General features: G+C 71.4%; 48 protein-coding genes, 5 tRNA genes and 3 pseudogenes (1 of these 56 running past the window's edge). 40 read left to right on the top strand and 16 right to left on the bottom strand.

The features are described 5' to 3' along the window. The 7 genes from A6A06_RS09705 to A6A06_RS09735 form a co-directional block, all read left to right on the top strand. Positions 1-222: DUF397 domain-containing protein (locus tag A6A06_RS09705; protein WP_338015873.1), on the top strand; the 222-nt coding region annotated here is incomplete at its 5' end. Positions 223-371: 149 nt separating this feature from the next. Further along, the gene (locus A6A06_RS09710) at positions 372-1112 is read left to right on the top strand and encodes an HAD family hydrolase (protein ID WP_073760810.1); all 741 of its coding nucleotides are present in this window, start codon (positions 372-374) and stop codon (positions 1110-1112) included. Between the two features lie 87 nt (positions 1113-1199). Beyond that, positions 1200-1271, top strand: a tRNA-Gln gene (locus A6A06_RS09715). Positions 1272-1311: 40 nt separating this feature from the next. Further along, positions 1312-1384 (top strand) — tRNA-Glu (locus A6A06_RS09720). Positions 1385-1447: 63 nt separating this feature from the next. Then, a tRNA-Glu gene (locus A6A06_RS09725) sits at positions 1448-1520 on the top strand. 16 nt (positions 1521-1536) lie between these two features. Next, positions 1537-1608: transfer RNA gene (locus A6A06_RS09730), tRNA-Gln, on the top strand. Between the two features lie 37 nt (positions 1609-1645). Further along, positions 1646-1718, top strand: a tRNA-Glu gene (locus tag A6A06_RS09735). A 77-nt stretch (positions 1719-1795) separates the two neighbouring features. Here A6A06_RS09735 and A6A06_RS09740 read toward each other — a convergent pair. Beyond that, positions 1796-2443, bottom strand: a complete 648-nt coding sequence (locus tag A6A06_RS09740; protein ID WP_073760811.1) for a MerR family transcriptional regulator — start codon at positions 2441-2443, stop codon at positions 1796-1798. A 93-nt stretch (positions 2444-2536) separates the two neighbouring features. Here A6A06_RS09740 and A6A06_RS09745 point away from each other — a divergent pair, with 93 nt between their 5' ends. Next, complete coding sequence (locus tag A6A06_RS09745) at positions 2537-3034, top strand: DUF4188 domain-containing protein (protein WP_199930785.1); 498 nt, start codon at positions 2537-2539, stop codon at positions 3032-3034. An 82-nt stretch (positions 3035-3116) separates the two neighbouring features. Here the strand turns inward: A6A06_RS09745 and ndgR are convergent, their stop codons facing one another. Continuing rightward, entirely contained in the window at positions 3117-3833 is a 717-nt protein-coding gene (gene ndgR / locus A6A06_RS09750; RefSeq protein ID WP_003984709.1) for an IclR family transcriptional regulator NdgR, read from the bottom strand. 172 nt (positions 3834-4005) lie between these two features. On the opposite strand from ndgR, the gene leuC reads away from it, so the two are divergent. The 5 genes from leuC (at position 4006) to A6A06_RS09775 (ending at position 7619) form a co-directional block, all read left to right on the top strand. Next, positions 4006-5442 (top strand): 3-isopropylmalate dehydratase large subunit, encoded by a 1437-nt coding sequence (gene leuC, locus A6A06_RS09755; protein WP_073760812.1) that lies wholly within the window; start codon positions 4006-4008, stop codon positions 5440-5442. 6 nt (positions 5443-5448) lie between these two features. After that, on the top strand, positions 5449-6042 hold the full coding sequence (gene leuD / locus A6A06_RS09760; protein ID WP_073760813.1) for a 3-isopropylmalate dehydratase small subunit: 594 nt from the start codon (positions 5449-5451) through the stop codon (positions 6040-6042). A 135-nt stretch (positions 6043-6177) separates the two neighbouring features. Continuing rightward, entirely contained in the window at positions 6178-6423 is a 246-nt protein-coding gene (locus tag A6A06_RS09765) for a hypothetical protein (RefSeq protein WP_030018364.1), read from the top strand. 125 nt (positions 6424-6548) lie between these two features. Continuing rightward, positions 6549-7271 carry an HU family DNA-binding protein gene (locus tag A6A06_RS09770; protein ID WP_073760814.1) on the top strand — a complete coding sequence of 241 codons (723 nt, stop codon included), beginning with the start codon at positions 6549-6551 and terminating at the stop codon, positions 7269-7271. Between the two features lie 126 nt (positions 7272-7397). Continuing rightward, positions 7398-7619, top strand: coding sequence for a hypothetical protein (locus A6A06_RS09775; RefSeq protein WP_073760864.1), 222 nt, complete (start codon positions 7398-7400; stop codon positions 7617-7619). Here the strand turns inward: A6A06_RS09775 and cofC are convergent. Further along, a complete protein-coding gene (cofC, locus tag A6A06_RS09780) occupies positions 7600-8286 on the bottom strand; it encodes a 2-phospho-L-lactate guanylyltransferase (RefSeq protein WP_073760863.1) in 687 nt (228 codons plus the stop codon). The genes A6A06_RS09775 and cofC overlap by 20 nt on opposite strands. A gap of 140 nt (positions 8287-8426) precedes the next feature. On the opposite strand from cofC, the gene A6A06_RS09785 reads away from it, so the two are divergent. From A6A06_RS09785 to A6A06_RS09795, 3 genes are all read left to right on the top strand, one after another. Beyond that, entirely contained in the window at positions 8427-9257 is an 831-nt protein-coding gene (locus tag A6A06_RS09785) for a lysophospholipid acyltransferase family protein (protein ID WP_073760815.1), read from the top strand. Continuing rightward, complete coding sequence (locus A6A06_RS09790; protein WP_073760816.1) at positions 9254-10255, top strand: NAD(P)H-dependent glycerol-3-phosphate dehydrogenase; 1002 nt, start codon at positions 9254-9256, stop codon at positions 10253-10255. Before A6A06_RS09785 ends, A6A06_RS09790 begins: the two co-directional genes overlap by 4 nt. Before the next feature lie 68 nt (positions 10256-10323). Further along, a complete protein-coding gene (locus A6A06_RS09795) occupies positions 10324-11460 on the top strand; it encodes a D-alanine--D-alanine ligase family protein (RefSeq protein ID WP_073760817.1) in 1137 nt (378 codons plus the stop codon). Positions 11461-11478: 18 nt separating this feature from the next. Here A6A06_RS09795 and A6A06_RS09800 read toward each other — a convergent pair whose 3' ends face one another. Then, positions 11479-11970 carry a DUF3515 domain-containing protein gene (locus A6A06_RS09800; RefSeq protein ID WP_073760818.1) on the bottom strand — a complete coding sequence of 164 codons (492 nt, stop codon included), beginning with the start codon at positions 11968-11970 and terminating at the stop codon, positions 11479-11481. Between the two features lie 9 nt (positions 11971-11979). Beyond that, the gene (locus A6A06_RS09805; protein ID WP_030018372.1) at positions 11980-12213 is read right to left on the bottom strand and encodes an Lrp/AsnC family transcriptional regulator; all 234 of its coding nucleotides are present in this window, start codon (positions 12211-12213) and stop codon (positions 11980-11982) included. A gap of 209 nt (positions 12214-12422) precedes the next feature. On the opposite strand from A6A06_RS09805, the gene A6A06_RS09810 reads away from it, so the two are divergent. Both A6A06_RS09810 and thiD read left to right on the top strand, forming a co-directional pair. Continuing rightward, on the top strand, positions 12423-13403 hold the full coding sequence (locus A6A06_RS09810; protein ID WP_073760819.1) for a thiamine-phosphate kinase: 981 nt from the start codon (positions 12423-12425) through the stop codon (positions 13401-13403). A 124-nt stretch (positions 13404-13527) separates the two neighbouring features. Beyond that, positions 13528-14319 carry a bifunctional hydroxymethylpyrimidine kinase/phosphomethylpyrimidine kinase gene (gene thiD, locus A6A06_RS09815; RefSeq protein WP_073760820.1) on the top strand — a complete coding sequence of 264 codons (792 nt, stop codon included), beginning with the start codon at positions 13528-13530 and terminating at the stop codon, positions 14317-14319. 139 nt (positions 14320-14458) lie between these two features. Here thiD and rpmB read toward each other — a convergent pair whose 3' ends face one another. Then, complete coding sequence (rpmB, locus tag A6A06_RS09820) at positions 14459-14644, bottom strand: 50S ribosomal protein L28 (RefSeq protein ID WP_003984695.1); 186 nt, start codon at positions 14642-14644, stop codon at positions 14459-14461. Positions 14645-14905: 261 nt separating this feature from the next. Between rpmB and A6A06_RS09825 the strand changes: the two genes are divergently transcribed. The 9 genes from A6A06_RS09825 (at position 14906) to mutM (ending at position 25226) form a co-directional block, all read left to right on the top strand. Next, complete coding sequence (locus tag A6A06_RS09825; RefSeq protein ID WP_073760821.1) at positions 14906-16627, top strand: DAK2 domain-containing protein; 1722 nt, start codon at positions 14906-14908, stop codon at positions 16625-16627. A gap of 84 nt (positions 16628-16711) precedes the next feature. Beyond that, positions 16712-19945 carry a helicase-related protein gene (locus tag A6A06_RS09830; RefSeq protein WP_073760822.1) on the top strand — a complete coding sequence of 1078 codons (3234 nt, stop codon included), beginning with the start codon at positions 16712-16714 and terminating at the stop codon, positions 19943-19945. 109 nt (positions 19946-20054) lie between these two features. After that, the gene (rsmD, locus tag A6A06_RS09835) at positions 20055-20639 is read left to right on the top strand and encodes a 16S rRNA (guanine(966)-N(2))-methyltransferase RsmD (RefSeq protein ID WP_073760823.1); all 585 of its coding nucleotides are present in this window, start codon (positions 20055-20057) and stop codon (positions 20637-20639) included. Between the two features lie 26 nt (positions 20640-20665). After that, positions 20666-21145, top strand: a complete 480-nt coding sequence (coaD, locus tag A6A06_RS09840) for a pantetheine-phosphate adenylyltransferase (protein ID WP_274535873.1) — start codon at positions 20666-20668, stop codon at positions 21143-21145. Positions 21146-21243: 98 nt separating this feature from the next. Next, complete coding sequence (locus A6A06_RS09845; protein WP_073760825.1) at positions 21244-22347, top strand: cell division initiation protein; 1104 nt, start codon at positions 21244-21246, stop codon at positions 22345-22347. A gap of 162 nt (positions 22348-22509) precedes the next feature. Next, a complete protein-coding gene (locus tag A6A06_RS09850) occupies positions 22510-23106 on the top strand; it encodes a YceD family protein (RefSeq protein ID WP_443333728.1) in 597 nt (198 codons plus the stop codon). Positions 23107-23108: 2 nt separating this feature from the next. Next, complete coding sequence (rpmF, locus tag A6A06_RS09855) at positions 23109-23282, top strand: 50S ribosomal protein L32 (protein WP_003951102.1); 174 nt, start codon at positions 23109-23111, stop codon at positions 23280-23282. Positions 23283-23301: 19 nt separating this feature from the next. After that, on the top strand, positions 23302-24153 hold the full coding sequence (gene rnc, locus A6A06_RS09860) for a ribonuclease III (RefSeq protein ID WP_073760826.1): 852 nt from the start codon (positions 23302-23304) through the stop codon (positions 24151-24153). 212 nt (positions 24154-24365) lie between these two features. Further along, positions 24366-25226: a bifunctional DNA-formamidopyrimidine glycosylase/DNA-(apurinic or apyrimidinic site) lyase gene (mutM, locus tag A6A06_RS09865; RefSeq protein WP_073760827.1), complete on the top strand. Its 861-nt coding sequence runs from the start codon at positions 24366-24368 to the stop codon at positions 25224-25226. An 88-nt stretch (positions 25227-25314) separates the two neighbouring features. On the opposite strand, the gene A6A06_RS09870 is transcribed toward mutM, so the two are convergent. After that, positions 25315-25740, bottom strand: a complete 426-nt coding sequence (locus A6A06_RS09870; protein ID WP_073760828.1) for a winged helix-turn-helix transcriptional regulator — start codon at positions 25738-25740, stop codon at positions 25315-25317. A 123-nt stretch (positions 25741-25863) separates the two neighbouring features. Between A6A06_RS09870 and A6A06_RS09875 the strand changes: the two genes are divergently transcribed. From A6A06_RS09875 to A6A06_RS09885, 3 genes are all read left to right on the top strand, one after another. After that, positions 25864-26460 (top strand): flavodoxin family protein, encoded by a 597-nt coding sequence (locus A6A06_RS09875; protein ID WP_073760829.1) that lies wholly within the window; start codon positions 25864-25866, stop codon positions 26458-26460. A gap of 182 nt (positions 26461-26642) precedes the next feature. Continuing rightward, the gene (locus A6A06_RS09880) at positions 26643-26879 is read left to right on the top strand and encodes a hypothetical protein (RefSeq protein ID WP_073760830.1); all 237 of its coding nucleotides are present in this window, start codon (positions 26643-26645) and stop codon (positions 26877-26879) included. A 291-nt stretch (positions 26880-27170) separates the two neighbouring features. Beyond that, positions 27171-27641 (top strand): hypothetical protein, encoded by a 471-nt coding sequence (locus A6A06_RS09885; protein WP_199930788.1) that lies wholly within the window; start codon positions 27171-27173, stop codon positions 27639-27641. Between the two features lie 104 nt (positions 27642-27745). On the opposite strand, the gene A6A06_RS09890 is transcribed toward A6A06_RS09885, so the two are convergent. Further along, positions 27746-28690 (bottom strand): CAP domain-containing protein, encoded by a 945-nt coding sequence (locus A6A06_RS09890; protein ID WP_073760832.1) that lies wholly within the window; start codon positions 28688-28690, stop codon positions 27746-27748. Positions 28691-28825: 135 nt separating this feature from the next. On the opposite strand from A6A06_RS09890, the gene A6A06_RS09895 reads away from it, so the two are divergent. The 4 genes from A6A06_RS09895 (at position 28826) to A6A06_RS09910 (ending at position 35229) form a co-directional block, all read left to right on the top strand. Then, positions 28826-29107 carry an acylphosphatase gene (locus A6A06_RS09895; protein ID WP_073760833.1) on the top strand — a complete coding sequence of 94 codons (282 nt, stop codon included), beginning with the start codon at positions 28826-28828 and terminating at the stop codon, positions 29105-29107. Positions 29108-29488: 381 nt separating this feature from the next. After that, on the top strand, positions 29489-29695 hold the full coding sequence (locus A6A06_RS09900; RefSeq protein WP_030018387.1) for a hypothetical protein: 207 nt from the start codon (positions 29489-29491) through the stop codon (positions 29693-29695). 294 nt (positions 29696-29989) lie between these two features. Further along, on the top strand, positions 29990-33547 hold the full coding sequence (gene smc, locus A6A06_RS09905; protein WP_073760834.1) for a chromosome segregation protein SMC: 3558 nt from the start codon (positions 29990-29992) through the stop codon (positions 33545-33547). A gap of 263 nt (positions 33548-33810) precedes the next feature. Then, positions 33811-35229, top strand: a complete 1419-nt coding sequence (locus tag A6A06_RS09910; protein ID WP_073760835.1) for a sugar porter family MFS transporter — start codon at positions 33811-33813, stop codon at positions 35227-35229. 152 nt (positions 35230-35381) lie between these two features. On the opposite strand, the gene A6A06_RS09915 is transcribed toward A6A06_RS09910, so the two are convergent. Together A6A06_RS09915 and A6A06_RS09920 are read right to left on the bottom strand one after the other, a co-directional pair. Then, on the bottom strand, positions 35382-36371 hold the full coding sequence (locus A6A06_RS09915; RefSeq protein WP_073760836.1) for an LLM class flavin-dependent oxidoreductase: 990 nt from the start codon (positions 36369-36371) through the stop codon (positions 35382-35384). 92 nt (positions 36372-36463) lie between these two features. After that, the gene (locus A6A06_RS09920) at positions 36464-37945 is read right to left on the bottom strand and encodes a purine-cytosine permease family protein (protein WP_073760837.1); all 1482 of its coding nucleotides are present in this window, start codon (positions 37943-37945) and stop codon (positions 36464-36466) included. Positions 37946-38436: 491 nt separating this feature from the next. Between A6A06_RS09920 and ftsY the strand changes: the two genes are divergently transcribed. Continuing rightward, a complete protein-coding gene (gene ftsY, locus A6A06_RS09925) occupies positions 38437-39669 on the top strand; it encodes a signal recognition particle-docking protein FtsY (protein ID WP_073760838.1) in 1233 nt (410 codons plus the stop codon). A 262-nt stretch (positions 39670-39931) separates the two neighbouring features. On the opposite strand, the gene A6A06_RS09930 is transcribed toward ftsY, so the two are convergent. Then, a complete protein-coding gene (locus A6A06_RS09930; RefSeq protein ID WP_073760839.1) occupies positions 39932-40600 on the bottom strand; it encodes a bifunctional DNA primase/polymerase in 669 nt (222 codons plus the stop codon). A 1285-nt stretch (positions 40601-41885) separates the two neighbouring features. Between A6A06_RS09930 and nsdA the strand changes: the two genes are divergently transcribed. The 5 genes and pseudogenes from nsdA to ffh all read left to right on the top strand — a co-directional run bounded on the left by nsdA (position 41886) and on the right by ffh (position 51108). Continuing rightward, positions 41886-43361, top strand: coding sequence for a transcriptional repressor NsdA (gene nsdA, locus A6A06_RS09935; RefSeq protein WP_073760840.1), 1476 nt, complete (start codon positions 41886-41888; stop codon positions 43359-43361). Positions 43362-43912: 551 nt separating this feature from the next. Continuing rightward, positions 43913-45214 (top strand): annotated as a pseudogene (locus tag A6A06_RS09940) (ammonium transporter); the annotation flags it as partial. A gap of 278 nt (positions 45215-45492) precedes the next feature. Then, positions 45493-45831, top strand: a complete 339-nt coding sequence (locus tag A6A06_RS09945; protein WP_073760841.1) for a P-II family nitrogen regulator — start codon at positions 45493-45495, stop codon at positions 45829-45831. Between the two features lie 564 nt (positions 45832-46395). Further along, the gene (locus A6A06_RS09950) at positions 46396-49002 is read left to right on the top strand and encodes a [protein-PII] uridylyltransferase (protein WP_242440660.1); all 2607 of its coding nucleotides are present in this window, start codon (positions 46396-46398) and stop codon (positions 49000-49002) included. Positions 49003-49548: 546 nt separating this feature from the next. Beyond that, positions 49549-51108: a signal recognition particle protein gene (gene ffh / locus A6A06_RS09960; protein WP_073760842.1), complete on the top strand. Its 1560-nt coding sequence runs from the start codon at positions 49549-49551 to the stop codon at positions 51106-51108. A 170-nt stretch (positions 51109-51278) separates the two neighbouring features. On the opposite strand, the gene A6A06_RS09965 is transcribed toward ffh, so the two are convergent. From A6A06_RS09965 to A6A06_RS09985, 5 genes and pseudogenes are all read right to left on the bottom strand, one after another. Beyond that, entirely contained in the window at positions 51279-52529 is a 1251-nt protein-coding gene (locus A6A06_RS09965) for a phosphopentomutase (RefSeq protein WP_073760843.1), read from the bottom strand. After that, complete coding sequence (locus A6A06_RS09970) at positions 52526-53728, bottom strand: alanine racemase (protein WP_073760844.1); 1203 nt, start codon at positions 53726-53728, stop codon at positions 52526-52528. Before A6A06_RS09970 ends, A6A06_RS09965 begins: the two co-directional genes overlap by 4 nt. A 251-nt stretch (positions 53729-53979) precedes the next feature. Continuing rightward, a pseudogene (locus tag A6A06_RS09975) lies at positions 53980-55074 on the bottom strand (aminotransferase class V-fold PLP-dependent enzyme); the annotation flags it as partial. A 176-nt stretch (positions 55075-55250) separates the two neighbouring features. Beyond that, positions 55251-56171: pseudogene (locus A6A06_RS09980) on the bottom strand (phosphotriesterase family protein); the annotation flags it as partial. A gap of 35 nt (positions 56172-56206) precedes the next feature. After that, on the bottom strand, positions 56207-57346 hold the 3' portion of the coding sequence (locus tag A6A06_RS09985) for a YhfT family protein (protein ID WP_073760845.1). The gene runs 258 nt beyond the window's last position; the window shows 1140 of its 1398 coding nt (coding positions 259-1398); its start codon lies off the right edge, out of view; its stop codon occupies positions 56207-56209.

Consider the following 57346-nt stretch of genomic DNA (forward strand, 5'->3'; position numbering starts at 1 on the left):
GCCTGTGAGGCATTGACGATGCACGACTATCAGTGGCAGAAGTCCTCGTACAGCAACGAGGGCGTGAACTGCGTGAACATCGCCGCTGCGCCCGACGGCACCGCGCGTCTGCGGGAGAGCGATGATCCGCAGGTGATCCTCGCGACCACCCCCGACGGCCTGGCCGCGTTCCTGGCCGCGATCAAAGGGCACGGGGCGCGGTCGCCCGTACGTAACCGCTGAGCACGCGCGGGGAGCCGGCGGGCCGGACCCCGGCCGCCGGACCCCACGTCGCCTTCGGCGCGCGAGCGCGCCTCAGCATGCCTCGTCCTTGGCGTGGGCAGGGCAAAAACTTCGGCACTCGCGCGGTCGGCCCCGGTACCGTCGGTTTCATGACCATCGACGCCGTCCTCTGGGACGTGGACGACACCCTCTTCGACTACACCGGCTCGGACCGGGTGGGGGCGCTGCGCCACATCGAGGCCGAAGGGCTGCTTGGTGGGTACTCGGACGCGGAGTGTGCGCTCGGGCGGTGGCGGGAGTGTATGGAGGCCGCCTTCGCGCGGTTCCTCGCGGGGGAGGTGGGGTTCATGGAGCATCGTAGGGAGCGGGCTCGGTCCTTCCTGGGGGAGGCGCTGAGTGATGACGAGGCGGATGCCTGGTTCGGGCGGTATGTGGCGCTGTACGAGGCGGCCTGGACGTTGTTTCCGGATTCCGAGCAGGCGCTGACGGACCTGGCGCCGCTGGCCCGGCAGGGCGTGCTGTCGAACTCGTCCGTCCGTAATCAGGAGCGCAAGCTGCGGGCGCTCGGCATACGCGATCACTTCGAGGTGGTGTTGTGCGCCGACGAGGTGGGGCACGCCAAGCCGGCGGCGGAGGCGTTCCGGGCCGCCTGTGACGCGCTGGGGCTGGAGCCGGACCGTGTCGTGTACGTCGGTGACAAGCTGGACGTGGACGCGATCGGCGCGCGCGATGCCGGGCTGGGTGCCGTGTGGGTGGACCGGGCCGGCGCGGAGGCGGAGGTGACGGCGGGGGACGTGCCGGACGGGGTGACGCGGATCGGGGGGCTCGGTGAGCTGCCGGGGCTGGTGCGCGGCCTTATCGGTTTTGGAGCGTCGTCCACCTTCGGGTAATGTTCTTTCTGCGCCGCCCGAGAGGGCCGAAAGGCCGGGCCGGGAAGCGCAAGCCGAACAAAACTCCCCCAGGGGGTTGCGTCACGGTGGGCTATGGTGTAATTGGCAGCACGACTGATTCTGGTTCAGTTAGTCTAGGTTCGAGTCCTGGTAGCCCAGCAAGAGATCTTCCGAAGGTCTCTTGATCATGCAGTACCAGGCCCCCGTTGTGTAGCGGCCTAGCACGCCGCCCTCTCAAGGCGGTAGCGCCGGTTCGAATCCGGTCGGGGGTACAGATCCTTTCTCACCGTCACCTCCGGGTCGCTCCCGGATGCGACGACGCAAGGATCGCTAGGGCCCCCGTTGTGTAGCGGCCTAGCACGCCGCCCTCTCAAGGCGGTAGCGCCGGTTCGAATCCGGTCGGGGGTACTGGTCTAAACCACCATGGGCTATGGTGTAATTGGCAGCACGAGTGATTCTGGTTCATTTAGTCTAGGTTCGAGTCCTGGTAGCCCAGCGCGAAACCGCAGGTCAGACTGTGGTTCTGCAAGCTAGCCCCCGTTGTGTAGCGGCCTAGCACGCCGCCCTCTCAAGGCGGTAGCGCCGGTTCGAATCCGGTCGGGGGTACGCAATGAAGAGGCCCTTCCCGGTCAGGGAAGGGCTTTTTTGTATGAAGGGGACGGGTGTCCCCCGCGGGCCGGGAATCAGGCGTCGCCCCTGAAGCGGCGGTGGGATTCCTCCGTCTCCGCGAGCCGCCGCAGGCTCAGCAGTACCGGTTCGAGCAGTACGGTCAGCGCCACCGCGGCCTCCACCTGCTCGGCGGGCGTCTCGTACTCCTCCACCAAATCCAGGTCGGCGACGGCCAGTTCACCGGCGATCCGGCCGTACGGCAGCACGTCCTCGACGGTGTGCGGGTAGCCGAGCCGGGCGAGTGCGGCCAGGGCGTTCACCAGCATCCCGTACGCGGGGGAGGCGGCGCCCTGCTCCGCTCCGTACCGCCAGCCCAGGCGGTGGAGAAGTTCGTCCGCTGTCCGGCGTGCGGCGGCGGCCTCCGGGGTCTCCTCCGCGGGTGCGGGGCCGTGCGGCAGGGCCCACACGGCCGCTCCGAGGCGCATGTGGTGATCCAGCGACTCGTCCTCGACCGCGGCCAGCACCTCGCGCGCGGTGGCCACCGGCATCTTCCCGACCTGGACCAGCGCCCGCACCAGGCGCAGCCGGCGCAGGTGGGCGTCACTGTATTCGGCGGTCGTGGTGGTGACCCGCTCGCCGGGCGGGAGCAGCCGCTCCCGGAGGTAGTACTTGATCGTGGCGGTGGGTACCCCGCTGCGTCCGCTCAGTTCCGCCAGTCGCATCCCGCTTGCGCCCTTCTTTGGAGAGTGCCACTATCCAAGCATGGCTCGTATGGATAGTGACGCTATCCAAGATTCGGGAGGCAGGGGATCGTCATGGGGGACAGGGTCGTGCAGGGGCGCATGGCGGCGGACGCCGACGGGGAAGTGGTCGTCTTCATGATCGGGATGCGCATCAACCGGCTCCGGGCGGTGCGCAGTTGGCTGCCGGTGGCGCGCGCGATGCCGCGGATGCTCAAAGAGCTGGCGCGTGAGCCGGGCGCGGGGCTGCTCGGCTTCCAGCTGGTGAACGGTGGGCCGCGCGTCTTCACCGTCGTCCAATACTGGGAGTCGCGGGAGAAGTTGTACGCCTACGCGTCGGACCCGGACAAGGAGCACCGCCCCGCGTGGGCGGCGTTCAACCGCCGCGCGCGGGACGGCAAGGGAAGTGTCGGGATCTGGCACGAGACGTACGTCGTCCCGGCCGGTGCGTACACGACGCTGTACAACTGTATGCCGCCCACCGGGCTCGGTGCCGCGCACGGCGTCGTCGCGCTCGGCCGGCGCGGCGCCGAGCGGGACGTGCCCGTGAGCGCGGCGCAGAACGCGGCGTAGGCGGTACGGCCGACCGGCCGGTGCGGGCGTCGGCCGCCGCACCGGCCGGTCGTTCGTTTCAGCAGGTCAGCAGGTCAGCAGGTCAGCCCGTACGGCGCAGTGCCTCGCTGAGCCGGGCGGCCGCGTCGATGACCGCCTGGGCGTGCATCCGGCCCGGGTGGCGGGTCAGCCGCTCGATCGGTCCGGAGACCGAGACGGCGGCGACCACGCGGTTCGAGGGGCCGCGTACGGGGGCGGAGACCGACGCCACGCCCGGCTCCCGCTCGCCGATCGACTGGGCCCAGCCCCGGCGCCGTACGCCGGACAGCGCGGTGGCGGTGAAGCGCGCGCCCTGGAGGCCGCGGTGCAGCCGCTCCGGCTCCTCCCAGGCCATCAGGATCTGGGCGGCCGAGCCGGCCTTCATGGGGAGCGTGGAGCCGACCGGGACGGTGTCCCGCAGTCCGGACAGCCGTTCCGCCGCGGCCACGCAGATCCGCATGTCGCCCTGACGCCGGTAGAGCTGCGCGCTCTCGCCGGTCACGTCGCGCAGGTGGGTGAGCACCGGTCCGGCCGTGGCCAGCAGGCGGTCCTCGCCGGCCGCCGCGGCCAGTTCCGACAGCCGCGGGCCGAGGATGAACCGGCCCTGCATGTCCCTCGCCACCATCCGGTGGTGTTCCAGTGCCACGGCCAGCCGGTGTGCCGTGGGTCGTGCGAGCCCGGTCGCCGTGACCAGCCCGGCGAGGGTGGCCGGACCGGACTCCAGAGCGCTCAGTACCAGAGCTGCCTTGTCGAGAACGCCGACGCCGCTAGAGTTGTCCATGCAACGATACTCGCGTCTCACAGTGTGAAACGCAAGTTCAATTTTCCGAGGAAGCCGCCAATCTGTAGTGACGGCCCCCGACCAGGGCCCGGCAGGACGTCCGGAACCGGGGGGCGGACGCTGCGCACACAGTCGAGTTGGGCCGGCAGTGCGGCCGGCCGGAGGGAAAGCGATGGGACGGACACTCGCGGAGAAGGTCTGGGACGACCACGTCGTCCGGCGCGCGGAAGGCGAGCCCGACCTCCTCTTCATCGACCTGCACCTGCTGCACGAGGTGACCAGCCCGCAGGCGTTCGACGGCCTGCGCAAGGCCGGCCGGCAGGTGCGGCGGACCGACCTCACCATCGCCACCGAGGACCACAACACCCCCACCCTCGACATCGACAAGCCCATCGCCGACCCCGTCTCCCGCACCCAGCTGGAGACCCTGCGCAAGAACTGCGCGGAGTTCGGCGTCCGGCTGCACCCGCTGGGCGACGTCGAGCAGGGAGTCGTCCACGTAGTGGGACCGCAGTTGGGACTGACCCAGCCGGGCACCACCGTGGTCTGCGGCGACAGCCACACCTCCACCCACGGCGCCTTCGGCGCGCTGGCCTTCGGCATCGGCACCAGCCAGGTCGAACACGTGCTGGCCACCCAGACGCTGCCGATGGCGCCCTTCCGGACCATGGCCGTCACCGTCGAGGGCGAGCTGCCCGACGGCGTCACCGCCAAGGACCTGATCCTCGCCGTCATCGCCCGGATCGGCACCGGCGGCGGCCAGGGCTACGTCATCGAGTACCGCGGCCCGGCCATCGAGAAGCTCTCGATGGAGTCCCGGATGACCATCTGCAACATGTCCATCGAGGCGGGGGCCCGAGCGGGCATGATCGCCCCCGACGCGACCACCTTCGCCTACCTCCAGGGCCGCGACCACGCCCCCCAGGGGGCCGACTGGGACGCCGCCGTCGCGTACTGGAAGACCCTGCGCACCGACGACGACGCGGTCTTCGACCACGAGGTCGTCGTCGACGCCTCCGAGCTGGCCCCGTTCGTCACCTGGGGCACCAATCCGGGCCAGGGCGCACCGCTTTCGGCGGCCGTCCCCGACCCCGCTTCGTACGAAGACGCATCGGAGCGCTTCGCCGCCGAAAAGGCCCTGGAATACATGGGGTTGACGGCGGGTCAGCCACTGCGCGACATCCGTGTGGACACCGTCTTCGTAGGTTCGTGCACCAACGGGCGGATCGAGGATCTGCGCTCCGCGGCCGAGGTCGTACGGGGCCGCCGGGTCGCCGAAAACGTCCGGATGCTCGTCGTACCGGGCTCCGTGCGGGTCTCCCTCCAGGCGGTCGCGGAGGGCCTCGACAAGGTCTTCACCCAGGCCGGCGCCGAGTGGCGGCACGCCGGCTGCTCGATGTGCCTGGGCATGAACCCGGACCAGCTGGCGCCCGGCGAGCGCTCCGCGTCCACCTCCAACCGCAATTTCGAGGGACGGCAGGGCAAGGGCGGCCGCACCCACCTGGTCTCGCCCCAGGTTGCCGCCGCAACGGCGGTTCTCGGCCATCTGGCATCGCCGGCCGACCTGTCCGGCGCCGACACCGACGTACGCACGCCCGCGGGAGTCTGAACCACCATGGAAGCCTTCATCACGCACACCGGCCGGGCCGTGCCGCTGCGCCGCAGCAATGTCGACACCGACCAGATCATCCCGGCCCACTGGCTCAAGAAGGTCACCCGCGACGGCTTCGAGGACGGGCTCTTCGAGGCCTGGCGCAAGGATCCGGGGTTCGTCCTGAACCAGGACGTCCACCGGGGGGCGACCGTCCTGGTGGCCGGACCCGACTTCGGCACCGGCTCCTCGCGCGAGCACGCGGTGTGGGCCCTGCAGAACTTCGGCTTCAAAGCCGTCATCTCCTCGCGTTTCGCCGACATCTTCCGGGGCAACTCGCTGAAGAACGGACTGCTGACCGTCGTGCTGCCGCAGGAGACCGTCGAGGCGCTGCAGCAGCTCGCCGAGGCGGACCCGGCGGCGGAGGTCACCGTCGACCTGGTCGGCCGGCAGGTCCGGGCACCGGGCATCACCGCAGGATTCGAGCTGGACGAGAACGCACGTTGGCGGCTGCTGGAGGGACTGGACGACATCAGCCTCACTCTTCGGGAGGAGGAGGCCATCGCCGGGTACGAGGCGAACAGGCCGTCGTTCAAGCCGCGTACGGTAGTAGTCTGACCTCGGGTTTTTTGGCTCAAAGCCTTATTGCGTACGATGCGCCCCTTGCTAGTTGGCAGGGGGCGCATCGGCGTGTGAAGGCAGCCGTTGAGGCCCCGTGAAGCGACAACTCGCCGCAGATGGCACAATTAGCGCATGGAACGCGACGACCAACTCGAGCTCTACGGTCTTGTCGCCGACCGACTCAAGGACGCACACACACGAGTGCGGACACTGCAAGTCCCGGAGGGCGTACGCATGGCGCTGACCCGGAAGCTGCTCGTCATCACGGCGGCGGCGAAACACGATCTGGCGGACGCGGCAAGGCGTCTGGAGTGGTTCATGAACGACCTCGACGAGGGTCGCTTTCCCGTAGACGTGCACGCCGACGGAACTCCGTGAAGGTCGAGTTCGTTGCGGCACAAGGGTGATTAGCCCGTTTCGTGTTTGATTTGCGGTATATATCTGCCTAACGTGCGAAAAGGCTTGAACACTTTCGTTCCAGCAATGTCTCCGAAGGGGAAGACGTGAACAAGGCGCAGCTCGTAGAAGCCATTGCCGACAAGCTCGGCGGCCGTCAGAACGCCGCGGACGCGGTGGACGCGGTACTGGACGCAGTCGTCCGTGCAGTTGTCTCCGGCGACCGCGTATCGGTCACCGGATTCGGTTCGTTCGAGAAGGTGGACCGTCCGGCCCGCTACGCCCGCAACCCGCAGACGGGTGAGCGGGTACGGGTCAAGAAGACCTCGGTGCCGCGTTTCCGCGCGGGTCAGGGCTTCAAGGACCTGGTCAGCGGCTCGAAGAAGCTCCCGAAGAACGACGTGGCCGTGAAGAAGGCACCCAAGGGCAGCCTCTCGGGCGGTTCTTCCACCCGTACGACGGCCAAGGCCGCCACCAAGAAGGCCACCGCCAAGAAGACCACGGCGAAGAAGGCGACGGCCACCGCCGCCAAGAAGGCCACCCCGGCGAAGAAGACCACCGCCACGGCGAAGAAGGCGACGGCCACCGCCGCCAAGAAGGCCACCCCGGCCAAGAAGGCCACCGCCACGGCCAAGAAGGCGGCCGCCAAGAAGACCACGGCCACCGCCGCCAAGAAGGCCACCCCGGCCAAGAAGGCCACCGCCACCGCCAAGAAGGCGACGGCCAAGAAGACCGCGCCCGCGACCAAGGCGACGGCCAAGAAGGCCCCGGCCAAGAAGACCACGGCCCGCAAGACCACCGCCAAGAAGACCACCGCCCGCAAGCGGTAATTCAGCAGCGGCGACGCCACGCGTCGGGCCGGACTCCCCTCGGGGAGCCCGGCCCGCGGTGTGTCCCGCGCCGCTCACCCGGGTGCGGAGCGGCCCGGACGCCGTGTGCCGTCTAGGCTGGTGGCCATGCAGGCCACCGCGTACACCTACGACGCCCAGACCCGTTCCGGCAGCGTGCTGCTCGACGACGGCACGCCGCTGCCCTTCGGCACGGCCGCCTTCGACGCGGGCGGCCTGCGGCTGCTGCGCCCCGGCCAGCGGGTCCGTATCGACGTCGAGGGCGAGGCCGGCACCGGCAAGGAGACGGACGGGCGCCGCATCGTGCTCGTCACCCTCCAGACGTTCTGACGCCTTCCCCCGCCGCGCGGGCCCGTATCCGCGGCACACAGCGGGCGGTGTACCGCCCCACACCCAGTGCCAGCGCGGCCAGCAGGTCCTCACCGGTGTCCACGTCCCGGCGGACGGATTCGATGCCCGGCAGCAGGATCTCGCGCGCCCCCGATTCACGGTGACGCGCCCGGGACGGCCCCCCGAAAGCGGGTGCCAATTCCACTCCCGGAGCCGCACACAGCAGCGTCGTCCCGATTTCCGCCGCATCCGCGAGAAAAGCCCGGGGAAATGCGGTGGCCGCCGACAGCACCGCTCGCAGTTCCGCGGGGCGCAACGCCGGGAGATCCGCGTTCAGCGCCGCCACCGCCGCGGCGGCGCGCCGCTGCCGCACCATGGCCGCCCCGTACGCCAGCGCCGCGTTCAGACCACGGCCCGGCACGTCCGCGACGACGCGCGCTCCGAGGGCCGCCAGCCGCTCCCCGGCGACCGGATCGTCCGTGACAACCGCCACATCCAGGACGTCTTCGCAGGCCAGCGCGGCCGTCACGGTATCCAGCGCGAACGCCAGTGCCAACTGGGGCCGAAGCTGTTCCCCCGCCGCCCGGGACAGCCTGCTCTTCGCCCGTACCAGGGGTTTCAGCGGCACGACCAGGCTCCAGCCCGTGTCCGATCCGTCTCTTCGCATCGCCCCCATTCTCACCTGCCGTCACCGCCGACCGTGAGCGACGGGGTTACGGTGTTCTCGACATAGCGGGTACCTGGGGCGACACTTGTGCGGCTGCCGGGTCGCAGCAGCTCAGCAGATCCCACAAGGAGGGTGTCCCAGTGTCCCGCCGCAGAATCGGCTTCTGGTACCGCTTGGCCGCGGTCATCTGCAAACCGCCGCTCCTGGTTCTGTTCAAGCGGGACTGGAAGGGAATGGAGCACATTCCCGCCGACGGCGGATTTATCACCGCGGTCAACCACAACTCGTATCTGGACCCGCTGTCGTATGCGCACTACCAGTACAACACCGGGCGGGTCCCGCGATTCCTCGCCAAGTCGGGGCTCTTCAAGGGCGGCTTCGTCGGCCTGATGATGCGCGGCACCGGCCAGATCCCGGTCTACCGGGAATCCGCCGACGCCGCGGTGGCCTTCCGCGCCGCCGTGGCCGCCATCAACAAGGGCGAATGCGTCGCCTTCTACCCCGAGGGCACCCTCACCCGCGACCCCGACATGTGGCCCATGCAGGGCAAGACCGGAGCCGCCCGCGTGGCGTTGCTCACCAAGGCACCGGTCATCCCGGTGGCGCAGTGGGGCGCCAACGAGGTGATGCCGCCCTACGCCAAGGAGAAGAAGCTGCGGCTCCTGCCGCGCAAGACCCTGCGGGTCCAGGCGGGGCCGCCGGTCGACCTGAGCGAGTTCTACGGCAAGGAGCCGACCGCCGAGGTGCTGCGCGCGGTGACCGACAAGGTCATGGCCGCCGTCACCGCGATCCTCGCCGAGGTGCGGGACGAACCGGTGCCCGCCGAGCCGTACGACCACCGCAAGGACGCCGTCCGGCGCAGCCGGGCCCGCCGGGAACAGCAGGCCGCCGAGCGGGCCCGGAAACTGGACGAGCAGGGCGTGAAACTGGACGACCAGGCACCGAAGACACAGGAGGATGAAGGCAAGTGACGCGCTGCGCCGTCTACGGCACGGGGTCCTGGGGTACCGCATTCGCGATGGTGCTCGGTGACGCGGGCTGCGAGGTGACGATGTGGGGCCGCAGAGCGGGCCTGGTCGACGCCATCAACACCGGCCGGACCAACCCCGACTACCTGCCGGACGCGGAGCTGCCGGAGTCCGTACGGGCCACCACCGACCCCGCCGAGGCCGCGCACGGCGCCGATTTCACCGTCCTGGCCATCCCCTCGCAGACACTGCGCGACAACCTCACCGCCTGGGCGCCGCTGCTGCCCGCCGACACCGTCCTGGTCTCCCTGATGAAGGGCGTCGAACTGGGCACCGCCAAGCGGATGAGCGAGGTCGTCGAGGAGGTCGCCAAGGCCCCGGCCGAGCGGGTCGCGGTGCTGACCGGCCCCAACCTCGCCAAGGAGATCGCCGCCCGGCAGCCCGCCGCCGCGGTCGTCGCCTGCGCGGACGAGACCGTCGCCCGGCGCCTCCAGGCCGCCTGCCACACCCCTTACTTCCGCCCGTACACCAACACCGACGTGGTCGGCGCGGAGCTGGGCGGCGCGGTCAAGAACGTCATCGCGCTGGCGGTCGGCATGGCCGGCGGCATGGGCCTGGGCGACAACGCCAAGGCCTCCCTGATCACCCGCGGCCTCGCCGAAACCACCCGCCTGGGCCTGGCGATGGGCGCCGACGCGCACACCTTCGCCGGCCTCGCCGGGATGGGCGACCTGGTCGCCACCTGCTCCTCGCCGCTCTCCCGCAACAACACCTTCGGCGCCAACCTCGGCCGCGGCATGACGCTGGCGGAGACCATCGCGGTCACCAAGCAGACCGCGGAGGGCGTCAAGTCCTGCGAGTCGGTACTGGATCTCGCCCGGCGGCACGGCGTCGACATGCCGATCACCGAGACGGTCGTGGACATCGTCCACGAGGGCAAGCCGCCGCTGGTGGCCCTCAAGGAACTGATGTCGCGCAGCGCCAAGCCCGAGCGGCACTGAGCGCCCGCGCCGACTCCCGGGGCCGCGGCACTGACTCCTCCTGGGGCAGCAGGTACGCTCAACGCGATATGAGCAGCGAGACCCCTCCCCAGAAGCCCCGCGTCGCCGTCGTGTTCGGCGGGCGCAGCTCCGAGCACGCCATCTCCGTGGTCACCGCGGGCGCCGTGCTGGCCGCCATCGACCGCGAGAAGTACGACGTGCTGCCCATCGGCATCACGGCCGACGGCCGGTGGGCGCTGACCGCCGACGCCCCGGAGCGGATGGCCATCGCGGACCGGCAGCTGCCGAGCGTGGCGGAGCTGAGCGAGTCGGCCGACGGCGCCGTCATCCTGCCGGTGGACCCGACCAGCCGCGAGGTCGTCTACAGCGAGCCGGGCACGGCGCCCAAGGTGCTCGGCGAGGTCGACGTCGTCTTCCCCGTGCTGCACGGCCCGTACGGTGAGGACGGCACCCTCCAGGGTCTCCTGGAACTGTCCGGCGTGCCCTACGTCGGCTCCGGGGTGCTCGCCTCGGCCGTCGGCCAGGACAAGGACTACATGAAGCGGGTGTTCACCTCCTTCGGGCTGCCGGTCGGCCCGTACGAGGTCATCCGCCCCCGCGAGTGGGAGCAGGACCCCGCGGCGGCCCGCAAGAAGATCGTGGACTTCGCCGGGGAACACGGCTGGCCGCTGTTCGTGAAGCCCGCCCGCGCCGGCTCCTCCATGGGCATCACCAAGGTGGACGACGTCTCCGGCCTGGACGCGGCCGTCGAGGAGGCCCGCCGCCACGACCCCAAGATCATCGTGGAGTCGCTGCTGAGCGGCCGGGAGATCGAGTGCGGCGTCCTGGAGTTCGAGGACGGCCCGCGCGCCAGCGTCCCAGCCGAGATCCCGCCGGTTTCCGACCACTCCTTCTACGACTTCGAGGCCAAGTACATCGACTCGGCCGCCGGCCTGGTGCCCGCGCCGCTCACCGACGAGCAGACCGCGCGCGTCCAGGAGCTGGCCGTGGCGGCCTTCGAGGCGGCCTCGTGCGAGGGACTGGTGCGCGCCGACTTCTTCCTGCAGGAGAACGGCGAGTTCGTCATCAACGAGATCAACACGATGCCCGGCTTCACCCCCATCTCGATGTACCCGCGGATGTGGCAGGAGAGCGGCGTCAGCTACCCGGAGCTGATCGACCAGCTGGTCCAGGCCGCGCTGCGGCGCTCCACGGGCCTGCGCTGAAGCGGCCGGCCGGCGTCCTCAGACCCCGGCCGGCACCGTCTTCCTGACGGCGTCCGCGAGGTCGGTGAGCACATCGACCTCCGGGGTGTACTTCCCCGGCACACTCACCTCGACGTACGTCTTGCGCAGTACGGTCGTGAAGCGGTACCCGTCGTCCTGCTTCTCGAAGAGCCACTCGACACCGTTGACTTCCGCCGCGTCCGCACCAGGGTTGTAATGTTCACTCCCAGGCGTCAGCACGACGGGCTTGCGTACCCCGCAGCGCAGCCGGACGGCGGGATCGCCCCAGACGGCGGTGAAGTCCGAGACCGGATCGGCGGTGGCCCGCTCCAGCCCGTCCACGGTCCGCGGCAACTCCTTCTGGAGCGCCCGGCACTGCCGCGCGGATTCGCCCGTGGGCGAGGGGGCGGCGACGGGGACCGAGGACGAGCAGCCCACCGCGGCGAACGCCACGGTGAGCAGGGCCGGAGTCAGCAGCCGGCGCGACGAGGAGATCACCCGGCCGAGCATACGGGGGAGCTAGAGATGGACCACCGGGCAGGTCAGGGTGCGGGTGATGCCGTCCACCTGCTGGACCTTGGCGACCACCATGCGGCCGAGTTCGTCGACCGTGTCGGCCTGGGCCCGCACGATGACGTCGTACGGGCCGGTGACGTCCTCGGCCTGGATCACGCCGGGAATCTTGGCGATCACTTCCGCTACGGCCGACGCCTTGCCCACCTCGGTCTGGATCAGGATGTACGCCTGTACCACGGGACCTCCAGGGCAGCTTCGAGGATCATGTGGGAAGAAGGGACGCCACGGTACCGCGTCGGTGCGCGCGCCGGGGAGACCCGCGCGGGGAACGCGGCGCGCGGCGCGGGGACCGGCCGCCCAGGGGGGCCGGGGGCCGGCCACGCGGTGGCGCAGTACGGATCGGCAGCGCAGTACGGAACGTCCGTACGCATCGGAAGGGCAGCAGCATGAAGGGCACCGTGGGCGAGCTGGGAGAGTTCGGCCTGATCAGGGAGCTGACCTCCCGGCTCACCGCCACCCCGGCCGTACGGATCGGTCCGGGCGACGACGCCGCGGTGGTCACCGCGCCCGACCGCAGGGTCGTGGCCAGCACCGACGTACTCCTCGAAGGGCGGCACTTCCGCCGCGACTGGTCCACCGCCTACGACGTGGGCCGCAAGGCCGCCGCCCAGAACCTGGCCGACATCGCCGCCATGGGCGCGGTGCCCACCGCCATCCTGCTCGGCCTGGTCGTGCCCGCCGAACTGCCCGCGACCTGGGTGACCGAGCTGATGGACGGGCTGCGCGACGAGTGCCAGGTGGCGGGCGCCGCCGTGGTCGGCGGCGACGTCGTACGCGGCGACACGATCACCGTCGCGATCACCGCACTGGGTGACCTGCGCAACCAGGAACCCGTCACCCGATCCGGTGCCCAGCCCGGCGACGTCGTCGCCGTCACCGGCTGGCTCGGCTGGTCGGCGGCCGGCTACGCGGTCCTCACCCGCGGCTTCCGCTCCCCGCGCGCCTTCGTGGAGGCGCACCGCCGCCCCGAACCCCCGTACCACGCGGGCCCCGCGGCGGCCGGTCTCGGCGCCACCGCCATGACGGACGTCAGCGACGGCCTGGTCGCCGACCTGGGCCACATCGCCGAGGCCAGCAAGGTCCGTATCGACCTGCGCTCGGGCCAGATCGACATCCCCTCGCAGATGTCCGACATCGGCACGGCGGTCGGCGTGGACCCGATGCAGTGGGTGCTCAACGGGGGCGAGGACCACGCCATCGTGGCGACGTTCCCCCCGGACGTGAAGCTGCCCGCCCGCTGGAAGGTGATCGGCGAGGTGCTGAACCCGTCGGCGCTGCCGCAGGTGACGGTGGACGGGGCGCCGTGGGCCAACGCGGGCTGGGACCACTTCGGCGCGGACCAGGACGACGATCCGGCCGGCGCCTGAGCGACCGCTGGACGGATACCCGCCTGAGGAGCGCGGGCCGGGTGCGCCTTAGCGGTCGCACGCCGGTTCCGCGCCTGAGGGACCGCGGGAAGGCCCCGCGCAGGGCCCCGGTAGATTCGCCGGTATGCGCACACCTCCACGCGTCCTGACCGTCGCCGGGTCCGACTCCGGCGGCGGCGCGGGCATCCAGGCCGACCTGAAGACGATGCTGGCACTCGGCACGCACGGCATGAGCGTGCTGACCGCCGTCACCGCGCAGAATTCACTGGGCGTGCAGGGCGCGTGGGAGCTGCCCGCCGAAGCCGTACGGGCCCAGTTCCGCAGCGTCGTCGACGACATCGGCGTCCAGGCCGTCAAGACCGGGATGCTCTCCTCACCGGAACTGGTCGAAACCGTCGCCGGACTGCTCGCCGGGGTGTCCGCACCGGTCGTCGTCGACCCGGTCGGCGTCTCCAAGCACGGCGACGCGCTGCTGGCCGCCTCCGCGCTGGACGCGGTCCGCACCGCGCTGCTGCCCACGGCCACCCTCGCCACCCCCAACCTCGACGAGGTCGCCCAGCTCACCGGCGTACGGGTACGGGAGGAGGCCGACCTGCCGCGCGCCGCCGCCGCGGTCCTCGGCTTCGGACCGCGCTGGGCGCTGATCAAAGGCGGGCACCTGGAAGGCGACGCCGTCGACCTGCTCACCGACGGCACCGAGGAGCACTGGCTGCGCGCGCCACGGCACGACAACCGGCACACCCACGGCACCGGCTGCACGCTCGCCAGCGCCGTCGCCGCCCGGCTCGCCCTCGGGGACACGGTCCCGGAGGCCGTGGCGGCGGCCAAGGAGTACGTCACCGGCGCCATCGAGGGCGGCTTCCGCCTGGGCGCGGGGATCGGACCGGTGGACCACGGGTGGCGGATGCGGGGCTGAGACGCCCGGTGCCCACCGCCCGGGGCACCAGCTCCGGACACGTCGCCCGGGGCACCGGCTCCGGACACGGCAAAAAGCCGGTCCACCGAGGTGGACCGGCTTTCAGGCAACCGGCTCGGGCTGCGCTACGACTAGGACGTCAGCGCGAGACCTTGCCGGCCTTGATGCACGAGGTGCAGACGTTGAGCCGCTTCGGCGTGCGCCCGATGACCGCGCGGACCGTCTGAATGTTGGGGTTCCAACGACGGTTGGTACGGCGGTGCGAGTGGGAAACGCTCTTGCCGAAGCCCGGCCCCTTGCCGCAGACGTCGCAGTTGGCAGCCACGGGTCACTCCAAAGACTTCAGATGCACTTACGGTGAATCCCGGCGAGCGGAGTGCATTGAACCGACCCGATTCGCCAGGAGAGGAATGGCCCGATTCGCATCGGGCAACCGGAGCAGCATACAACGACCGCTCCCGTAGAACGAAACTACCATGAGCGACCCGGCCCCCGCCCCGCCCGCCGGGTCCCGCGCGACTACTGTGCGGTGGATCGCATGACCGAGCCGAGCCCGCGACGGGCCGCTGGCCTAGGAGGACGAACGGTGCCGCACCCGCTCGACGCCGATGCGGTACGCACCTGGTGCGCCCTCGCGCTCCAGGCCCTGGGGCGCGAACGTGAGCGGATCGACGCGATCAACGTCTACCCCGTGGCCGACGGGGACACCGGCACCAACCTGTACCTGACCGTGGAGTCCGCGGCCCGCGCGGTCGAGGCCGCCTTCGACGGACACGGGGCCTCGGGCACCGCGCCGGGCCTGGCCGACGCCGTCGGGGCCATGGCGCACGGAGCCCTGATCGGGGCGCACGGCAATTCCGGGACGATCCTCGCCCAGCTGCTGCGCGGCATGGCGGAGGTCCTGGGAGACGGGACCACGGAGCCCGGCGGCCCGGCGGCGGACGGCGCCCCCGGCTCGGCCGCGGTGCTGAAGCAGGCGCTGCGGCGGGCGGCCGAGTCCACGTACGAAGCGGTGGCGCACCCCGTGGAGGGCACGGTGCTGACCGTCGCCACCGTGGCCGCGCAGGCGGCGGAGCGGGCCGACGGGACCCCGGCGGCGGTGGCGCGGGCCGCCTACGAAGGGGCGCGTACGGCCCTGGAGGCGACCCCCGGACAGCTGGCCGTCCTGGGCCGGGCGGGCGTCGTGGACGCGGGCGGCTGCGGCCTGGTCGCCCTGCTGGGCGCGCTGGCCGGGGCGCTGTCGGGGGAGGTGCCGACGGCGGCGATCACGGTCCGGCCGGACGCTCCCGTCCCGGTGGCGGGCGGCCGCCCGGCGGCGGACGGAGACGGCCGGGCCCCGCAGGAGCGCTGCGCGGACGACGGGTGCGGGGACGACGGGAGCGGGGCACCGGAGGGACCGGCCTTCGAAGTGATCTACCTCCTGGAGGCCGGCGACGCCGCCGTCACCCGGCTGCGGACCCGGCTGGACGGCCTCGGCGACTCCCTGGTCGTCGTCGGCGGCGACGGCCTGTGGAACGTGCACGTCCACGTGGACGACGCCGGCGCCGCCGTCGAGGCGGGCATCGAGGCGGGCCGCCCGTACCGTATCCGCATCACCCACTTCGGGACGCCGGACGGCGGCCCCCGCCGCCGCGAGCCGGAGCCGGTGGCGCGCGCCGTGGTGGCCGTGGTGCCGGGCGACGGACTCGCCGGACTGTGCGCCGAGGCCGGCGCGAGCGCGGTGACCGTACGCCCCGGGGAGCCGCCCGCCAGCGGCGAGCTGGTGCAGGCCATCCGGCAGGCGAACGCCCGCGAGGTGATGCTGCTGCCCAACGACCCCGAACTGCGGCACACGGCGGCCGCGGCGGCCGAGCAGGCCCGTGCCGAGGGCGTACGGGTCGCCCTCATCCCGACCCGTGCCGCCGTCCAGGGCATCGCCGCGCTGGCCGTGCACGAGCCGGCCCGCAGCTTCGACGAGGACGTGGTGGCCATGACCTCGGCCGCGGGCGCCACCCGCTACGCGGAGCTGGCCGTCGCCGAACGGCAGTCCTGGACCATGGCCGGGGTCTGCCAGGCCGGGGACTTCCTCGGAATGATCGACGGGGACGTGGCGGTGATCGGCGCGGACCTGGCCGCGACCGCGGCGACCGTACTGGACCGGATGCTTTCCGCGGGCGGGGAAATGGTGACCCTCGTCCTGGGCGCGGATTTCCCCGAATCCGTGGCGGAGCGCCTGGAAAGGCACGTACGGGAGCGCTATCTGGCCGTCGACACCGTCGTTTACGAAGGCGGGCAGCGCGGCGCCCGCCTTCTCATCGGCGTCGAATAGCGCCCGGAGGGGCGGCGCGGAAAGCCGTACCGGAACCGGCGGAATCCCGGGGCGTGCCACCGGTTGTCAGTGGTGTGGTGTGCAATGGTCTGCGTGTCCGCGCTCGACGAACCCCTGAAGAAGATTCTCGGTGGCACCACCGCCAAGGTGATGGCCGAGCATCTCGGTCTGCACACGGTCGGCGACCTGCTGCACCACTACCCCCGCAGATACGCGGAGCGCGGTGAGCTGACCCGGCTCTCCGACCTGCCGCTGGACGAACACGTCACGGTCGTCGCGCGGGTCGCGGACGCCCGGGTGCTGAAGTTCAACAACGGCCGCGGCCAGCGCCTGGAGGTGACCCTCACCGACGGCAGCGGCCGCCTCCAGCTCGTCTTCTTCGGCAAGGGCATCCACAAACCGCACAAGGACCTGCTGCCCGGACGCCGCGCGATGTTCGCGGGCAAGGTCTCGGTCTTCAACCGCAAGCTCCAGCTGGCCCACCCCGAATACGCGCTGCTGGAAGGCGAGGGCGCCGAGGCCGGCGAGGAGGCCGTGGACGCCTTCGCGGGCCGCCTCATGCCGATCTACCCGGCCTGCCAGCAGATGGCCTCCTGGAAGATCACCAAGGCCGTCGACGCGGTGCTGCCCAGCGCGCGCGAGGCGCTCGACCCGCTGCCGGAGGCGCTGCGCGCGGGCCGGGCCCTGCTGCCGCTCCCGGACGCCCTGGAGAAGGTCCACCGGCCGCGCACGAAGGCCGACATCGAGGACGCGCGCTCCCGCCTGAAGTGGGACGAGGCGTTCGTCCTCCAGGTCGCCCTGGCCCGACGCCGGATGGCCGAGACCCAACTCGCCGCCACCCCCCGCCCGTTGACCCCCGACGGCCTGCTCGACGCCTTCGACGCGAAGCTCCCCTTCACCCTCACCGAAGGCCAGCAGAAGGTCAGCCGCGAGATCTTCGACGACCTGGCGACGGACCACCCGATGCACCGGCTGCTGCAAGGGGAGGTGGGCTCGGGCAAGGCTCAGCCGCTCGATTCCTCGGTGCTCACCCCGCAGGGGTTCCGCCGCATGGGCGACATGGCTCCGGGCGACGAGGTGGTCGTGCCCAACGGGGACATCGCGGTACTGGACGGAGTCTTCCCACAGGGGGAGCGGGATGTCTGGCGCCTCGTGCTGTCGGACGGGAGCGCTGTCGAGTGCGATGACGAGCACTTGTGGATCGTCGCGACCAGTTGTGCGTGGGACCGTGGCGAACAGCCGGAGGTCATGACGACTCGGGAGATCCGGCACGACACCTTCAAGGCCGACGGCTCGTCCAAGTGGTACATCGCGCCCGCGGGAGTGGTGGATCTCGAAAGCGGCGATGAACGTCCGCTGGACCCGTATCTGATGGGGCTCCTTCTGGGCGACGGCTCCTTCCGGCACGACTTGCGGTTCTCCAGCGTGGACGACAGCCTCCTGACGGCGGTTACCGCCGCGGTGGCTCCGGCCTGTGAACCGGCCTCCGTACCGGGGGAGAACTGCGACCACACCCTTCGTACGACGGGCTCGAAGGACGGGACGCGCCGCAACCCCGTGATCCAGGCCCTGCGCGGACTGGGCCTGTGGGGCGCCTCCTCGCACACGAAGTTCGTCCCCCCCGGCTACAAGAACGCACCGGCCAAGGACCGGCTGGCTCTCCTGCAAGGACTCATGGACACGGACGGCACCGTCCAGAAGACGGGCTCGGCAGTCTCCTTCTGCTCGGCTTCCCGCCGGCTCGCCGACGATGTCGCGTGGCTGGTGCGCTCGCTGGGCGGCCGTGCGCGTGTCCTGCCCGAGCGAGAAGCCTTCAACGTATCCGTGGCGCTGCCCGATGAGTACCCGCCGTTCAGGCTGGCGCGGAAGGCGGAACGGATGCGGGGGCGTCCGAAGGACAACACGTTCCGACGCGGCATTCGAGCTGTCGAGTACGTCGGCAGGAAACCGGTCCAGTGCATCAGCGTCGCGCACCCGAGCCATGCGTACGTGACCGACCACTTCACCGTCACGCACAACACCATGGTCGCCCTGCGCGCCATGCTCTCCGTCGTCGACACCGGCGGTCAGGCGGCCATGCTCGCCCCCACCGAGGTGCTCGCCCAGCAGCACCACCGGTCCATCACGGAGATGATGGGCGAGCTGGCCGAGGGCGGGATGCTGGGCGGGGCCGAGCACGGCACGAAGGTGGTGCTGCTCACCGGGTCGATGGGCGTCGCCGCCCGCCGCCAGGCCCTGCTGGACCTCGTCACCGGCGAGGCCGGCGTCGTGATCGGCACCCATGCGCTGATCGAGGACAAGGTGCAGTTCCACGACCTGGGCCTGGTCGTGGTCGACGAGCAGCACCGCTTCGGCGTGGAGCAGCGCGACGCGCTGCGCGGCAAGGGCAAGCAGCCGCCGCATCTGCTGGTCATGACGGCGACCCCCATTCCCCGTACGGTCGCGATGACCGTCTTCGGCGACCTGGAGACCTCCGTACTGGACCAACTTCCCGCCGGACGCTCGCCGATCGCCAGCCACGTCGTGCCCGCCAAGGACAAGCCGCACTTCCTCGCGCGGGCCTGGGAGCGGGTGCGCGAGGAGGTCGAGTCCGGCCACCAGGCGTACGTGGTCTGCCCCCGCATCGGCGACGAGGAGGACGCGCCGAAGGCCAAGGGCGCCAAGAAGAAGAGCGAGGAGGAGGCCGCGGCGGGCGAGGACAAGCGGCCCCCGCTCGCCGTCCTGGACATCGCCGGACAGCTCACCAAGGGCCCGCTCGCCGGACTGCGCGTCGAGGTGCTGCACGGCCGGATGCATCCGGACGACAAGGACGCGGTGATGCGCCGCTTCGCCGCCGGCGAGGTGGACGCGCTGGTGGCCACCACCGTCATCGAGGTCGGCGTGAACGTGCCCAACGCCACCGCCATGGTGATCATGGACGCGGACCGCTTCGGCGTCTCCCAGCTGCACCAGCTGCGCGGCCGCGTCGGCCGCGGCGCCGCCCCGGGCCTGTGCCTGCTGGTCAGCGAGATGCCCGAGGCCAGCCCCGCGCGGGCCCGGCTCGCCGCGGTGGCCGGCACCCTCGACGGCTTCGAGCTGTCCCGTATCGACCTGGAGCAGCGCCGCGAGGGCGATGTCCTCGGCCAGGCCCAGTCCGGCGCCCGTACGTCCCTGCGGATGCTCGCCGTCATCGAGGACGAGCAGGTCATCGAGGCCGCCCGCGAGGAAGCCACCTCCGTGGTCGCCGCCGACCCCGAGCTGACCGGCTACCCGGAGCTGCGCATCGCCCTCCAGGCGCTCCTGGACGCCGAGCGCGAGCAGTACCTGGACAAGGGCTGACCCGCGTCCGGCCCGGGCGGCGCGGCCCCGCGCCGCCCGACGCCATATCGTGGGGGAGTGGTCCGCGCAGGCGGGCCGCCCCATCCGCAGCACGAAGGACCGAGGACCCATGACCCGCGTGATCGCCGGCACGGCCGGCGGCCGGCGCCTGGCCGTGCCCCCCGGCAACGGCACCCGCCCGACCTCCGACCGGGCGCGCGAGGGCCTGTTCTCCACCTGGGAGTCGCTGGACGGCCCGCTGTCCGGCGCCCGGGTGCTCGACCTGTACGGGGGCTCCGGCGCCGTGGGCCTGGAGGCGCTGTCCCGCGGCGCCGCGCACGTCCTGCTGGTCGAGGCCGACGCCCGCGCCGTCCGCACCATCCGCGACAACGTCCGCACCCTCGGCCTGCCGGGCGCCGAGGTGCGCCCCGGCAAGGCCGAGCAGGTGGCCGCGGAGGCGGCCCCGGACGAGCCGTACGACGTGCTCTTCCTCGACCCGCCGTACGCCGTCGGCGACGACGATCTTGGGGAGATCCTGCTCACACTCCGCCGACGGGGCTGGTGTGCCGGGGGAGCACTCGTCACCGTGGAGCGGAGCACCAGAGGCGGTCCGTTCCCCTGGCCTGCCGGGTTCGAGGCCATCCGGTCCCGGCGCTACGGCGAGGGGACGCTTTGGTACGGTCGCGCCGCTTCGACGTGCGACAACGCGTCATGACCGGACCGGAGAGCGAGGAACCTCAGTTGCGCCGCGCAGTCTGTCCGGGGTCGTTCGACCCCATCACCAACGGGCACCTGGACATCATTGCCCGTGCCTCCAGGCTCTATGACGTGGTCCACGTCACCGTGATGATCAATCAGGCCAAGAAGGGCCTGTTCTCGGTCGACGAGCGGATCGACCTGATCCGCCGGGCCACCGCCGAGTACGGCAACGTCGAGGTCGAGTCCTTCCACGGCCTGCTCGTCGACTTCTGCAAGCAGCGCGACATCCCCGCCATCGTCAAGGGGCTGCGGGCGGTCAGCGACTTCGACTACGAGCTGCAGATGGCCCAGATGAACAACGGTCTCTCCGGCATCGAGACCCTCTTCATCCCCACCAGCCCCACCTACAGCTTCCTCTCCTCCAGCCTGGTCAAGGAGGTCGCGGCCTGGGGCGGCGACGTGTCCCACCTCGTACCGCCCTTCGTCCTGGAAGAGCTGACCGAGCGGCTCGGCGCCGGGTGAGCGGCTGACATCCCGTCAGCAGGTGTCGGGGCGGGGCGCTGTGGACGTACAGTCGTCCCCGTTCCGTCGTACCGACCCCAGAGAGTGGCGAGTCCAAGGTGGACGTGCAGAAGAAGCTCGACGAGATCGTGCAGACCGTCGGCAGCGCCCGGTCCATGCCCATGTCGGCCTCGTGCGTGGTCAACCGCGCCGAGCTGCTCGCCATGCTGGAGGAGGTGCGCGCCGCCCTGCCCGGGTCGCTCGCGCAGGCCCAGGAGCTGATCGGCGGCCGTGAGCAGATGGTCGAGGAGGCCCGTGCCGAGGCGGAGCGGATCATCGAGTCCGCCACCGCCCACCGCGGCTCGCTGATCTCCGACACCGAGGTCGCCCGGCAGTCCCAGGCCGAGGCCGACCGGATCCTGGCCGAGGCCCGCCGCGAGGCCGAGGAGATCCGCGCCGAGGCCGACGACTACGTCGACAGCAAACTGGCCAACTTCGAGGTCGTCCTCACCAAGACCATCGGCTCGGTCGACCGCGGCCGCGAGAAGCTGCTCGGCCGCGCGCCCGGCGAGGACGGCCACGCGGACGAGGACGGCGTCCAGGCCCCCGAGCGCAGCGCCGACCCGCAGACCCTCAAGGAGCGCGCCGACCGGTACGTGGACGCCAAGTTCGGCGCCTTCGAAGCCGTACTGACCAAGACCCTGGAGGCCGTCGGCCGCGGCCGGCTCAAGCTCCAGGGCGCCCGCCCGACGGACGAGCTGGGTGCCCACCTGGCCGCACAGCCCGACGGCCGCCACCCGGGGCACACGGGCGACGCCGAGTACCTCGCCGGCCTCGCCGAGCTGGCCGACCCCGTGCCGTCGCAGCCGCAGGCCCCGCCGCAGCCCACCGTGCCGCCCCAGGCGCAGCCCGTGCTCCAGCAGGACTACTACGCCGCCCCGGAGTACCAGCAGCAGGACGCCTACGGCTACCCGCAGGCGCCGTACGCGCAGCAGGACCCGTACGGCTACGGCTGGCAGGACCCGCAGGCGCAGCAGCACCAGCACCAGCAGCCCTACGACCCGAACGCGGCCTACCTCCAGCAGCACCAGCAGGCCCAGCTCCCCGGGCAGGCCCCGGTGGGGCAGGCGGCGCAGCCCGCCGCGCTCGACGAGACCAGCCTCTTCGACACGAGCATGATCGATCTCGACCGGCTGCGGCAGTACGAGGAGGGGCGCCAGTAGCGGATTGGGCCTATCGGGACCGTTCCAGTATCCTGGCTCTTCGGTCGCGTGTACGTCCGCGATCTGCGCTGCCCGGTTGCCTGCTCGGCGACAGGGTGGCTCGTACGTCAGCAGAGAAAGCAGGAAGCCATCAACGCCCGCCTCGACCACCGTTCCCCGCTCGTGTTCGACACGCGCGATCTGGGACGCCGTCCCGGCGCGCTGCAGCGGCTCTCCCGCACCGTCGAGGCCCCCCGGGACCTCGGCAACGAGGTCATCGGAGTGCCCGTGGGCGCGCCGGTGGAACTCGACTTCCGCCTGGAGTCCGTCATGGACGGGGTGCTTGTCACAGGCACCGGCCGTGCATCGGTCCAGGGGGAGTGCGTAAGGTGTCTGGAGCCGCTGGAGCGTGAGCTCACGGCGGACTTCCAGGAGATGTTCTCCTACCCCGACGCCGATGCCAGGACCCGCACAGCGGAGCCCGGCGACGACGCCGAGGACGAGGAGGACACCCTCTTCCTCGAGGACGACCTGTTCGACCTCGAACCCGTGCTGCGTGATGCGGTGGTGCTCGCACTGCCGATGCAGCCGGTGTGCCAGGACGACTGCCCGGGCCTGTGCTCCCAGTGCGGAGAGCGGCTCGCGGACGACCCGGACCACCACCACGACGCCGTCGACATCCGTTGGGCGGCACTGCAGGGACTCGCCACCGACCAGGACGGCGAGAAGGACAACATGGGCGGCGCCGAAGCGGGCGTCGACGAGAAGCAGGAGAAGTAGCCGTGGCTGTTCCGAAGCGGAAGATGTCGCGCAGCAACACGCGCCACCGCCGGTCGCAGTGGAAGGCTGCGGTCCCCACCCTGGTGGCGTGCGAGCGCTGCCACGAGCCGAAGCAGCAGCACATCGCGTGCCCGAGCTGCGGCACCTACAACAAGCGACAGGTCCTCGAGGTCTGATCGGCTGGTGACAGGCTCTATGTCAGACGCCCCTACGTCACCCCGCAAGCGCGGGGCCGACACGGCAACGGCGGACACGGCCTCGTCCCACACGCTTCTGGAAGGGCGGCTCGGGTACCACCTCGAGTCCGCCCTTCTGGTGCGTGCGCTGACGCACCGCTCGTACGCATACGAGAACGGCGGTCTGCCCACCAACGAGCGGCTGGAGTTCCTCGGGGACTCGGTGCTCGGCCTGGTGGTCACGGACACGCTGTACCGCACCCATCCCGACCTGCCCGAAGGCCAGCTGGCCAAGCTGCGGGCCGCGGTGGTCAACTCGCGTGCGCTCGCCGAGGTCAGCCGTGGCCTCGATCTCGGCGCCTTCATCCGCCTCGGCCGGGGCGAAGAAGGCACGGGCGGCCGGAACAAGGCATCCATCCTGGCCGACACCCTTGAAGCGGTGATCGGCGCGGTCTATCTCGACCAGGGCCTCGACGCGGCGGGCGAGCTGGTGCACCGGCTCTTCGACCCGCTCATCGAGAAGTCCGCCGGCCTCGGTGCCGGCCTGGACTGGAAGACCAGCCTCCAGGAACTCACCGCGACCGAAGGTCTCGGCGTTCCGGAGTACATGGTCACCGAGACCGGTCCGGACCACGAGAAGACCTTCACTGCTGCTGCCCGCGTCGGTGGTGTCTCGTACGGCACCGGCACCGGCCGCAGCAAGAAGGAAGCCGAGCAGCAGGCGGCGGAGTCCGCCTGGCGGGCGATCCGCGCGGCGGCGGACGAAGCGGCCGAGCGGGCCGCGGAGGCGCCGCCGGCCGGGGAGCCCGTGGTTCCCCCGGCGGAGGAGCCCGCGGTTCCCCCGGCCGGGGAGCCGCCCGTCTCCGGCTGAGCATCCGCTCTCGGCACTCCCGGCCGTCCGCCCCGCACAGGGGAGGGCGGCCGGGCAGTGCTTTGCGGGGCCGGGCAGTGCTTCTGCGGGGCCGTACCGTGCGGTACGGAGCCCGCCGCCCCGCCCGTCCGCACCATCCGTACCGCCCGGTCCGCATCATCCGTACCGCGTCCCCGCCCGCCCGCGGCGGACGTCCCATGACGAGGAGAGCCGTGCCCGAGCTGCCCGAGGTCGAGGTCGTACGCCGCGGACTGGAGCGCTGGGTACGGGGCCGGACCGTCTCCGCCGTCGAGGTCCTGCACCCGCGGGCCGTCCGCCGGCACACCGCGGGCGCCGTCGACTTCGCCACGCGCCTGAGGGGGCAGCGGATCGGCGAGGCCCGGCGCCGCGGCAAGTACCTGTGGCTGCCCGTCACCGACGGCCTCTCCGTCCTCGCCCACCTGGGCATGAGCGGGCAGCTCCTGGTCCAGCCGCAGGACGCTCCCGACGAGAAGCACCTGCGCGTCCGCTTCACCTTCGACGACGACGCCGGTACCGAGCTGCGCTTCGTCGACCAGCGCACCTTCGGCGGGCTGTCGCTGCACGACGCCGTGCCCGGCGACCCCGAAGGGCTCCCCGACGTCATCGCGCACATCGCCCGCGACCCCCTCGACCCGGCCTTCGACGACGCCGCCTTCCACGACGCGCTGCGCCGCCGCCGGACCACCGTCAAGCGGGCGCTGCTGGACCAGTCGCTGATCAGCGGCGTCGGCAACATCTACGCCGACGAGGCGCTGTGGCGCTCCCGGCTGCACTACGAGCGGCCGACCGCCGCCCTCACCCGCCCCCGCACCGCCGAACTCCTCGGCCACGTCCGGGACGTGATGAGCGCCGCGCTCGCCGTCGGCGGCACCAGCTTCGACAGCCTCTACGTCAACGTCAACGGCGAGTCGGGCTACTTCGAACGGTCGCTGGACGCGTACGGACGCGAGGACGAGCCGTGCCGCCGCTGCGGTACGGCCATGCGCCGCCGCCCCTGGATGAACCGCTCCAGCTACTTCTGCCCGCGCTGCCAGCGGCCGCCGCGCCCGTAGGCCTGTTCTCGGCGCGCCCGTAGGCCCGCTCTAGGCGGGCCCAGGGGCGGGCTTCCGTGCGGCGGGCCCGGGGGCTCGGGGCCCGGGGTCAGGCTTCCGCGCGCGCCGCGTCGTAACGCTCCTGTGCCGCCAGCACCGCCGACATCCGGTTCTCCAGGAGTCCGATGAGCCCCAGCAGACGCTCGGCCACCTCCCGCCCCAGCGGCGTCAGGGCATAGTCCACCCGCGGTGGGTTGGTCGGCTGGGCCTCGCGGCGCACCAGCCCGTCGCGCTCCAGGGCGTGCAGGGTCTGGGACAGCATCTTCTCGCTGACGCCGTCGACCCGTCGGCGCAGCTCGTTGAAGCGGAACGTGCCCTGGTGCAGCGCGCCCAGCGTCAGGCTGCCCCACCGGTCGGTGACGTGCTTGAGGGTGTCGCGCGACGGACACGAGCGCGCGAAGACGTCGAACGCCTCCTCCGTCCGCGCTTCCGTCCCGCACCCCGGGACCTCCTGCGGGCCGCCCTGTTTCGCCATACGGCCACCCTACTCGCGCGCAGCGCTAACTTATCCATTGCGCTTTCTTTTAGTTAGTGCTTTTCTTTGGTTACCGCACCGCGCCGCACTCCGCCGCGCGGCACGATGCCGAGGAGCCCTCCCATGACCACGCCCGCCCCCGCCCCCGTCGTCGCCATCGCGTACCACTCGGGCTTCGGCCACACCGCCGTACTCGCCGAGGCCGTACGCACCGGCGCCGCCGACACGGGCGCGACCGTCCACCTGGTCAAGGTCGACGAGATCACCGACGAGCAGTGGGGCCTCCTCGACGCCGCCGACGCGATCGTCTTCGGCTCGCCGACCTACATGGGCACCGCGTCCGGCGCCTTCCACGTCTTCGCCGAGGCCACCGCCAAGCGCTGGGCGGCCCGCGCCTGGCAGGACAAGCTCGCGGCCGGCTTCACCAACTCCGCGTCCAAGAGCGGCGACAAGCTGCACACCCTGCAGTTCTTCTCCGTACTGGCCGCCCAGCACGGGATGCACTGGGTCAACCTCGGCCTGCTGCCCGGCTGGAACGCCACCACCGCCTCCGAGAACGACCTCAACCGCCTCGGTTTCTTCCTGGGTGCCGCCGCCCAGACCGACAACGACCGCGGGCCCGACGGTGTCCACAAGGCCGACCTCGCGACCGCCGAACACCTCGGCCGCCGCGTCGCGGACCAGGCCGCCGTCTTCACCGCCGGCCGCGCCGCCGCCTGACGGCCCCGCCGGTACCGGGCGCTCGCGGGTATGGCGCACGCCCGGCTCGCGCGCCCCGTGCCCGGCGTGCCGCCCGTACGTGAAGACCTGTACACGCCGACCCACCCGCATACGCGTGCTTTCGTACGGATGGAGATGCGACCCTGTAGCCAGGGGGCCATACCTTCGGAGGTTGGGATCCGATGGCGACGAGTATGCATCTGGTCTGGAGCTCGGCGGCGCCCGACGGCGTCGTGTACGAGACACACGCGATCGAGGTGGTCGAAGAAGGCGGCGTACACGGCGAGGTCGTCAGCGAGCGGCACGAGGTCACGGTGCGCAGCCGCGCCCACGCGGAGGAGATCGCCGCCGAGCACGACTACGAGCTCTACCGCGAGGGCCCGGAGTGGGACAGCCTTCCGGAACGCGAGGAGGGCTGAGCGCAAGTGTCTGCGCCGCCGACGGTGGCGTAGATGGGATCAGAACCGGGCCGGAAGCCGAAGTGGTGGCGTGATGGCGTCGCGGCCTGCGCCTTCGTGGTCGATCAATACTGTGACCTGCGGATAATCCGTCCATAGTCGCCAGCATCTGCCGTCCGCAGGTGCCCTCCAAGCGCTCCGAGCATGGGGCACCAGGGTGTCCACACGCCGTGCTGTCAGTGGCGCGCTCTAAGGTGCCTGCAACGCATGCGGACGCGGAAGGCGTCCTGAGCAGCTGGGGCGGGAAGGTGCGTGGCTACGGTGCTGACTCCGATTCTGGGTGGCATTGCGGTGGTGATCGCTGCGGCAGCGGGGCCACTGGTGACAGGCATGATCCAGAACCGTCGAGATGCTCGGCTGACCGCTGATCTTGAAAGGAACCGGGTGCTTCTCAGTGAGCTCAAAGCTGACGAACCGAGCGCCTGGGAGCATGAGATCGCGCAGCTTCAGGTTCTTGTGAGGCGTCAGGTGGCTGCGGTGACTGCTCGTCAGACCAGGTATGTCGAGCATCGGAGGAATTGGGCCAGCCTCGGCGCTGTGGTCCTGGTCGTAGTCCTCGCTTTTCCGCTGTTGTGGCTGCTGGCGCTTCCAGAGGCTTGGTGGTCTTGGACCCTGTTCGTGGCTCTCCTGCTCCTGTCGCTGATCATGTGCTGTATCGGCTTCTATCAGACGTTCAACCCGGATGAACCTCCAGCGCCGGAGGGGAATGGACCTGGCAGCTAGTGCCCAGACGGATGCAGGGGTTTCTGGAGGTGGAGTGAGAGGCTACAACTGGCGGCCTGGACACAGGCCCGAGGAGATCGGCAAGCCTCTGGCCTGCGAGAACCTCAGAAGCCGAAGTCCTGTGTCCACCACGGTCCGCCCGCGCCGAAGTGCGCCCCGACGCCCAGGGTCCGGTATTCGCAGTTGAGTATGTTGGCGCGGTGCCCGGTGCTGTGCATCCAGGTGTCCATCACCGCGCGGGCGTCGGCCTGGCCGCGCGCTATGTTCTCGCCGCCCAGGTTGTCTATGCCCGCCTTCTTGGCCCGGTCCCAGGGGCTGCGGCCGTCCGGGTCGGTGTGGTCGAAGAAGCCGCGGCGCGCCATGTCGGCGCTGAAATCACCGGCCAGGCCGCCCAGTTCGCGGTCGGCCCGCACCGGTGAGCAGCCGGCCTTCGAGCGTTCCTTATTGACCAGGGCCAGCACCTGCGACTCGGCGTCCGAGGGCGGAGTGCCCGGCGTGGCGGCCGAGGCGGTCGGCGTGCTCTTCGGGGGTGTGGGCGCGGGGGCCGTACGGTCCGGCCGCTCCGTGCGGTCCCGGCCGGGGGCGGCGGTGTCCGCCGCGGGCGTGGACGGCTGCCGGGGGACCGGGGTGGCCGAAGGGGCCGCGGACGACGTGGGGCGGGCCCGGTCCGGGAGGCCGGGGCGGGACTCGCCGCGGCTGGCCTGGCCGGTGCCGCGGTCCGTGGGCGTCACGGACACCGCGTCGGGCGTCTGCGTGTGCGGCAGCGATCCGGCGCGTACCCGTTCGCCGGAGCCACCGCTGCCGCCCCACTCGTACTGGCTGCCGCCGGGCAGCAGACCCGAGGCGACGGCGACCGCGCCCATCGCCACAGCGGCCGACGCGCCGAGCAGCCCGGTGCGGACCGGAGCGGTACGGCGGTCGTGCGCGGGGCGGGGGCCGCGGTGGCGGCCGGAGTGCGCGGCGGCCGGGCTTCCGGCCTGGACCGGGGCTCCGGCGGGGATTCCGGCGGCGTCGGGTGATACGGGAGCGGAGCGTCGATGGCGGCCCATCCACTGCCTTCCTTCTGTCCACACGAGCGTCAACGTGCCTCACTCGTAAGGGTGAGTCTCGTTGCCGGGCGACTGTACGCCATGACGTGTGGGGCCGATGTGCCCGACGGGCAATTGGCCGGTTAGCGTGCAGACATGAACGAAGATGTCCGCCTGACCGCCTGGGTGCGGGGCCGGGTCCAAGGTGTCGGCTTCCGGTGGTTCACCCGGGCCAACGCCCTGCGGATCGGCGGCCTGGCCGGTTTCGCCCTCAACCTCGAAGACGGACGCGTCCAGGTCGTCGCCGAGGGCCCCCGGGAGCGGTGCGAGGAACTCCTGGAATGGCTGCGTACCGGCGACACACCCGGACGGGTCGAAGGGGTCGGTGAGATCTGGGACACTCCGCGTGGCGGTTACGACGGGTTTGCGATCCGCTGACCCGGTGCGGTGCGGGGGATCCGGGAACCGGCCGCGGGGCCGGTTTCGCGTGTCCCCGTCAGATGCACACTGCAGTCATGACCTGGTGGTTGCCAACTCGGCCGACCCGTGGAAGGCTGCCGCTGTAAGGATGATCTCCACGCCCCCGAGGCGCTTTTCTGGGGAGCCGGTCCCGCGTCGCCGCGGCCATGGGCTCCCGGGCGCCCAAGGATACGGGGCGTGATCGTGTTGACCCTCAAACCTTTTGGTGAGACTCTGGAAGCCCCGCGCACCTTAGCTGTTTGGCATTGAGCTCGCAGGATAATGACAAGCACCGCGGGTGCGAATCCCTCACGACCCACACCGCTTCGGTCGGTCACTCAGTGTGGAGGACCATCCATCATGGCAAAGGCGCTTCTCGGTTACGTCGGCGGCTCCGACCCCCGAGTCCTCTCCGAGATGCGACGGCTTCAGCAGCGCGTCCAGGACCTCGAATCCGAGCTCATTCGGATGCAGGCCGAAAACGACATGCTGTCCGCTGCCGCACGTCACGACGACTCGATGCTCGACGGCATCGACGTACCCCAGGCGGAGCCCGCGCTCACCTGACCCCATCCCCCGGGGCCAACGGGCTGGAACCCAGCCGCTTGAGGCACCGCTAAGCAAGATCTTCAAGGGACGCTTCGGCGTCCCTTCGTCGTTTTCCGTTCGCTCAGTCTTTCGCTCCCGGGGCTCCCTCACCGTCTGATGTGCCCTGCACCTTCAGCGGCGAAACCGAAATCGAATATGCGCGAGGCGAGCGGACCTTCCGGGCGGTCACCGGCACACGCTCCGGCGGTCCTCGCCCCGGCCGGGAGTGCCGGGGCGGTCCCCGGCGGGGGCCGGGCGGTAGAGTCCAACGGCGTGCATCTCAAGAGCCTGACACTGCGAGGATTCAAATCCTTCGCCTCCGCCACGACACTGCGTTTTGAACCCGGCATCACCTGTGTCGTGGGCCCCAACGGGTCGGGCAAGTCCAATGTCGTCGACGCCCTCTCCTGGGTCATGGGCGAGCAGGGCGCGAAGTCGCTGCGCGGCGGCAAGATGGAAGACGTGATCTTCGCCGGGACGACCGGCCGGCCACCGCTGGGCCGCGCCGAGGTCTCGCTGACCGTCGACAACTCCGACGGCGCGCTGCCCATCGAATACGCCGAGGTCACCATCACGCGGACGATGTTCCGCAACGGCGGCAGCGAGTACCAGCTCAACGGCGACACCTGCCGCCTCCTGGACATCCAGGAACTGCTGTCGGACTCCGGCATCGGCCGCGAGATGCACGTCATCGTCGGGCAGGGGCAGCTCGACTCCGTCCTGCACGCCGACCCGATGGGCCGCCGCGCCTTCATCGAGGAGGCGGCCGGCGTCCTCAAGCACCGCAAGCGCAAGGAGAAGGCGCTGCGCAAGCTGGAGGCGATGAAGGCGAACCTGGCCCGTGTCCAGGACCTCACCGACGAACTGCGGCGCCAGCTCAAGCCGCTGGGCCGGCAGGCCGCCGTGGCCCGCCGGGCCGCCGTCATCCAGGCCGACCTGCGCGACACCCGGCTGCGGCTGCTCGCCGACGACCTCGTGACGCTGCGCGAGGCGCTACGCGCGGAGATCGCCGACGAAGCGGCGCTCAAGCAGCGCAAGGAGACCGCCGAGCAGCGGCTCAAGGAGGCGGCGCGGCGCGAGGCCGTCCTGGAGGAGGAGGTACGGACGCTGACACCGCGGCTCCAGCGGGCCCAGCAGACGTACTACGAGCTGTCGCAGCTCGCCGAGCGGGTGCGTGGCACGGTCTCGCTGGCCGACGCGCGCGTCAAGAGCGCCACGGCCGCCCCGCCGGAGGAGCGGCGCGGCCGCGACCCGGAGGAACTGGAGCGGGAGGCGGCCCGGGTCCGCGAGCAGGAGGCCGAGCTGGAGGCCGCGCTGGAGGCGGCGAGCCGGGCACTGGAGGACACCGCCGAACACCGGGCCGGACTCGAACGGCAGTTGGCGGACGAGGAGCGGCGGCTGCGGGACGCGGCGCGCGCCATGGCGGACCGGCGGGAGGGGCTGGCCCGGCTGCACGGGCAGGTCACCGCCGCGCGCGGCCGGGCGGCGTCGGCACAGGCCGAGATCGGGCGCCTGGCGGCGTCCAGGGACGAGGCGCGGCAGCGCGCGGCGGACGCCCAGGAGCAGTACGAAACCCTCAAGGCCGAGGTCGACGGGCTGGACGCGGACGACGCGGACCTGTCGCGGCAGCACGAGGCCGCGAAGCAGGACCTGGCCGACGCCGAGGCCGCACTGAGCGCCGCGCGCGACGCGCTGACGGCCGCGGAGCGGCAGCGCGCGGCGGTCTCCGCCCGGCACGAGGCACTCGCCCTCGGACTGCGCCGCAAGGACGGCACCGGCGCGCTGCTCGGCGCGGCCGACCGGCTGACCGGCCTCCTCGGCCCGGCAGCCGAGCTGCTGACCGTCGCCCCTGGGTACGAGGTGCCGGTGGCGGCGGCGCTCGGCGCGGCGGCGGACGCCGTGGCGGTGGCCGACCCGGCCACGGCAGCCGAAGCGATTCGCCTCCTGCGCAAGGAGGACGCGGGACGTGCGGCGATGGTGCTGGGGGCGGGTCCGGGAGCGGAGACGCATGGGGATATGGACTCCGGCGGCGTACCGTTCGCGGCCGAACTGGTCCAGGGGCCCGATGCGTTGATGCGCTCCGTGCGGTGGCTGCTGCGCGGCGTCGTGGTCGTCGGCTCACTGGAGGACGCCGGGGACCTGGTGGCGGCCCGGCCGGAGCTGACGGCCGTGACCGCCGACGGCGACGTCCTCGGTTCGCACTTCGCGCAGGGCGGTTCGGCCGGCGCGCCCAGCCTGCTGGAGGTGCAGGCGTCCGTCGACGAGGCCGCGGCCGAGGCCGCCGAACTGGGCGACCGCTGCGTGGAGCTGACCGACGCCCAGGAAGCGGCGCGGCGACGGCGGGACGAGTGCGCGCAGTCGGCCGAGGAGGCGGGGGAGCGGCGCCGGGCCGCCGACCACGAGAAGTCCCGGGTCGCGGGTGACCTGGGCCGCCTCGGCGGTCAGGCCCGCGGCGCCGCCGACGAGGCGGAGCGCTCGGCCGCCGCCGCCGCGAAGGCCGAGGAAGCGCTCGAACGGGCGGCCGAGGAGGCCGAGGAGCTGGCCGCGCGGCTGGCGGTGGCCGAGGAGGAACCGGGCGACGAGGAGCCCGACACCTCCGTACGCGACCGGCTGGCCGCGGACGGTGCCAACGCGCGGCAGACGGAGATGGAGGCCCGCCTCCAGGCCCGTACGCACGAGGAGCGGGTCAAGGGGCTCGCCGGCCGGGCCGACGGTCTGGACCGCGCGGCGCGGGCCGAACGCGACGCGCGGGCCCGCGCGGAGCAGCGGCGCGCACGGGCCCGGCACGAGGCGGCGGTGGCGTCCGCGGTGGCCTCCGGGGCGCGGCAGCTGCTGGCCCACGTCGAGGTCTCGGTCGTACGGGCCGAGGAGGAGCGGCTCGCCGCCGAGCTGGCCAAACAGGAGCGCGAGCAGGCGCTGGTGGCCGAGCGCAACGCGAGCCGGGAGCTGAAGGGCGAGCTGGACAAGCTCACGGACTCGGTGCACCGCGGCGAGGTGCTGGGTGCGGAGAAGCGGATGCGCATCGAGCAGCTGGAGACCAAGGCGCTGGAGGAGCTGGGCGTCGAGCCCGCCGCGCTGGCGGCCGAGTACGGTCCCGACCAGCCCGTACCGCCGTCCCCCGCGGCGCAGGGCGAGGAGCTGCCGGAGGACCCGGAGCATCCGCGCAACCGGCCGGTGGCCTACGTACGGGCCGAGCAGGAGAAGCGGCTCAAGGCCGCCGAGCGGGCGTATCAGCAGCTCGGGAAGGTGAACCCGCTGGCGCTGGAGGAGTTCGCGGCGCTGGAGGAGCGTCACCAGTTCCTCAGCGAGCAGCTTGAAGACTTGAAGAAGACCCGGTCCGACCTGCTTCAGGTGGTCAAGGAGGTCGACGAGCGCGTGGAGCAGGTCTTCACCGAGGCGTTCCAGGACACCGCGCGGGAGTTCGAGGGCGTCTTCGCCCGGCTGTTTCCGGGCGGTGAGGGGCGGCTGGTGCTGACCGATCCGGACAACATGCTCACCACCGGCCTGGACGTGGAGGCCCGCCCGCCGGGCAAGAAGGTCAAGCGGCTGTCGCTGCTGTCCGGCGGCGAGCGTTCGCTGACCGCGGTGGCGCTGCTGGTCTCGATCTTCAAGGCGCGTCCCAGCCCGTTCTACGTGATGGACGAGGTCGAGGCGGCGCTGGACGACACCAACCTGCAGCGGCTGATCGGGATCATGGAGGAACTCCAGGAGAGTTCCCAGCTGATCGTGATCACGCACCAGAAGCGGACGATGGAGGTCGCCGACGCGCTGTACGGGGTGTCGATGCAGGGCGACGGCGTCTCGAAGGTGATCAGTCAGCGGCTGCGCTGACCGCTGCCCGGCAGCCGGTCCGGCGCGCGGGGAACCGGTGTGACCTACACGATTACTACGGCCCGCTACGGTTCATAACTTGAACGCAATGACCGCGAAGCCGGGCCGAAACAAATTCATCACGACCTATTGACTTCGAAACTTGAAGGCATAGGGTCTGCAACGTTGCTTTTACCTTCAAGTGGTGGGTACCCCCAACCTATGCGCCACTGGAAGGGCCAGCCCCCTACGCCCGGCAGCGCAGCCGGGCACTGGAGTACACGTTGACCAGCACCGCGCAGCCGACGACTTCGGAAGGCCGCAAGGCCCAGCCGGATCACCTCGGCCACGTCATCTTCATCACCGCGGCTGCCGCGATGGGCGGCTTCCTCTTCGGCTACGACAGCTCCGTGATCAACGGCGCCGTCGAGGCGATCCGCGGCCGCTACGAGGTGGGCTCCGCGGGGCTCGCCCAGGTGATCGCCATCGCGCTGATCGGCTGTGCCATCGGAGCCGCCACGGCCGGCCGGATCGCCGACCGCATCGGCCGCATCCGCGTGATGCAGATCGCCGCGGCGCTGTTCACGATCAGCGCGGTCGGCTCGGCGCTGCCGTTCGCCCTGTGGGACCTGGCCATGTGGCGCGTCCTGGGCGGCATCGCGATCGGTATGGCCTCGGTCATCGGCCCGGCCTACATCGCCGAGGTCGCGCCGCCCGCGTACCGGGGGCGGCTGGGCTCCTTCCAGCAGGCCGCCATCGTCATCGGCATCGCGATCTCGCAGCTGGTGAACTGGGGCATCCTCAACCTCGCCGGCGGCGACCAGCGCGGCAAGGTGGCGGGCCTGGAGGCCTGGCAGTGGATGCTCGGCGTGATGGTCGTCCCGGCCGTGCTCTACGGTCTGCTCTCCTTCGCGATCCCCGAGTCGCCCCGCTTCCTGATCTCCGTCGGCAAGACCGACAAGGCCAAGGAGGTGCTGGCCGAGGTCGAGGGCCAGGGCATCGACCTGGACACCCGCGTCTCGGAGATCAAGGAGGCGATGCGCCGGGAGCACAAGTCCAGCTTCAAGGACCTGCTGGGCGGCAGGTTCGGCTTCCTGCCGATCGTGTGGGTGGGCATCGGCCTGTCGGTCTTCCAGCAGCTCGTCGGCATCAACGTGGCGTTCTACTACTCCTCGACGCTGTGGCAGTCCGTCGGCATCGACCCGAGCAGCTCGTTCTTCTACAGCTTCACCACGTCGATCATCAACATCATCGGCACCGTGATCGCGATGGTCTTCGTGGACCGGATCGGCCGCCGTCCGCTGGCGCTGATCGGCTCCGCCGGTATGGCCGTCGCCCTCGCGCTGGAGGCGTGGGCCTTCTCCGCCAAGAGCGCGTCCGGCACGCTGCCGACCGCCGAGGGCACCGTCGCCCTGATCGCGGCCCACGGCTTCGTGCTCTTCTTCGCCCTGTCCTGGGGCGTCGTGGTCTGGGTCTTCCTCGGTGAGATGTTCCCGAACAAGATCCGCGCCGCCGCGCTCGGTGTGGCGGCCTGTGCGCAATGGATCGCCAACTGGGCCATCACGGCCAGCTTCCCGAGCCTTTCCGACTGGAATCTTTCGGGTACGTACGTGATCTACATGATCTTCGCTCTGCTCTCGATCCCCTTCGTGCTGAAATTCGTGAAGGAGACCAAGGGCAAGGCGTTGGAGGAGATGGGCTAACACCCCCCCGCCAGCCCCTCTCCTCAGTTGTGGGCAGCTGCCCCGGTCCGTCCGACGGACCGGGGCAGCTCCTTTATTGCGCGCCGGGTCTTCGGGGCACTTCTTTTCCTCGCGAATGGTTTTCCGTTGAAGCAAAGGGGCGGGCCGGTGCCTCAGGTCTCCTTCAGGTACGGAACGACCTGCTCCGCGAACAGCTGTACGGAACGCCAGCCTTCGTCCACCGGCATCCCGCCGCACAGCGGATGCAGGATCAGCGACCCCGCCGCCCCCGCCTCACCCGCCAGCCGCACACACTCCGCGGGCGTCACGATCCGGTAGACCCCCTCCCGGCGCAGCGCCCCGGTGTCCTCGGCCGTGGACCGTACGGCCGACTCCGTCCCGGCGGTCTGCCACGCCGCGTACGTACGCGCCTCGTACAGCAGATGCCCGCCGAACTCAGCCCAGGCCCGGTCCGGATCCTCGGACACGTGCAGCAGACAGGTACGGGCGGAGGGCTGCATGACCCAGCCCTCGGTCCCGTACTCGGCGCGCCGCGCGTGGTAGTACGCCTCCAGCGCGGGCAGGTGCGCGCTGGGGAACAGGGGCAGCCCCAGCCGAGCGGCCCGGCGCGCGGCGGCCCGGGAGCTCCCGCCGACCAGCAGGAGCGGGTGGGGCTGCGTGTACGGGCGCGGGGTGACCCGTACCGTACGGCCCCGGTAGCGGAACGGCTCACCCTTCCAGGCGGCGAGCAGCGTCTCCAGCACCTCGTCCTGGAGCTTGCCGCGCCAGTGCCAGTCCCGGCCGTGCGCCGCGTACTCCTCCGGCCGGTAGCCGATGCCCGCCACGGTGACCAGCCGGCCGCCGCCCAGCAGATCCAGCACCGCGATCTCCTCGGCCAGCCGCAGCGGGTCGTGCAGCGGTGTGATCAGCGCGGAGACGGTGACGGTGATCCGCCGGGTGGCGCCCAGGACGGCGCCGGCGAAGGCCAGCGGCGCGGGCATCCAGCCGTTGTCCGTGGCGTGGTGTTCTTCGGTCTGGACCGTGGTCAGGCCCCGGTCGTCGGCGTAGGCGGCCATCTCGACGGCCGCCCGGTAGCGCGCGCTGAGTGCGGCGGGGGCGGGGGAGGGGGCGGCGAGGTTGAAGCGCAGGACCGTTACGGGCATGGCGAACGTCCCCTTCACCGAGGCGGTGGGCCCGGCTGGCGAAGGGGACGCTAGCTGACGTCACATCAGGTGACCAGGGTGCGGGAGCCGAATCAGCCGACCGGCGCCGGCTCCTCGGCGGGAGCCGCGGCGTCCGCGGGCACCGTCTCCTTGGGCCTCGGCAGCACCGCGAAGACCACCGCGGCGATCACGATCGTGGCCGCCCAGCCCAGGCCGTGCTCACCCGGCCAGGTGCCGGCCAGCGGGCCGGTGAACCAGGTGACCTTGGTCAGGCACAGGCCCACCACCAGCGCCGCGGCCCAGGCCGTCAGCGCCTGCCAGCAGAAGCCGCCCGTGTACCAGTAGCGGCTGGTGCGGCCGGTGTTCATCAGGCTGTCGCCGTCGTAGCGGACCGCCATCTTCCGGCGGCGCGCCATGTCGACGGCGTACACCCCGATCCAGGCGGAGAAGGACACCGCGAGCAGGGTCAGGAAGGTGATGAACTGGCCGATGAAGTCCTTGGCCACCAGCATCATGAACGCGCCGCCGACCAGGCTGATGACCGCGTTGATGCTCACGGCCAGGGCGCGCGGCAGCTTGACGCCCATCGTCTGCGCGGTGAAACCGGCCGAGTACATCGACAGGCTGTTGATCAGCAGCATGCCGACCAGCGCGGTGATCAGGTAGGGCACCGCCAGCCAGGTCGGCAGCACCGAGCCGAGGAACGACATCGGGTCGGTGTTCTGGTTGGCCAGGTCGGGCTCGGAGACGGCCATGATGCCGCCCATCAGCACCATCGGTACGAGCACCAGGGCCGCGCCGGAGATGGTCGTACCGACGATCTTCTTGCCGGAGGCGGCGCGCGGCAGGTAGCGCGCGAAGTCCGGGCCGGTGGGCACCCAGCTGATGCCGCCCGCCGCGATGGTGCCGATACCGGCGATCATCAGCGCGGTGCTGCCCGCCGACTGGGAGAAGATCTTCCCCCACGGCATCTCGGCGATCAGATACACCAGCACCATGATGCTGAAGACGCTGAACAGGTATGTCGAGTACTTGTTGCAGATGTTGAGCGCCTTGCGGCCCAGACCGCTGACCACGAACGTGGTGGCGACGAAGAGCAGCAGCGTGACGACGGTGAGGACGTTGTTGGCCTCGATGCCGAACAGCAGCTTCAGGACGGTCAGCACCGCGTACGCGCCGCTGACCGCGTTGATCGTCTCCCAGCCGAACCGGGCCACCCACAGGATCGCGCCCGGGAAGTAGTTGCCCCGCACGCCGAAGGCGGCCCGGGAGAGCATCGCGCCGGGCGCGCCGCCCCACTTGCCGGAGACCGACAGCACGCCGACCATGCCGAAGGAGACGACGGAGGCGATGGCGGCCACGATCAGGACCTGCCAGAAGTTCAGACCGTTGCTGATCACCAGGGAGGCACCCATGGTGAGCAGCAGCACGCTGATGTTGGCGGCGACCCAGGTCGGGAAGAGCTCGCGGACGCGGCCGTGGCGTTCATGGTCGGGGACGGGCTCGATGCCTCGTTGCTCGACGGCGCCTTCGGTTTCAGGAGCGGACATGGTGTCCGTGGACGTGGTGCCCATGGTGCAGGTGTCTCCGTGCGGGTTCAGGCAGCGGCTGTGATGCCTGGCGAAGGGGAGGGGGTTGCCAGGACTCTACGCGCGTTGCGCAGCCGAGAGCTATCGTACTTTGATCCAACTTCGGTTCATACGCCTTGTTGTGTCCAACGACGACCAAGGGAAGCCGCCGGACTCGTTCGAGCCTCCCGCAGGTCCGGCTCATCCGCAGGTCAGGCGGTATGCGCGGCGGCGGGGTCGGTGCTTCTCGACGGGCGTCCGCCGCGGCGAAATCCGGAGGCGCGCGCGGCGCGGGGGTGTAGGCGCGAGGAGGCCGGGCGGTGCCGGACGGCCTTCACGCGCCAACGGGGCCCCGCTCCGGGCCGTGCTACGCGATGTCCGGACTTTTCCTCCACCCGCCTCGACCGGGCCCGCGGCAGGGTGAACCCGGACAAGCGGAGTCCAGGTTCGGCGTGTGCGGTCCCGCACGGCAGGGTGTGACCGATACTGGGTGGGTTATGGAAATCGTCATCCTTGCTGTAGTCATCGCTGTGGTCGCGCTCGGCGCGATCAGCGGGCTCGTCGTCAGCAGCCGCAAGAAGAAGCAGCAGCTGCCGCCGGCCCCGCCGACCACCCCGTCCGTCACCGCGCCCCCTGCGGAGCCGCAGGTCGGTGAGGACGCCGAGACCCCCCGCGACGAATCCCGTCGCACCATAGAAGAAGTCGACCTGCCGCCGGCCGAGGCGCCCGTCGAAGAACCGGCCGAGGAGCCGGTGGCCGAGGCGCCCGCCGCCCCCGAGATCGAGGTCCCGGAGCCGACCGCCGGCCGCCTCGTGCGGCTGCGCGCCCGCCTCTCCCGCTCCCAGAACTCGCTGGGCAAGGGCCTGCTCACCCTGCTCTCCCGCGAGCACCTCGACGAGGACACCTGGGAGGAGATCGAGGACACGCTGCTCACCGCCGACGTGGGCGTCGCGCCCACGCAGGAGCTGGTCGAGCGGCTGCGCGAGCGCGTGAAGGTGCTCGGCACCCGTACCCCCGACGAGCTGCGCGGCCTGCTGCGCGAGGAACTGCTCAAGCTGATCGGTACGGAGCAGGACCGCGCGGTCGCCACCGACAACGCCCTGGGCAAGGACGGCCAGGAGATCCCCGGCGTCGTCATGGTCGTCGGCGTCAACGGCACCGGCAAGACCACCACCACCGGAAAGCTGGCCCGCGTCCTGGTCGCCGACGGCAAGTCGGTCGTCCTCGGCGCCGCCGACACCTTCCGTGCCGCCGCCGCCGACCAGCTCCAGACCTGGGGCGAGCGGGTCGGTGCCCGTACGGTCCGCGGTCCGGAGGGCGGCGACCCCGCCTCGATCGCCTTCGACGCGGTGAAGGAAGGTATCGCCGAGAGCGCCGACGTGGTCCTCGTCGACACCGCGGGCCGCCTGCACACCAAGACCGGCCTGATGGACGAGCTGGGCAAGGTCAAGCGGGTCGTGGAGAAGCACGGCCCGGTCGGCGAGGTCCTCCTCGTCCTGGACGCCACCACCGGCCAGAACGGTCTGGTGCAGGCCCGGGTGTTCGCGGAGGTCGTGGACATCACCGGTGTCGTGCTGACCAAGCTGGACGGCACGGCCAAGGGCGGCATCATCGTCGCCGTCCAGCGTGAGCTGGGCGTACCCGTCAAGCTCGTCGGCCTCGGCGAGGGCGCGGACGACCTGGCGCCGTTCGAGCCGGAGGCATTCGTGGACGCCCTGATCGGCGACTAGATCGGCGGCTAGGACGCACCGATGGTCTTACGGCACGGTCCGGAACGAAGAGCCCCGCAGCGGGGAGTGTGCGCTGCGGGGCTTTTTGGTGGGTGGGGGAGTGTGGGGGGTGGTGTGAGAGTGGGGTGGTGTGAGGGGTTGGCGGGGTGGGGTGTGGCTTGTGGGTGCGGGGTGCGGGGTGCGGGGTGCGGGATGCGGGATGCGGGGTGTGGCGGAGGCGGGGGCCGTGTCCGGTTGTCCGTGGCCGGTTACGCCTGTCCGATTACGCGGCCGAGCGGTGGCACACGTACGCGAGCGTGCCCAGCAGCAGCCGGGCCTGCGGCGGCTGCCCGGCCGTGTCCAGGGTGGGCGGCCGCAGCCAGCGCATCGGACCGAGCCCGCCGAGGTCGGACGGCGGGGCCGTGACGTGGTCGCCGGGGCCGCGTGAGCACAGGTCGAGGGCGGCGTCGTCCCAGCCCATCCGGTAGAGCAGGCCGGGCAGACCGGTGGCGGCGCCGGGCGCCACGAAGAACAGGGCGCGGCCCGTCGGCGTGGCGGCCACCGGGCCGAGCGGCAGGCCCATCCGTTCCAGCCGTACGAGCGCGCTGCGTCCCGCGGCCTCCGGCACTTCGAGGATGTCGAAGGACCGGCCGACAGGGAGCAGGACGGCCGCGCCGGGCGTCCTGGCCCACACGTCCGCGGCTTCTTCGAGCGTCGCGCCGGCCGCCAAGCCGTCGGAGAAGGCCAGCGGGTGGGCGCCGGGGGCGGCGCAGTCGTCCGCACCGCACGAACAGACCGTCCGGCCGTTCGCGCCGCGGGCCGCGCGGGCTCCGGGCACCACGTCCCAGCCCCACAGCCCCGTGTACTCCGCCACCGCCGTGCTCTCGGTCGAGCGGGCGCGACGCCGTGAACCGGACCGAATGTCGCGGATGCCGCCGATCGTGAAGCCCATGCCTCCTCCAACGGGTGGTGTGTGTCAGTGGTTACGTGCCGGAGTGAAATCGTGACGCTCCGTCATGGGAGGTCGGATTTCGTGGTGCGATGTGGTGCGGTGGGTGGTGCGACACGCGGCGCGCGCCCTCGCGCACCCCTTTCCGTCCGTCTCCTCTCGACCTGTGTCAAGTCAATCGCGAGGACCGGTCGGGGAGTTCATTCAAAGGGGTGGCGAATGGTGGCGTTTAGCGGATCGCCCTCGCCGGGGGCGTGATCGTAGGATTACTTTCAGTGCACGACCTGGGGCGAAGTGCCGCGGGCGTGGGTATGCCGCGGGCAACGCACCGGCGGGTGAACCCTCGCGAATCGGGTTGGCCGGATTCCGTGGTCGGGTAGGTCCTTCCCGTACCGGTCGACGCAACAGACGGCATCCTGTGGGAGGTTCACGGGACACGGCCGCGACGCACAGCGGCAGGATGGCCGTGCGGAGCAGTGCGGCGGCGGCCCGGTACGAAGAAGCGCGGTGCCGCGTACGGCGGCGCGGCGCAGGCGAAGAGCCGGCGAAGAGGCGGCGACGAAGAACGGCCGGCGAAGAACGGCCGACGTGAAGAGAAGCGGCAGCAGCAGGACGGCCGGTACGGAAACGACGAGCGGTATGTAAACAGGGAGACGCAACCGGGCGAGCGAGGCCGGGAGCGCGTGCAGAACGCGCGGCACCACAGGCGCAGGAAGCAGCGGCAGAACGCGGAGTACCGAAACCGAAGCACCGGCGGAAACGGACGTACTGGCGCAACCCGTGGAACAAGCAGGCCCGCAGGAGTGAGATGGCCCGCTGGAGTGAGAAGGCCCGTAGGAGTGAGATGGCCCGTAGGGCAAGTGAATCCGCGGGCCGTGCACGGGTGGTTTCCGGGCGAGGAAACCCCGTAGAGCGAGCAGATTCGCTGGACGAGCAGCAGAAGCAGTATCAGCACCAACACAAGCAGCCTGTACCGAAATAACCAGCACCAGCACCGGAATGACCAACATCGGAATGACCAGCACCACACCGTGGACGCCGCGGCGGAAGCAGGCCGCAGCGGGCACGGCACGGCCGGGCACCGCCGGAGCGGCACACCACGTACCGCACCGGACGGGAGCGGCGGCCGCGGCAGCGACAACCGCATCGGCGCAGTGAGGCATCGAAGCGGTCCGGACCGTATGTAGCGGACGTATGGAAAAGAAACTCGGAAGCGGCGAAGAGCGACGATGCGAAGCGATGACGCGACGCAGTGAAGCAAGGCAGCAAGCGGAATGGGGGCGTTCCAGTGGGCGGCAGTGGCGGCACCGGCGCTGACAAGCGCCCCAACGAACCGTTGGGCTCCTGGTTCGTGCGCAGCGGCTGGTCGAAAGGCGAGCTGGCACGACAGGTCAACCGGCGCGCACGCCAGATGGGCGCGCACCACATCAGCACCGACACCTCGCGCGTACGGCGCTGGCTCGACGGCGAGCAGCCGCGCGAGCCCATCCCGCGCATCCTCTCCGAACTGTTCTCGGAGCGGTTCGGGTGCGTGGTCGGTATCGAGGACCTCGGCCTGCGTTCCGCGCACCAGTCCCCGTCCGTGTCCGGCGTCGACCTGCCCTGGGCCGGTCCGCAGACCGTCTCCCTGATCAGCGAGTTCTCCCGCAGCGACCTGATGCTGGCGCGTCGTGGCTTCCTCGGCACCTCCCTGGCACTGGCCGCCGGGCCCGCCCTCATCGAGCCGATGCAGCGCTGGCTGGTGCCGGTCTCCCCGGGGCAGGCGTCCGCGGCCCAGCAGACGGCCCAGGAGCGGTCGCGGCGCTCCAACCGGCTGTCCAAGCCGGAACTGGACCTGCTGGAGTCGACGACCGAGATGTTCCGCAAGTGGGACGCCCAGTGCGGTGGCGGGCTGCGTCGCAAGGCGGTGGTCGGCCAGCTCCACGAGGTCACCGATCTGCTGCAGGAACCGCAGAGCGAAGAGGTATCCAAACGGCTGTTCAAGGTCGCCGCAGAACTGGCCGAGCTGGCCGGATGGATGAGCTACGACATCGGCCTGCAACCCACCGCGCAGAAGTACTTCGTGCTGGCGCTGCACGCCTCCAAAGAGGCCGGCGACCGCCCGCTGGGCTCGTACATCCTCTCCAGCATGAGCCGCCAGATGATCCACCTCGACCGGCCGGACGACGCGCTGGAGCTCATCCACCTCGCCCAGTACGGCAGCCGCGAATCGGCTACGCCCCGTACGCAGGCGATGTTGTATGCGATGGAGGCGCGGGCCTACGCGAGCATGGGCCAGCCGGGCAAGGTCAAGCGCGCCGTGCGGATGGCCGAGGACACCTTCGGCGACGTGGCGCCCGGCGAACCCGAGCCGGACTGGATCCGCTTCTTCTCGGAAGCCGAGCTGAACGCGGAGAACGCCCACTCCTACCGCGACCTCGCCTACGTGGCCGGACGCAGCCCGACGTACGCCTCCCTCGCCAACCCCGTCATGCAGCGGGCGGTGGAGCTCTTCGCACAGGACGCGGAGCACCAGCGTTCGTACGCACTGAACCTGATCGGGATGGCGACGGTGCACCTGCTCCAGAAGGAGCCGGAGCAGTGCGCCGTCCTCGCGCAGCAGGCCATACCGCTGGCGAAGAAGGTCCGCTCGGAGCGGGTCAACACCCGGCTGCGCAAGACCGTGGACACGGCCGCGCGGAACTTCGAAGGCGTGGCCGAGGTGATCCAGCTCAGCGACGAGCTGTCCCAGCAACTGCCGGAAACCGGCGCGGAGGCCGTCTGACCGCACTCCCACAGACCCCGGCCGCGGCCCGTCACCCCGTACAGCCCGACTCGGCTCCCCCACGCCAGGTCATACGGGTGACAGCCGCGGTCGGCCTGTGCGGGGGCCTTGCTCCCTGCGGCTGCTCCGCTGTGGTCGTGCAGGGCTTTCCGTGGCCTTGCAGGGCTTTCCGCGGCTGTGCTTTCTGCGGCCGCGCTCTGCGGCTTGCCATGGCTTTCCCCGGCTGCCGATGGCTTTCCGTACGTTCCTGGGGCGGTGCTCCTGAGCTGTCCCGGGACGGTGCTCCTGAGCTGTCGTGGGGCGCGGGCGGGGGAGGTGTGGCGCGGGCGTGGCGCGCCGGGCGGGCATGGTCGTTTCGGTGGGTTGCGGCAGGCGCCGGGCGTGGCGGGCCGATCTCGGAGTTCATGGGGGCGTAACACTGGCGAGGGCTTCGTCACCGCGGGGAAACACCGGCGGGTCATGGCCGAAACGGTGCTGCGACAGCCTCGTGGCGAAAGTCGGCCCACCCGGAACCACGCCCGCACGGGCCGCATCGACGACAGGAGACGCCGATGCCCCCAGGCATCATGACGCTCGCGGCAGACAAGGCCACCCTGAGTCCGGCCAACACCGGCTTCATGCTGATCTGCACCGCCCTGGTGATGCTCATGACCCCCGGACTCGCCTTCTTCTACGGCGGCATGGTCCGGGTCAAGAGCGTGCTCAACATGCTGATGATGAGCTTCATCAGCCTGGGGATCGTCACCGTCCTGTGGGTGCTGTACGGCTTCGGGCTCGCCTTCGGCCAGGACAGCGGCGGCTTCCTCGGATGGACCGGCGACTTCGCCGGGCTCAGCGGCATCGGCCTGACCGAGCTGTGGGGCACCACCTCCATCCCGGTCTACGTCTTCGCGGTCTTCCAGCTGATGTTCGCGGTGATCACACCCGCGCTGATCAGCGGCGCCCTCGCGGACCGCGTGAAGTTCACGGCCTGGGCGCTGTTCGTCGCCCTGTGGGCCACCGTCGTCTACTTCCCCGTCGCGCACTGGGTGTGGGCCGAGGGCGGCTGGCTCTTTGACCTGGGGGTCATCGACTTCGCCGGCGGCACGGCCGTACACATCAACGCGGGCGCCGCGGCCCTCGGCGTGATCTTGGTCGTCGGCAGGCGCATCGGCTTCAAGAAGGACCCGATGCGGCCGCACAGCCTGCCGCTGGTGATGCTCGGTGCCGGGCTGCTGTGGTTCGGCTGGTTCGGCTTCAACGCGGGCTCCTGGCTGAACAACGACGACGGGGTGGGCGCGGTCGCCTTCGTCAACACCCAGGTCGCCACGGCCGCCGCGATGCTCGGCTGGCTCGCGTACGAGAAGATCCGGCACGGCTCCTTCACCACCCTGGGAGCGGCCTCCGGTGCGGTGGCCGGGCTGGTCGCGATCACCCCGGCGTGCGGCGCGGTCAGCCCGCTGGGCGCCATCGCGGTGGGTGTGATCGCCGGTGTGCTGTGCGCGATGGCGGTGGGCCTGAAGTATCGGTTCGGCTACGACGACTCCCTCGATGTGGTCGGTGTCCACCTGGTCGGCGGCGTCACCGGGTCCCTGCTGGTCGGCCTGTTCGCGACCGGCGGTGTACAGAGCGACGCCAAGGGCCTCTTCTACGGCGGCGGTCTGGAGCAGTTGGGCAAGCAGGCCGTGGGTGTCGTCTGCGTGCTCCTGTACTCCCTGGTCGTCTCCTTCCTCCTTGCCAAGGCCATCGACCTGCTGATGGGCTTCCGGGTCTCCGAGGACGAGGAGGTCGCGGGCGTCGACCAGGCCGCGCACGCGGAGACGGCGTACGACTTCGGCGGCACGGGCGGAGGCGTCGTGGCGCGCACGGGCGCGGGCGGCGGGGGCGGCGCGGGTGCCGGGGGCACGGGTACGGGGGTGGCCTCGGCCGCCGTACGGAACCGCGGTGACGGCCCGTCCCGGGGAAAAGGACCGGGGAAGGGGCGGGGGAAGGGCCAGGACGAGAACGACGGCAAGGGCCAGGACGAGAACGACGGCAAGGGCCAGGACGAGGACGAAGGCAAGGGCCAGGGGAAGGGCCAGGGCAAAGACCAGGGCCAGGGCGGGGGCCAGGGCTCGACTCCGGCTTCCGGCAGTGACGAGAGGGTGGACGCGTGAAGCTCATCACGGCAGTGATCAAGCCGTACCGGCTCGACGAGGTGAAGGAGGCCCTGCAGTCGTTCGGCGTACACGGCCTGACCGTCACCGAGGCCAGCGGATACGGCAGGCAGCGCGGGCACACGGAGGTGTACCGCGGCGCGGAGTACACCGTCGACCTGGTGCCGAAGGTCCGTATCGAGGTGCTCGTGGACGACGCGGACGCCGCGGAGCTGATCGACATCGTGGTGAAGGCGGCCCGCACCGGCAAGATCGGCGACGGAAAGGTCTGGAGCCTCCCGGTCGAGGAGGCGGTCCGCGTCCGCACGGGCGAGCGGGGACTGGACGCGCTGTAGGGGCGTGGAGGGGCGCGAAGGGGCGTGCAGGGACGGGACGCTCCCGACTTCCGGCTCCCGGCTCCGCCCCCGGCAATGAGCGGCCTCACGGGTGGAGCCGGGGCGCCCTTCCGGTCGGCCCCATGGGCCGGTCGGGACGGTCCGGCGGCGCCCCGACCGCAGGCGGAGGAGTACGCGAGGGCGGGGGAGCACGCGAGGGCGAGGGCCTGAAGAGGGCTGGTACCTGGGGGCGGCGGGGGCTGTGGGGGCCGATGTGACCAAGGAGCGCCTGAGTTGACCGAGAGCCCGAAGAAGACAGCGGAGGACCGTGCTCCGGACCCGGTGGGGCGTACGGAGCGCACGGAGCGCACGGAGTCGGCGGGGCGAGGGCTGGGACCGGGTCTGAATCCGGCTCTGGGGCTGCGGCTGGGTGCGGGCTCGGGTACAGGAAGTCCGGCCGAGGGAGGCGTGGCCGAGGGAAGCCCGGCCGAGGGAGGCGTGGCGCGAGAGGCGGGCCAGGCCGGCGGCCGGGAGGCGGCGCCACCCGCGCCCTCCGCTGACGAAGGCGGCTTTCCCGCGGCCCGGCTGCGGCTCCTGCAGACCGCCGGGCAGGACGGCCCCGGACGCCGGACCGCCCTCGCCCGCCTCACCGACGAGTGGCTGGTGGACCTCTTCACCCACGCGACAGCCGAACCCGACGCCGCAGCCGGTGCCGGTGCTGGACCTGATGCCGGTGCCGGTGCCGGTGCCGGTGCTGGATCTGGAGCCGGTGTCGGCGTCGGAGCCGGTGCTGGTGTCGGCTCCGGCATCGCGCTGGTCGCCGTCGGCGGCTACGGCCGCGGCGAACTCTCCCCCCGTAGCGACCTCGACCTGCTCCTGCTCCACGACGGCAAAGCGGGCGCCCGCACGGTGGCCGCGCTCGCCGACGAACTCTGGTATCCGGTCTGGGACCTGGGCCTCGCCCTCGACCACTCGGTGCGGACCCCCGCCGAGGCGCGCAGAGCCGCCCGCGAGGACCTCAAGGTCCAGCTCGGTCTCCTGGACGCCCGCCACCTGGCCGGCGACCCGGAACTCACGGGGGCCCTGCGCGGCACCGCGCTGGCCGACTGGCGCGAACAGGCCCCCAAGCGCCTGCCCGAACTGCGCGATCTCTGCCGTGAACGCTCCGCGCGGCAGGGCGAATTGCAGTACCTGCTGGAGCCGGACCTGAAGGAGGCCAGGGGCGGGCTGCGGGACGCCACCGCACTGCGGGCGGTCGCCGCCTCCTGGCTGGCCGACGCACCGCGCGAGGGACTGGAGGCCGCCCGCACCCGCCTGCTGGACGTACGCGACGCGCTGCACCTGACGACCGGCCGCGCCACCGACCGCCTTTCCCTCCAGGAACAGGACCAGGTCGCCGAGGCGCTCGGCGTACTGGACGCGGACGTACTGCTGCGGCAGGTCTACGAATCCGCCCGCACCATCTCGTACGCGAGCGACGTCACCTGGCGCGAAGTCGGGCGGGTGCTGAGGTCCCGGTCCGTACGACCCGTACTGCGTGGCTTGCTGAGGGGCCGTACGGCCGGAGGCGGGCCGGGCCGGGGAGAGCGGTCCCCGCTCGCCGAGGGCGTGGTCGAGCTGGACGGCGAAGTCGTCCTGGCCCGGACGGCGCGCCCGGACCGCGACCCGGTGCTTCCCCTGCGCGCCGCGGCCGCCGCCGCGCAGGCCGGACTGCCCCTGTCCCCGCACGCCGTGCGCCGGCTGCGTACGGCCGCCACCACCCGGCCGCTGCCCGTGCCGTGGCCGGCCGAGGCCCGCGAACAGCTGGTCACACTGCTGGGCGCGGGCGCCCAGACCGTACCCGTATGGGAGGCGCTGGAGGCGGAGGGGATCGTCACCTGGCTGCTGCCCGACTGGGAGCGGGTGCGCTGCCGCCCGCAGCGCAACGCCGTGCACCGGTGGACCGTGGACCGGCACCTGATCGAGACGGCCGCCCGCGCCTCGGCGCTCACCCGCCGTGTGCACCGCCCGGACCTGCTGCTGGTCGCGGCCCTGCTGCACGACATCGGCAAGGGCTGGCCCGGTGACCACTCCGTCTCCGGCGAGACCATCGCCCGGGACATGGCGGCCCGGATCGGCTTCGATGCCCGGGACGTGACGGTGATCGCCACGCTCGTACGCCACCATCTGCTGCTCATCGAGACGGCCACCCGACGCGACCTGGGCGACCCGGCCACGGTCGACGCGGTGGCGGACACGGTGGGTGACACCGGGACGCTGGAGCTGCTGCACGCCCTCACCGAGGCCGACGCACTGGCGACCGGCCCCGCCGCCTGGAGCGCATGGCGCGGATCGCTCGTCGCCGACCTGGTGAAACGCGTCACGGCGCGGCTGGCGGGGGAGGCCGCACCACGGAAGCACTCGGCGGACGAGCCGACCGCCGAGCAGGAACGCATGGCCGCCGAGGCATGGCGTACCGGCGGCCCGGTGCTCGCCCTGCACGCCCGAGCCGAAGGCCAAGGCGAAACGGACCCAGCCTCCGGTCCGGGCGGTGCGGGAGCGGACACGGGCGCGCGTGCACGGGCGGATGCGGGTACGGGGACGGGACCGGCCCCCGAGCCCGAGACGGATACGGAGCCGGAGCCGGAGCCGGTGGGCGTCGAACTGCTGATGGCCGTACCGGAACAGCCCGGTGTGCTGCCCGCCGCGGCAGGCGTCCTCGCCATGCACCGCCTGACCGTTCGCGCCGCCGACCTGCGCAGCACCGACCCTGTCGGCGAGGGGTCGGTGCTGCTGCTGAGCTGGCGGGTGGCCGCCGAATACGGCTCGCTCCCGCAGACCGTACGGCTCCGGGCCGATCTCGTCCGGGCCCTGGACGGTTCGCTGGACGTGCCGGCCCGGCTGGCGGAGCGCGAGCAGGCGTACGCGCGTCGCTCGCGTGGGGTGCAGGCCCCGCCGCCCCGGGTGACGGTCGCCCCCGGGACGTCGCAGCTGGCGACCGTGATCGAGGTACGGGCCCAGGACGCCCAGGGCCTGCTGCACCGGATCGGCCGCGCGCTGGAGGCCGCACGGGTCACCGTACGCAGCGCCCACGTGAGCACGCTGGGAGCGAACGCGGTGGATGCGTTCTACGTCACGGACGAGAAGGGAGATCCACTGCCGGATCCGGTGGCCGCCGAGGTGGCGCGAGCGGTGGAGCGCGCCTTGAAGTAGCCACACCGGCCGGTCGACCCGCGCCGGACCCGAGGCCGGACCCGAGGCCGGGGGCGAGGCCGGGGGCGAGCCCGGGGCCGGGGCCGGGCCCGCAGCCAGGTTCGAGGCCAGGCCGGGGGCGGGCGCCAGGGCAGGCCGCTCGGCCGGAGAGGCCCGCAGAGAAGAGCCCACCCCACCGGAAAGAAACGCCCCCGGCGGAGTTGCCACCGACGCAACCGGTCTCGAAGACGGAACCGTCCTCGAAGACGGAACCCTTCTCGAAGACCGGATCGTCCTCGGAGGGCGAACCGTCCCTGAAGGCCGAACCGTCCCTGAAGGCCGAACCGTCCTCGAAGGCGGCACGGGCTGCCCGGTCCCCCCACCTCCGTGAGACGGTGGAGGCGGGGTACGCAGCGGGCGCCCGCGCCGGTTGCGCACCGTACCCGCAGCCGTGCGGAGCCCCGTCCAGGCGGCCCTTCCCGGCGGGCAGGGACACGTTGCTTGCCTGTGCGGATACCCTAGAAGCCGACTTGACCCTGCCCCCGACCCCGAGGATCGACGACCGCCGTGTTCGATACGCTTTCCGACCGCTTGGCGAGTACTTTCAAAAACCTCCGGGGCAAAGGCCGCTTGAGCGAGGCGGACATCGACGCCACGGCGCGCGAGATCCGTATCGCCCTGCTGGAGGCCGACGTCGCGCTGCCCGTCGTCCGGGCTTTCATCAAGCAGGTGAAGGAGCGGGCGACCGGCGTCGAGGTCTCCCAGGCGCTGAACCCCGCCCAGCAGGTCATCAAGATCGTCAACGAGGAGCTCGTCGGCATCCTCGGCGGCGAGACCCGTCGGCTGCGCTTCGCCAAGAACCCGCCGACCGTCATCATGCTGGCCGGTCTGCAGGGTGCCGGTAAGACGACCCTCGCCGGAAAGCTCGGCCACTGGCTCAAGCAGCAGGGCCACGCGCCGCTGCTGGTCGCCTGTGACCTGCAGCGCCCCAATGCCGTCAACCAGCTCTCGGTCGTCGCCGAGCGTGCCGACGTCGCCATCTTCGCGCCCGAGCCGGGCAACGGCGTCGGCGACCCGGTCAAGGTCGCTCAGGACTCGATCGAGTTCGCCCGCTCCAAGCAGCACGACGTGGTCATCGTCGACACCGCGGGCCGCCTCGGTATCGACCAGGAGCTGATGCAGCAGGCCGCGGACATCCGCGACGCGGTCAAGCCGGACGAGGTCCTCTTCGTCGTCGACGCGATGATCGGCCAGGACGCGGTCAACACCGCGGAGGCGTTCCGCGACGGCGTCGGCTTCGACGGCGTGGTGCTCTCCAAGCTGGACGGCGACGCCCGCGGTGGTGCCGCGCTCTCCATCGCGCACGTCACCGGCAAGCAGATCATGTTCGCCTCCAACGGCGAGAAGCTGGACGACTTCGACGCGTTCCACCCGGACCGCATGGCGTCCCGCATCCTGGGCATGGGCGACATGCTCACGCTGATCGAGAAGGCCGAGCAGACCTTCAGCCAGCAAGAGGCCGAGAAGATGGCCTCCAAGCTGGCGAGCAGCAAGGGCAAGGACTTCACGCTCGACGACTTCCTGGCCCAGATGGAGCAGGTCCGCAAGATGGGCTCCATCTCCAAGCTGCTCGGCATGCTGCCCGGCATGGGGCAGATGAAGGAGCAGATCAACAACCTGGACGAGCGCGAGGTCGACCGTACGGCGGCGATCATCAAGTCGATGACGCCGGCCGAGCGCCAGGAGCCGACGATCATCAACGGCTCGCGCCGGGCCCGTATCGCCAAGGGCTCCGGTGTCGACGTCAGCGCGGTCAAGAACCTGGTCGAGCGCTTCTTCGACGCCCGCAAGATGATGTCGAAGATGGCCCAGGGCGGCGGCATGCCGGGAATGCCTGGCATGCCGGGGATGCCGGGCATGGGTGGCGGTGGCGCCAAGAAGAAGAAGCAGCAGAAGCAGGCCAAGGGCAAGCGCAAGAGCGGCAACCCCATGAAGCGGAAGGCCGACGAGGAGGCCGCTGCCGCCCGCCGCGAGGCCGCCCAGTCCGGCAACCCGCTGGGCCTGCCGCAGGGTGACGAAGCGAAGAACTTCGAACTTCCCGACGAGTTCAAGAAGTTCATGGGCTAGCGCTTTCCCCGGCCCCTGGGCGGCTCGCGCCGCCCTCGGGGCCGCGATCGGCGCGTAGGCGTGTGATCGAGCCCCTGGCCGGAGCCCCGGCCGGGGGCTCGTTCGTGTGGCGCTCGTGCGAGTGGTGCTCGTGCGAGTGGTGCTCGTGCGAGTGGTGCTCGTGCGTGTGGTCATTTCGGCGCACCCGCCGATCCGGCCGCAGGTCGCAACAGCGGAGTACCGCCGCCGAGCGCGGTGGCATCCAGCCCGAGCGTGACCGCCGCTGTGGCCCCCACGTCAGCCAAGGTCCGGGCCGATGGCAGGCGATCCGGGCGGGTGCCCTCAGGGCGGTGGATCAGCACCGGAACGTACTCACGCGTGTGACAGGCGTGGCCGATCACCGGGTCGTTGCCGTGGTCGCCGGTGACGATCAGACGGTCGCCGGGGGACGAGAGCAGCGGCAGCAGCGAACCCACCCCCGCGTCGGCTCGCCGGAGCACGGAGGCGTAACGCGAGGCGTCCTGCTGGTGACCCGCCAGATCGGTCTCCTGGACGTTGCTGACGATCAGGGCCGTCTTCGGGGCCCCGCGGAGGGCGTCGAGGGTGAGCGCGAAGACCTCGGTGGTGCCGACGGCCGGACAGCACACCGCCGCGTCGCAGGCCAGGACATCCGCGGCCTTGCCCACGAGGGTGACGGGGACGCCCGCTTCCGCCGCCACCTCCGGCAGCCGGCGGGCGTGGTCCAGTGGCGCACCGAGATGCCGCACCGCCAGCCCGCCGTTCCGGTAGAAGCCGCTCGCCGGGGTGTCCAGACCGACCGTACCGAGGGCACCCCGCCGTACGAAGGTGTGCAGCGGAGCGTCCGCATGGCCGCCCACGGCGATCACCCGGGCGACGGGCGCCACCGAACGCACCACCCGGGCGACGCGGAGAACGCTCGTGAACGAGACGTCTTCCAGTCGTCCGGAGACGTTCCAGTTGACGCCCGGATCCGCCTCCAGGTTGTCGTGGACGAGGATCCGCCCATCCACCACCAGCAGGGGCCGCCCGCCGAGGAGGCCCGTGCGGTGCCCGTCTGCCCGGAGGGCCGCGGCGACTTCGTCGAGGTGCCCGGCGAGCCGGGCCACCGCCACCCGGCTGAAATCGGCCCCCATCATGGTCTGGTGCCCGGCGTACGTATCGGCGCCCGGGTAGCCGAGCGCCGCCCGGCCCGCGGCCACCGGGAGGGACGGCGCCCGTGCGAGATCCGGATGCGGGTGGACGAGGCCGAGGCCGAGAGCTTCCAAGGAGGGCAGCGGGAGGCGGCGGCCGGTCGCCGCACGGTGACTGTCGAGGAGATGGCCCAGAGTGTCGGCGGCAGCGTCACCGGGGCGCGGCACATCCGCGTCGGGCATCGCACCGATGCCGAAGCCGTCGATGACGAGGATGACGGTCCTGCTCATGGCCCACCCGTGCCTTCCCCGTCCGTGCCTTCCCCGCCCGCATCCTCCGGGAGCGGACGGCCCAGTGCGTCATGGCGACCGATCAGCCGCGGGGATCCGGTGGCGAGACCGGCGACGACGGCGACGGTGCTGCGGGTCACGAACATCTGGGTACGGAACGCGAGGACCGCGGTGTCGCCGGGCCGGGCGTCACCAGGAGCCAGCAAACGGTAGTAATCGATGCTCTCGGCAGGAGCCTGCTGGACGGCGAGCCGGGCGCCGGTACGGGGAATGAGCGCCGACTCGACACCTGACCTGGGGTAGAAGCCGCCGCCGTGCAGCGCGAGCCGCCCGTCGGCGAGGACATGCGCGACCTCGGTGACGTAGACGTAGGCGGGCTGCTCCGGCTGCTCCCGGTCGACGGCGTGGAGGGGAGTGGTGCCGGTGAGGGCATGACCGGGCTCGCCATGCGTGGCGCCCAGCTCGGCGAGCAGCGGCAAAGTGGCCGCGCAGGTCACGCCCGGGGCGCTCAGCTTCAGGTCCGCGTGCCCGCGCGCGGCGAGCACCCCACGGGCCTCGCGGGCGAGCGCGAAAGTGGCGGTCGGACGCGGCTGCCCGGACCCAGGAACACACTGGACGCAGGGGAACGCGGTGACCCCGGCCACGCGGATGCCGGACAACTGCTCCGCCTCGGCCGCGAACCCTGCCAGCTCACCGAGCGGTACGCCGCCCTCCTGCCCCGGGTGCACCGAGCCGGGTGCACCTTCGATCCGTACCAGAACGTCCTGCACACAACCCAGTTGGCGTGCGGCATCCGAGACGGCGCGGGCATTGGCCGGATCGAAGACGGTCACCGCCTCGGGGCGCCGGGCGAGGACCTCCGGAAGCGCGCGGTGCGGCACCTGCACCAGGTGGCCCACATTCCCGGCTCGCGCACCTGCCGCGTGCAGAGCGCGGGCCTCGGGTGCGTCGATGGCGGCGAAGCGCGGCAGGTGCCGGGCCACGGCCCGGATCACTTCGGGGTTGCGGCCGACCTGCTTGACCACGGGCCACAGGCCGAGGCCCCACCGTCTGGCCTCACCGGCCAGCAGTGCGGCATTGGCCTCGACGGCATCCAGGTCCAGGACGTACGTGTCCGGCTGCACCGCGCCGCTGTGGTGCAGCTCTGCGGCGTGGTCGACCAGCTGCGGGTTACGCGTGAGGACGGTGTCGAGGAACATGGCGGTCAGCTCCCTTCCCGGAGGCCGGGCAGGCCGTGTGTGGTGTGGCCGGCACACGGGGTGGTGGAGCAGGATTCGGGTGCGGCCGGTGTGGACTCGGGCGCGGATACGGGAAGCGGTGCGGTGGATGCGGGGAGCGGCGCGGCGGATGGGGGGAGCGGCGCGGGCTCGGACGGGTCGGGTGGTGCAGTACGTTCGGGACCACGTACGGGTGAGGCCCCGGTCCCCGCAGAGGTGGCCGGGGCAGCGCCCAGGTCGCGCAGCGCCCGGCGGAGGATGTCGATCACCAGGTCCGCGCCTGCCCGCATCGGATTGACCCGCACCGTCCATTCGGCGAGCTCGGGTGCGTCCTCCAGGGCGGAAGCGGACATCCGGTAGACGAGCGGAGCGATCTCGTACCGGGAGTTGGAACCGACGGGGTACGACGCGGCGCCGTACCGGGCCGCGGCGGCCGGCAACGCGCGGGCCACGGGACGGTCCAGCCGCACCAGCACACAACGGTCCTGGACGTTGGCGATCCGCACCTCGGCGACACCGGGCACTTCCCCTGCCGCCAGCCGCTCGGCGATCTCGGCACCCGTCCTGGACTGCACCGCCCACATCACCGGAACGTGGCTGAGCGCCCGCAGCGCATCCAGTGCCTGGTGCCCCTGTACCTGGCCGCCTCCGGAATAGTTGTCGTCGTGCACGCGCCCGACCAGCTCCCGCGAGCCGACGACCGCGCCCACCCCCTCCGGACCGTGCAGCTTGAACAGCGAGAAACACGAAGCGTCCGCGCCCATCTGCACGCCGCACGCCGGGACACGCAGGACCGCGTAGTTGTCGTCCACGATCGTGCGCACGCCGGCGGCCCGGCAAGCGGCGAGCACCTCGCCCGGATCGTGGGAGTCCGCCGCCCGCTGCCGGGTGTGCTGCACGAACGCCCATCGGAACCGGCCGGAAGACAGTGCCCGGTCCAGCTCGGCACGGTCGTCGAAGTCCGCTTCGACGGTCTCCACTCCCAGCCCGCGCAGGGTGACACCGGTGGTGCGGTAGACCGGCGCGCGGTGCACGAGCAGCGGATCGCCCGCACCGAGCACGGCGCCGAGTGCGGCCCGGATGGCGCCCGTCCCGGCACCCTGTACCAGCGCAGCGGCGGGGGCTCCGAAAAAGTCGGCGAGGACGGACTCGACCTGCGCGGTGGTACGTGGTCGGCCCAGCCCCGGCACCACCCCCGCGTCCGCCTCGAACAGCTGCTGGCCCTCGAAATGCCGGGCCACACACTCCACCAGCCGGAACTGGTCCTCCACCGCGTCCTCCACCGCGACCGTCGGCAACGGGAACGTCCTGGGCAACCGCACACTCATGTCAGCGCCTCCTTTCCCACTGAGCCATTCCCGGTTCCGGCTCCGGTCCCGGTCCCGGGCTCAGACTCGGGCTCGGCTTGGGCCGGCCCCTGGGCGCCGGGGCCGGAGTTGCGACTCGCAGCCGGGCAGGCACGGGCGGGCTGTCCGGCTGTCGCGTGCCCGGGGGCGCCGTCCCCGCCTGTGAGAAAACGCAGCGGATTGCGGCGGGTCAGCAGATCGACCAACTGCTCATCGGCTCCGGCGGCCCGCACGCGCGGCAGGAACGACCGGAACAGGTGCCCGTATCCCTGGCCGCCCGCACCGACCAGATAGCTGTGCCGGGAGATGTCGCAGCTGAGCAGTACGCGATCGGCGTACCCGGCCTCCAGCAACGCGAGCAGTAACCGCAACCGGTCTGTGTCGCTCCGGTAGCTCTCCTTGCCGATGGTGTCGAAGGCGACGTACGCGCCCGCCGCCGCCAGCTCCCGGTGGACCACGGGATCGTCGAGCAGGTCCTGATGCCCGATGGAGATCCGGTGTGGCGCCAGCCCGGCCGAGGTCAGCAACTCCAACTGGGCGGGGCCACCGAGCCCCAGCTGTGCATGAGTGGCCAGCGACAGCCCGGTCGCGACAGCAGCACGGGCAGCCGCGGTGAGCGTGCGGACCTCCGGCTCGCTTGGCGCGTGGCCATGGCTGCCGGCTTCCCCGATGACACCAGGGCGCATGCCGCCGGTGCCTGCCCCACCCGTGATCTCCTCGACCAGGGAATCCGCCAGGTCCTCTACGCTCGCCCCGTCCACCCCGGCCGGGTGGAACGCCTCGTGATACCAACCGGTGCCCGCGATCACCGCGACCCCCGATGCCCGGGAGATGCGGGCCAGCGCCGCGAGGTCCCGCCCCATCCCGCGACAGGTCAGTTCGACGACGAGCGACATCCCGAACTGCTCCCGGGCGTCGACAAGTTCACCGGCAATGGCCGTGGCATGCCGGGACCCCAGGAAGGCTGTGCGGTCGGTGTCCCGGCTGAGGTCGAGGGCCAGGTGTTCGTGGGCGAGTACGGGGCCTCGCACGGCACTCGCGGGCAGCGGCCCGGTGACGGTCTGCAGAAGAGAGTTCATGACGTGCTTCCTTCCTGGCGTCCCCGCTCGCCTGCTCAGCCTTTGACCGGGGTGAAGAGGTGCAGCCAGTGGAGAAGATTCAGGGCGATGCCGGTGACGACGACCGCCGCGGGAGCGGCGGCCATCCGGACCACCACCCGGCCCACTGCCTCGTTGAACAGGTAGAGGCCGCCGGCTATCAGGATCCCCAGCCCACCGCCCATGGCCTCGGCCGCCATCAAGGAGCCGAAGAGAATGGCCAGTTGCAGGGTGTCGCCGATGGCGCCGCGAAGGTGCTCCGAGGAGTCACGCACCGAAGGAAGCCCGCCCAGCAGCTTCCCGATCCAGCTCAGCGCCAGCACCTCGGCGGCGAAGACCAGTGCCCCGCAGACCACCGCCAGCCACGGGCTGGGCAGCAGATACCCGATCGGGTAGACAAGCGTGAACCCGACGATGCCGTACGACCCGGAGGCCAGTGCGGTGGTGGCGATCAGCGGGATGAACCCGAGGGCCCGGTAGAAGTCGACCTGCGCCGCTTCCGCGTACTGCCCCTTGGCGATCAGGAAGCTGGTGGCCTCCCCGCCGCCGAACACATGCAGCTGGGCCAGCAGACAGACACCGGCGCCCAGCACCATGAACAACGGCAGGTGCCGGCGCAGCCGGGCCGCACTGGCGCCGAACAGTGACGCCAGTGGATCCACGTCCTCCGGATCCACGTCCTCAGACGCCCCACCGGTGGTCGGGGCTCCTGGGGCTTTTCCGCGCGCGGATGGCACAACGCCCGCAGCAACGCGCTCCGCCCGGCGCTGCCGTACGTCCCTGGCCACCGCGTACCCGATGAGGAGCAGCACACCGACCGCCATGGCCGGCGCCCCCGCGAACACATCGGGCCACATCTTCATCGTCAGCACCACGAGCGCCAGCTCCACCACACCGGCCAGAGCACCGCGCAGCCGCCCGAACTGCTTGGTGATCGCCAGCACCGGAAACAGCGTGAAGAGGAAGAGGATCGGCGTCGCCATCTGCTGCAGGGCCGTCAGGAAGTCGACCGGCAGATCGTGCGCGAGGTCGTTGGCCCCGTTCAGACCGAACACGACGACCGCGCCCCACGCGCCACCGAACAGCGGCGCGAGCCACTTCTTCGGCGCGAGAATGCCCAGGACGTCGGTGGGCAGGAACACCAGCCAGGGATTGAG

The organism is Streptomyces sp. CB02923, assembly GCF_001905005.1.
Taxonomy (GTDB): domain Bacteria; phylum Actinomycetota; class Actinomycetes; order Streptomycetales; family Streptomycetaceae; genus Streptomyces.

What these genes read in the sequence shown, in the direction of transcription:
- A6A06_RS09710 (WP_073760810.1), top strand. Translation starts at nt 372, where the DNA reads ATGACCATCGACGCCGTCCTCTGGGACGTGGACGACACCCTCTTCGAC.
- A6A06_RS09740 (WP_073760811.1), bottom strand. Translation starts at nt 2,443, where the DNA reads ATGCGACTGGCGGAACTGAGCGGACGCAGCGGGGTACCCACCGCCACG.
- A6A06_RS09745 (WP_199930785.1), top strand. Translation starts at nt 2,537, where the DNA reads ATGGGGGACAGGGTCGTGCAGGGGCGCATGGCGGCGGACGCCGACGGG.
- ndgR (WP_003984709.1), bottom strand. Translation starts at nt 3,833, where the DNA reads ATGGACAACTCTAGCGGCGTCGGCGTTCTCGACAAGGCAGCTCTGGTA.
- leuC (WP_073760812.1), top strand. Translation starts at nt 4,006, where the DNA reads ATGGGACGGACACTCGCGGAGAAGGTCTGGGACGACCACGTCGTCCGG.
- leuD (WP_073760813.1), top strand. Translation starts at nt 5,449, where the DNA reads ATGGAAGCCTTCATCACGCACACCGGCCGGGCCGTGCCGCTGCGCCGC.
- A6A06_RS09765 (WP_030018364.1), top strand. Translation starts at nt 6,178, where the DNA reads ATGGAACGCGACGACCAACTCGAGCTCTACGGTCTTGTCGCCGACCGA.
- A6A06_RS09775 (WP_073760864.1), top strand. Translation starts at nt 7,398, where the DNA reads ATGCAGGCCACCGCGTACACCTACGACGCCCAGACCCGTTCCGGCAGC.
- cofC (WP_073760863.1), bottom strand. Translation starts at nt 8,286, where the DNA reads ATGCGAAGAGACGGATCGGACACGGGCTGGAGCCTGGTCGTGCCGCTG.
- A6A06_RS09795 (WP_073760817.1), top strand. Translation starts at nt 10,324, where the DNA reads ATGAGCAGCGAGACCCCTCCCCAGAAGCCCCGCGTCGCCGTCGTGTTC.
- A6A06_RS09800 (WP_073760818.1), bottom strand. Translation starts at nt 11,970, where the DNA reads ATGCTCGGCCGGGTGATCTCCTCGTCGCGCCGGCTGCTGACTCCGGCC.
- A6A06_RS09810 (WP_073760819.1), top strand. Translation starts at nt 12,423, where the DNA reads ATGAAGGGCACCGTGGGCGAGCTGGGAGAGTTCGGCCTGATCAGGGAG.
- thiD (WP_073760820.1), top strand. Translation starts at nt 13,528, where the DNA reads ATGCGCACACCTCCACGCGTCCTGACCGTCGCCGGGTCCGACTCCGGC.
- A6A06_RS09830 (WP_073760822.1), top strand. Translation starts at nt 16,712, where the DNA reads ATGGTCTGCGTGTCCGCGCTCGACGAACCCCTGAAGAAGATTCTCGGT.
- rsmD (WP_073760823.1), top strand. Translation starts at nt 20,055, where the DNA reads ATGACCCGCGTGATCGCCGGCACGGCCGGCGGCCGGCGCCTGGCCGTG.
- rnc (WP_073760826.1), top strand. Translation starts at nt 23,302, where the DNA reads ATGTCAGACGCCCCTACGTCACCCCGCAAGCGCGGGGCCGACACGGCA.
- A6A06_RS09870 (WP_073760828.1), bottom strand. Translation starts at nt 25,740, where the DNA reads ATGGCGAAACAGGGCGGCCCGCAGGAGGTCCCGGGGTGCGGGACGGAA.
- A6A06_RS09875 (WP_073760829.1), top strand. Translation starts at nt 25,864, where the DNA reads ATGACCACGCCCGCCCCCGCCCCCGTCGTCGCCATCGCGTACCACTCG.
- A6A06_RS09880 (WP_073760830.1), top strand. Translation starts at nt 26,643, where the DNA reads ATGGCGACGAGTATGCATCTGGTCTGGAGCTCGGCGGCGCCCGACGGC.
- A6A06_RS09890 (WP_073760832.1), bottom strand. Translation starts at nt 28,690, where the DNA reads ATGGGCCGCCATCGACGCTCCGCTCCCGTATCACCCGACGCCGCCGGA.
- A6A06_RS09895 (WP_073760833.1), top strand. Translation starts at nt 28,826, where the DNA reads ATGAACGAAGATGTCCGCCTGACCGCCTGGGTGCGGGGCCGGGTCCAA.
- A6A06_RS09900 (WP_030018387.1), top strand. Translation starts at nt 29,489, where the DNA reads ATGGCAAAGGCGCTTCTCGGTTACGTCGGCGGCTCCGACCCCCGAGTC.
- A6A06_RS09915 (WP_073760836.1), bottom strand. Translation starts at nt 36,371, where the DNA reads ATGCCCGTAACGGTCCTGCGCTTCAACCTCGCCGCCCCCTCCCCCGCC.
- A6A06_RS09920 (WP_073760837.1), bottom strand. Translation starts at nt 37,945, where the DNA reads ATGGGCACCACGTCCACGGACACCATGTCCGCTCCTGAAACCGAAGGC.
- ftsY (WP_073760838.1), top strand. Translation starts at nt 38,437, where the DNA reads ATGGAAATCGTCATCCTTGCTGTAGTCATCGCTGTGGTCGCGCTCGGC.
- A6A06_RS09930 (WP_073760839.1), bottom strand. Translation starts at nt 40,600, where the DNA reads ATGGGCTTCACGATCGGCGGCATCCGCGACATTCGGTCCGGTTCACGG.
- A6A06_RS09965 (WP_073760843.1), bottom strand. Translation starts at nt 52,529, where the DNA reads ATGAGCAGGACCGTCATCCTCGTCATCGACGGCTTCGGCATCGGTGCG.
- A6A06_RS09970 (WP_073760844.1), bottom strand. Translation starts at nt 53,728, where the DNA reads ATGTTCCTCGACACCGTCCTCACGCGTAACCCGCAGCTGGTCGACCAC.